This window comes from Enterococcus cecorum, assembly GCF_052119425.1.
GTDB classification, from domain to species: Bacteria; Bacillota; Bacilli; order Lactobacillales; family Enterococcaceae; genus Enterococcus_E; species Enterococcus_E cecorum_C.
Map to the genome: position 1 here is coordinate 1 of NZ_JBQKFH010000016.1, position 46,097 is coordinate 46,097.

Sequence of the window (46,097 nt, forward strand, 5' to 3'; positions counted from 1 at the left end):
GCTTATTTGCCATGGTCAGAAACTGTACAAGCAAATTGTAAATAAAAAAAAGAATCTCCAGCGTCGAGTGACTTTGGAGATTTTCAATATACCTCGTTATTGGGCGCTTACAAACATTTAATTGAGAATGGAAGATATATTGTTAAAATCTATATAAATTAAGCTTTGACATAGTTTCATAATAACATTAAATCTGTGAAAAAGTATTGATTGATAATAAATAAAGGTGTATGATGGAAAACGGATACATAATAAATGATATTAAATGAGGTGTTGTTGATGAGACGTGAAGTCCTTTTTCCTAAACTAAGTACTAAAACAGACCAAGGGGTAATTACAGAATGGTTACAGCCTGTTGATTCTCAAGTAAAAAAAGGAGAAGTACTTTATGAAGTTGAAACAGAAAAAGCGGTTCATGAAGTAGAAGCACCCTTTGATGGAAAAGTACTTGAAGTTAAGGTTGCTCCTGGTGATGAAGTCTTTGTTGATGATGTGTTAGCAGTTTTTGAAGTGGAGTGAATGCAATGGAACAACGAGTAAAACCAAAAATTCGTTTTAATCAAGAAGCAGTTGGTCAAATGAATGGTATGCTTCATGATTTGAAATTAAATACCGTTTGTGCAGAGGCGACTTGTCCTAATTTAGGCGAGTGCTTTAGTAGTGGTACAGCGACTTTTATGATTTTGGGTAAGCATTGTTCACGTAATTGTCGTTTTTGTGATGTGAGCTTTGGCCATATGGAAGAAGTGGATGAATTAGAACCAGAACATTTAGCACAAGCAACCAAACAAATGGGATTAAAACATGTGGTTATTACCAGTGTGGCACGTGATGATTTAACAGATGGTGGAGCGAGTCAATTTGTTAAATGTATTGAAGCTGTCCGGAAATATAATCCAGACACGACAGTTGAAGTCTTGATTCCTGATTTTCAAGGGGACCATGCAAGTTTAGATATGGTGATTGCGGCAAAACCTGAAATTATTAATCATAATATCGAAACTGTTGAACGAATTTCACCAAAAATTAGACACCGCGCAACTTATGAACGCTCATTAGAAGTTTTAGCCTATATTAAAGAGCAAGATCCTGAAATTTTTACAAAAACAGGAATTATGCTTGGTTTAGGTGAGACACAAGAAGAAGTAGCTCAAGCGATGGATGATTGTTTAAATGCGGATGTAGATTTCTTTACAATTGGGCAATATTTACAACCTTCTCCTAAGCATTTCAAGCTACATGAATATGTTTCAATGCATCAGTTTGGTGTCTACCGTCGCATGGGAATGAAAAAAGGGTTCAAATTCGTTGCCAGCTCGCCACAAGTTAGAAGTTCTTATAAAGCACACGAAGCATTAGCCGCTGGTGGAGCGAGCAAATGATTTTTATTGATGCCAATTATCAAGAAGCTGCCCAATATTTTGCCTTAGAAGAATTTTTATGTACGCAAAAGCAATTTGATGACGGTGTTTTTATGTTGTGGCAAACCCGTCCGACCGTAATGTTAGGAAACTTTCAAAATAGTTTTAATGAAATCCGTTTAGCTGAGATTGAAAAAAATCATGTCGACCTAGTGCGTCGTAATACTGGCGGTGGCACGATTTATACAGATGAAGGTAGTCTACAATATACTTTTGTTGTGAAGTCAGCAAGTGAAATGATTGATTTTAAAACCTATATGGATAAAATTATTGAAGCTTTGCATGTATTAGGGGTTGAAGTTGCATATAATAGTCGCAATGATTTAGCCATTAATGGGAAGAAAATTTCAGGAAATGCGCAATGTAATAAAGGGGAATATACCATTCACCATGGTTCGCTTTTATATGATATGGATTTTTCGAAAATGGCAAAGTATCTGAATCCACCAAAATATAAAATCGAATCAAAGGGTATTAAATCGGTGCGCGATCGTACAGGAAATATCAGTGATTGCCTATCTAAAAAATGGGATATTGCGACATTTAGGCAAAAATTAATTAATGAAATATTGAAAAAAGATTACCAGCCTTACCAATTGACTGTAAAAGAAGAACTGATAGTTGAACAGTTGGCCCAAGATAAATTTAGAAGTTGGGATTGGACCTTTGGAAAGAATCCTGCTTTTACGATGGTTAAAGCGAAAAAATTTCCAGCGGGTTTCCTGGAAGTTTCATTAAATATTCAGCATGGGATTATCCAAAATTGTGCATTTCATGGTGATTTCTTTAGTTATGGTGATTTGAATCATTTAGAGCAAGCTTTAGCAAATCAAACCTTTACCTACGAAACTGTCAAACAAATTTTGATTGAACAAAAAGCGGATCAACTCTTTTATCAAATAACCATTGAAGAAATATTAGCTTGTATATTTGAATAGCAAAAAGGCGCAAGTTGTTTTTATTCTTGCGCCTTTTTGTTCATTATATTATTCAACAGTTACTGATTTTGCTAAGTTACGAGGTTTATCTACATCGTATCCACGTTGAATGGTTGCGTTATAAGCTAATAACTGTGTAGGTACCACTGAAACTAAGCTAGTTAAGAATGGATGAACAGTTGGTAAAATGATTTGATCCGTTGGTTTAGCTAATTTTTCAGTTACAATCACTAAACTCTTAGCTCCACGACTTTCAACTTCTTTAATATTCCCGCGTGTATGTGAACCTGTTACTTCTTCAGTAATAATCGCCATTACTGGTGTACCTTCTTCGATTAAAGCAATTGTACCGTGTTTTAATTCACCAGCTGCAAAACCTTCAGCTTGCACATAGGAGATTTCTTTTAACTTTAAGGCTGCTTCCATTGAAACATAGTAGTCATTAGAACGTCCGATATAAAAGGCGTTACGTGTTGTTGCTAAAAACTCATCTGCTAAGTCTTTGATATGTTGTTTATCATTGATTAAACTATCCATCGCACTAGCAACAATTGATAATTCGTGGAATACATCAAAATCTTTGGCTGCTTGAAGTTGTTTATATTCGCCGACAGCTTTTGCTAAGATAGCCATCACAGCGATTTGCCCAGTATAAGCTTTTGTTGAAGCTACGGCAATTTCAGGTCCAGCATATAATAATAAAGTATATTTCGCTTCACGAGATAAAGTTGAGCCTGCCACGTTGGTAATCGTTAAAGCTGGGTGACCTAGTTTATTTGTGGTCACTAAGACTTGACGACTATCTGCTGTTTCACCACTTTGACTTAAATAAATAAAGAATGGTTTTTCAGATAATAATGGCATATCATAAGCAAATTCACTAGATAAATGAACTTCAACCGGGATATTGGTAAGTTTTTCAATTAATGATTTTGCACTCCAGCCGGCGTTATTACTTGTCCCGCAGGCAACGATATAGATACGGTCACTTTGCGCAAATTCTTTCACTAGGTTTTCATCAATATTTACTTGATGGTTTTCACCTTGGTATTCTTGTACAAGACGACGCATAACAGTTGGTTGTTCGTCGATTTCTTTTAACATATAGAAAGGATAAGTTCCTTTTTCAATATCTGTAATATCGACTTGGGTCTTAAAACTATCACGTACTACTTTTTGCCCATCTTGTTTTTCAATTGCTACTGAATCAGCAGTAACAGTAACCATTTCGCCGTCTTCAATTTCTACAAAAGTGTCTGTTTGGTCTAAAACAGCTAAAGCATCTGAACAGATTACATTAAAGCCATCGCCTAAACCAATTAATAAGGGACTTTTGTTTTTGGCAACGTAAATGGTTTCGCGGTCATTTTTATCGATTAAACCAAAAGCATAAGATCCTTTAATAATCCCTAAAGCTTTACGGAACGCTTCTTTAGTCGTTAAGTTGTCGCGGTTCTTTAATTCTTCCACTAGATGTACAGCAATTTCTGTATCGGTTTGACCTAAGAAAGTATGCTCGCTTAAGTAAGTTTGATGAATTTCTTCAAAGTTTTCGATAACGCCATTGTGTACAAGAACTAATTGACCAGATTGAGAAGTGTGAGGGTGGGCGTTGGCTTCAGTTGGCTCACCATGTGTTGCCCAACGTGTATGACCAATTCCGATATTCCCTGTCACTTCAGGTGTTAGTTTATCTTCTAAGTTTTTAATACGTCCTGGTGATTTTACAAGATAATCATGAGTTTCATCGCAAACAAATAAGCCGGCTGAATCATAACCACGATATTCTAAGCGATGTAAACCATTTAAGATGACGCGTTCTGCTTGATTTTTTCCTACAATTCCTACAATACCACACATAATTTAGAAACCTACCTTTGATTTTTTATTTATAATAAATTGGTATAGATGATTTTTGTTTTGTTTAGCTATTAACAAAAGCTAATGCAATCATAATTCAATCGAAAAAAATTGTCAACACTTTTTTAAATATTAAAATTGGTATAGATGTATGTGAGCTTTATTTTGTCTTATAATCAATCTGTGGTACAATAAGAAAAAACGCTTTAGATAAATAGCGAGAAAGGGAAAAATTGATGAAGACGATACGATTAAGAGATTTAAAAGAACGAATCAATCAATTATCTATCAAATATCAACTGACAGAGGATACACCGATATTTCTAGATACTGGCTGGGATAGTTTGCAAGAAATTGAAGCGGAGTTGATTCAAGTTGAAAGTATAGAACCATTTGAAATCGAGGATATAATCAGTGGTGAAAAATTTTCAGGTTTTAAGCAAGCTGTAGATACTGATCAAAAAGCAGTAATCATTAAACAAGAATTATAGAGGTGACTTATGAATAAAAGAAGATGGATTGCAGTATTAATTGCGATAGGTGTAGCATTGATTAGTTTAACTGGCATTGCAATCAATAGTGTCAATGACAGTCAAGAGGAAGCATTATCAAGTTTATTATCTAGTCAGGAAAGTTTAAAGGAAAGTATTATTACGCCAGGTGATAGTAGTCAAAAAATTGCTAAAATTACCATTGACGGGGTAATTGCTGATACACAAGATAATAATCTGTTCTCTAGTAGTGGCTATAATCATCAACAAACCTTAGAAATGGTTAAAAAGATTGATAATGATGATACTGTAAAAGCTGTACTATTAGAAGTGAACTCTCCAGGCGGTGGTGTGTATGAAAGTAGCGAATTAGCAAAAGCCTTGCAAAAATTACAAGCGCACCATAAACCAATCTATGTCAATATGAAAAATATGGCAGCAAGTGGCGGTTATTATATCTCAGCTGCGGCGGATAAGATTTATGCCAGTGAAGAGACAGTGACCGGTTCCATCGGGGTAATCATGTCCGGAATGAATTATGCCTCACTTTTGGATAAATTAGGGGTAAAAGATCAAACTTATAAGAGTGGTGCCTTAAAAGATATGGGTTCGTCAACCCGTGCCACCACACCTGAAGAAGCAAAAGTCATGCAAGAACACGTTGATCGTGCCTATAATCGCTTTGTTGATGTAGTAAGTAAAGGTCGTAAAATGGATATCGAAACGGTGAAAAAACTAGCGGATGGTCGTATTTATGATGGTTTACAAGCAAAGGAAAATGGCTTGGTCGATGAAATTGGTTTTGAAGAAGATTGCCTAGCTGATTTACAAAATAAATATGATTTAAAAGACGCGCAAGTCATTGAATATACAACCAATACGCCCAATTTCCTTGCTAGTTGGTTAAACCAAGCTAAAACGAATTTACTTAAGCCACAAGCGAGTACGGAAGACACAGTGAAGGCGATTGTTCAAGTGATTGGTACACCGCAAGCTCCTAAAGCGATGTATTATTATGGAGGGTAGGTGATACGATGTTTTTTAGTCAAACCAAAACCTTAAAAAACGTAGCTACTAACAAGAAACCAAAACATCCAAATCAGTATCCAGCTGATTACTATGCTGGATTTTGGATTCGTTTTTGGGCTTTCTTAGTAGATGTTTTTTTGATTGCTTGTATAAAAGGGTTAATCTTTACTTGGTTGGCGCGTTTCAATTTGCCGATGGAGAATCCTTATGTCAATTTTATAGGTGGTTCATGTATTTATCTTGCTTACTTCATTTTGTTAACTAAATACAATGATGGTCAGACGATTGGAAAAATGATCTTTGGCATTAAGGTGGTTAGTTTTACTGAAAAAGAGCTAACTTGGAGTACAATCTTAATCCGTGAAGGGGCAATGCGTTTTATTTTTAGTGTGAATCCCCTTTTCTTGTTAGGGTATCTTGTCTGCGCCTTTACACCGGATAAAACGCATATCGGCGACTTTTTTGCTCAGACCGGTGTCGTTACTTTAAAAATGATTCGGCAACCTAAAAAATATCATTTAGCCAAACAGGTGAAGTATGAACAAACAAATATTTAATCAAGATGAAGCTTTATTTGCAGCCTTTGAAGAAGCCAAACAAACGCGCAACTTCTTGCTTGCAGAACAGTTGGCACAAAAAATCTATCAAAAATATCCTTCATTAGATAATCATTATCGCCTAGTTGATTTATATCTCATGCAAGATTTTCAACAAAAAGCCTATGAAGTAGCATTGGAAGAACAAGACAATTATGAACGTTCAGCAAAGTATTTACCTCAATTTACGCAACTGACTATTATGAATTATGCATTCTTATATGCTCGGCGATTATTGTTACGCAACAATTTTCCAGATGATGCGTTAGATAGTCTGAACAAACAATTAACAAGTGCGGAAGAATTTTATGCAAGTATCTATGTCCATAAATTGCAAGAAAAATTTGTGCAATGGCAAGCGGCTCTTACAAATGTTCGGCCAATTTTTAACGATGAGTTTCAACTTTTGATTAGTCAATTGCCACTTGCTATTTTTCAAACAATTATCCAAGAGTTATTGCCCAACGCGCAGAATCCATTTCTGATTGCTAAAACATGTGAGCTTATGAATCAACTTGAGCTGTCGATGGATATCTATTTAAAAGATGTATTTACTGAGGAAAATATAAAGATAGCAAGCTCTGCGTTAACAGCACCGAATGAACAGCCTTTTATAAAAACATGTGAGCAAATCTTAGCACAAAGCTTGGCCAATGAAGATGCTGCACTGTATGAGATGTTACACGAGCATATGATGCAACAATTGACGTTGACTTATCCGTTTACACCACCTATTTCTGCAAAGGACTATATACGCTTGACCATTCAGCTTTATCAAACAGGGCAGATATCTAAAAAAGAAGATATGGCAACTATCAAGCAATTCCAAGTCACTCAGGAAAAATACCAAAAAATCATTCAAAACTTGCTTTAATCTCGAAAAATATTGAAAAAAACACGGAACTAAGATGAAAATGGTTTACAATTTTGCGTGGTTAGTGTAATATTTAAAGGTATGCATGAATCATATTCATCAAAAATGTAAAGATAAAATCGGAGGGAAATATATGACTGCAACATTTGAAAAAACAGCCACTAATGAAGGTGTGCTAACGTTTTCAATTCCTCAAGAAGAAATTCAACAAGGATTAACAATCGCATTTAACAAAGTAAAAGGGAATCTAAATGTACCTGGATTCCGTAAAGGAAAAGTGACTCGCCAAGTATTTAACCGTATGTTTGGTGAAGAAGCGCTTTATGAAGATGCTTTAAATGCTGTTTTACCAAAAGCTTACGATGCTGCTGTGGCTGAAGCTGGTTTAGACGTTGTTGCGCAACCAAAAATCGATGTAAAAAGCATGGAAAAAGGTCAAGATTGGGTAATCACTGCTGAAGTAACAGTAAAACCTGAAGTAAAATTAGGTGAATACAAAAACTTAACAGTTGCTAAACAAGAACGTGAAGTAACTGATGCTGACGTTGAAGAACGTTTAAATCAAAAACGTAATCAACAAGCTGAATTAGTAGTTGTTGAAGAACCAGCTAAAGAAGGTGACACAGTAGTTATCGACTTTGAAGGATTCAAAGACGGTGTTGCTTTTGAAGGCGGAAAAGGTGAAAACTACTCACTTGAATTAGGTTCAGGTTCATTCATTCCTGGTTTTGAAGATCAATTAGTTGGTGCTAAAGCTGGTGATGATGTGGAAGTGAAAGTAACATTCCCTGAAGATTACCAAGCTGAAGATTTAGCTGGCAAAGAAGCTATCTTCAAAGTAAAAGTACACGAAGTTAAAGAAAAAGAATTACCAGAATTAGATGACGAATTTGCTAAGGATGTCGACGATGAAGTTGAAACTTTAGACGAATTAAAAGCTAAAATCCGTGAAGAATTAACTACAACTAAAGCAAGCCAAGCGCAAGAAGCTGTTCATGATGAAGCATTACGTAAAGCTGTAGAAAATGCAGAAGTGGTTGAGTTACCACACGTTATGGTTCATGATGAAGTACATCGTGCAATGGATGAATTCTTAAACAATATGCAACGTCAAGGAATCTCTCCAGAAATGTACTATCAATTAACTAACTCTACTGAAGCTGACCTTCACAAACAATTCGAACAAGATGCTGAATTACGTGTGAAAACAAATCTTGTAATCGAAGCAATCGTGAAAGCTGAAAACTTAGAAGCTACAGAAGAAGAAATTGAAAAAGAAATCGCTGAATTAGCAGAAACTTACAATATGCCTGTAGATCAAGTAAAACGTTTATTAACTACTGATATGCTTTCACACGATATTACTATGAAGAAAGCTATTGATTTAGTAACTTCTACAGCTGTTGAAGCTTAATCATAAGACTCGTTAGGCGGAAAATACGGTAAGAGGGTTTATCAGTATTTTTCCGCCTTCTTCATGTGAATTTTAAGATTTATTTAAAACAGGTTTCTTTCATTCGCTTTTTTAAGTATATCAAGCATAATAGGATTATCTTTATTATTTGGGGGATCAAATGGTACAATCAGTTATCGATACGTTAAAACATGTCTTAAGTCCGGAAATCATTATCTTTATTATCTCGCTTTTACCAATTTTAGAATTACGTGGGGGCTTAATTGCAGCCTCATTACTTGGTGTTCCTTGGTTAAAAGCAAGTATAATTTGTGTAATCGCTAATTTTATTCCTATTCCTTTTATCATTTTATTTATTGAAAAGATTTTAGATTATCTTTCAGTAAAAGGTCCGATTAAAAAGTTTGCCAAAGCGATTACTGAAAAAGGACGACGTAAAGGAAAAGAGTTAACCGAAAAATATCCAAATAGTGTGTTGTTAGGGATTTACTTATTTGTTGCGATTCCTCTGCCAGGTACAGGTGCATGGACAGGTGCATTAATTGCTGCTCTTTTAGGTTTATCTCCTAAAAAATGTATTTTACCTATTGGCCTAGGAATTTTAACGGCTTGCTGTATTATGCTTAGTCTGACTTATCTATTGCCAGGAGTGTTTGGATTCTAATTTAAATATCGATAAATGGCTAAATGCTTTGAAATATAAGTACTCTTACTTTTTATTTCAAAGCATTTATGATAATATTTTTATATAGCCATTTAATGCTACATAGTTTTTAAAAGGGGTGTTGTAAATCCATGAGCGATAACCAACATAGTCACGATACGGTTCGTTGTTCATTTTGCGGAAAATCACAAGCAGAAGTACGCAAGATTGTAGCCGGACCAGGAGTATATATATGTAACGAGTGTGTCGAGTTATGTAAAGATATTATTGACGAAGATTTTTATGAAGAAGTGGTACGTGAATTTACGGATGTACCTAAACCAAAGGAAATCTTGGAAGTATTAAATGAGTATGTGATTGGCCAAGATTTTGCCAAACGTGCTTTATCGGTTGCTGTATACAATCATTATAAACGAATCAATGCGATGGAAAGTTATGATGATGAAGTGGAATTACAAAAGAGTAATATCTGTTTAATTGGACCAACTGGATCAGGTAAGACTTTCTTAGCGCAAACTTTAGCACGTACTATCGATGTGCCATTTGCAATTGCTGATGCGACAAGTCTAACAGAAGCTGGATACGTCGGTGAAGATGTAGAAAATATCTTGCTAAAATTATTACAAGCAGCTGACTTTAATGTTGAACGTGCCCAACGTGGGATTATCTATATTGATGAAATTGATAAAATTGCCAGAAAGAGTGAAAATGTCTCAATTACTCGTGATGTTTCTGGTGAAGGGGTACAACAAGCCTTGCTTAAAATTTTAGAGGGGACAGTTGCTTCTGTTCCTCCTCAAGGCGGTCGTAAACATCCCCATCAAGAAATGATTCAAATTGATACGACGAATATTTTGTTTATCGTTGGTGGTGCTTTTGATGGAATTGAAACAATTGTTAAAAATCGTATGGGTGAAAAGACGATTGGATTTGGTACTTCAAACAAGAAATTAAATGAAAATGAAAGTATCATGCAACATATTATTCCAGAAGATTTGCTGAAATTTGGTTTGATTCCAGAATTTATCGGACGTTTACCAGTTATGACAGCATTGGAAAAACTTACGGTGGATGATTTGGTTCGTATCTTAACTGAGCCAAAAAATGCCTTAGTGAAGCAATATCAAAAATTACTTGCACTGGATCATACAGAATTAGAATTCGAACATGAAGCGCTAGAAGCCATTGCCCAAAAAGCGATTGAACGTAATACAGGTGCGCGTGGCTTGCGTTCGATTATTGAAGGCATTATGCTTGATGTCATGTTTGAGATTCCTTCTGATGACACCATTGAAAAAGTGATTATCACCAAAGAAGCTGCTCTAGAAGAAGGAAAACCGAAAATCATTTATTCTGAACAAAAAGCTGGATAAATGGGCAATATGAGGTTGGCAAAATTGTCAGCCTCTATTTTTTAGAAATCTATTTTAGAAAGGGATGAAGGGATGAAAGTTCATTCAGCTGAAATTGTTATTAGTGCAGTGGCGCCCAAACAATATCCGGATACCAACCTGCCAGAAATCGCTTTGGCAGGACGTTCCAACGTGGGGAAGAGTTCATTTATTAATACGCTAATTGACCGCAAAAACTTAGCAAGAACTTCCTCTAAACCAGGGAAAACCCAGACGCTTAATTTTTATTTGATTGAAAATTGCTTGCATTTTGTCGATGTGCCAGGCTATGGGTATGCAAAAGTCTCAAAAACTGAACGAGCAAAATGGGGAAAAATGATTGAGACCTACTTAACACAACGAGAACAGTTAAGAGCGGTGGTATCATTAGTTGATATGCGTCATGAGCCAACACAAGATGATATTCAAATGTATCAATTTTTGAAGTATTATGAAATTCCAGTTATTGTAGTTGCGACAAAGGCCGATAAAATTCCTCGTGGCAAATGGAATAAACACGAAAGCATGATTAAAAAAGCGCTGGAATTTGAAAAAGAGGATACCTTTATTGTTTTTTCATCAGTGACGAAACAAGGGAAAGAAGAAGCTTGGCAGGCAATCGAAGCTTTGAGCGGTTTAAGTGAATAAGCAATTTAGAGTGTGGGAAATCCATGCTCTTTTTTTATTCGTCTCGATTTTCTTTCCCAATCGCTCCTTTCATTGCATTTCAAATGGTTTAATGGTTTGATTTATTCAACGAAATAATAAGGGGCAGAGCGTATGGACAAACAAACAGAGCTATATAGAATATAGCAAGATTTAGCGGATTTAGTTGCGGCTATTGGGGATGAAATACGTCAAGAGCTGATTTAAGCAATGTTTGAATTTCCTTGTGAGCAAGAAGGTGGTGCAATTACCGAAAAAACACATTTAAGTCGCCTACCGTATCAAATATTTAAAACGAGGAAGCCAATCCAATTTAGGCTTCCTCGTTTCGTTTATTTGTCTGCTTTTTCTTTTTTCTCAGTTTTAGGTTTAGGATTTAAGAAGCGTTCGATATCGACTTCTTCCTTCTTTTCTTTTAAATCATTTGGAAAAACAATAAATTCTTCTAACTTCTTTTCTAAAAAATCATCTTTTTGAAATTTTAAGCCCATTTTTCTCACCTCGACTCATTTCCTTTATTGTATCAAACCTTTTTGCAAAGTGCATCATTTTTTCCATAAAGTAATACGTAAAATCAAGGCATAAATTAGACAAAGAACAAGACTGATGCCGATAATCACTAACCAAGCATACGGTGAATCCTTAATCGGTAAAGTCACATTCATTCCAAAAAATCCAGTTACCGTAGCACTAATCGCTAAAAAGATGGAGAGCACAGTTAAAACGGCCATATGATCGTTTAAATTATTATTCAAAATATTATCATACGTACTATATAATTGTTGGATGATTTCGGAATTTAATTGTGTCATACTGGATAGTTGTTTGGCTTCGATTAAGGAATCAACATATTGTTCGCGTTCAATCTCATCAAATTGTTTATAGATGATTTGTCCTTTGATTTGCTCTAGTAAAATCGTATTTTGATTCGTTGCGGCGACAAGATAAATCATACCAGTCGCAATATCAGAAAGTGTTAATAAATCAGGCTTTGTAATCTTCTCGCGTAATTTGCGACTAACTTCCTCTTGTTTTTTGTCTAGAGCTTCAATATAAGGAAAATAAGATTCTGAAATTAAAAATAGACCGACAAATAAAAATTTCAGCACACTTATTTGATTGTTATAGGCTAAATACTTTTTCATCAAATCAATGATATATGCATTATCATCATTGTAAATGGTAAATAACTGCTGATTCTTTGCGATAAAAGTGATAGGAATTGTTTCATAGTGATTTTCTTCTTTGGTGCGTTTCAACACATTATAAATAATCGTAAAAGTATTGGTATCTGTTTGGTATTCCGTATGTGCACGTTCATATCGGTCGAGGGCATAGGTAATGGTTTCTTCATCTAAGCCTAGTGTTTGATAATCTGTCGTGTCATTTGTTAAAAAATCAGTGTGTAGGATAATCCAATGATAGTTTTTGCCAAATTCAATTGTTTCAATCATGGTTCTCACCTCGCATTTGAAAATTTCCTTCAATAATTTATCACTAGAATGCGACTTTGACAACTATTCATAAAAAAATTTTATTATTTATTTGACTGAAATTGAACTAGAATTGCTTGTTTTTGGAAGATTTCTGACTTAAAACCGTTTCCAATGTGATTATTTTTGAAGTTTTCTGCTCGAATGTGATTGATTTATTGAAATGAGTATGATACTATACATTCGTGGGAGGTGAGTGTAAATGCTTACAGATGAACGCCAACAAAGGATTCTATCCACTTTGGAAGAAAATGACATCATCACTATCGCTGAATTAATTGAACCTTTAGAAGCCTCTGAGTCAACTATTCGTCGTGATTTACAACATTTGGAGAATCAAGGACTCTTAATTCGGATACATGGTGGAGCAAAGAAAAAGCAACAATTGAATTTTGAAGCTAACATGATGGAAAAAGAAGCAAAATTCCATGATGAGAAACTAGCGATTGGACGTTATGCTGCGAATTTAATTAAACCAAAAGATGTCATTTATTTGGATGCTGGAACTTCTACGATGGCGATGATTCCTTTCATTGAGCCAGATTTAGGAATCAAAGTCGTCACGAATTCGGTTAAGCATGCAGCCTTGCTAGTTGAAAAAAATATCGAAACAGTCATTTTAGGTGGCACGATTAAATTATCGACTAATGCCATCACCGGATTTTCTACAGCAACCCAGTTACAGCAATTTCGTTTTAACAAAGCTTTCATGGGGATGAATGGGGCGCATCTAGAAAATGGCTTTACGACACCCGATCCAGAAGAAGCGATGATTAAGAAACTCGCAATTGCCCAAAGTCAGATGTCTTTTGTCTTACTGGATGGTTCGAAGTTTCAGCAAACAGCTTTTACGCATGTTGCTGATCTAGCTCAAGCAGAAATCATCACAAGTAAGGCACCAAAAGAAATTATGAAAAAAATGCAGTTGCAAACAAGAATTACGGAGGTTTCATCATGATTTACACAATGACTTTAAATCCATCCATTGACTATATCGTTCGTGTTGATGCACTAGAAATAGGTAGTGTGAACCGTATGAATAGCGATGCGAAATTCCCAGGTGGTAAAGGAATCAATGTATCACGTATTTTAAAACGTATTGATGCGAAGAGTACCGCTCTAGGTTTCTTAGGTGGATTTACTGGTAAATTTATCGAGGACTGCTTAAATGAAGAAGAGATTTCAACAGATTTCACAGCCATTCAATCAGATACTCGAATTAATATCAAATTGAAGGCAGGTGAAGAGACTGAAATCAATGGTCAGGGTCCTGTTTTAACTGATGAAGAAATTAGTCAACTAAAAGCTTCTTTAGCCAAAGTCCAAAAAGGGGATATCGTCGTATTAGCTGGTAGTTTACCTGCGGGATTGGCTCAAGGATTTTATCAAGAACTTATTGAAATTATTAAAGATAAAGAAGCTGATTTCGTCATTGATACGACAGGTGCAGACCTTTTAGCCGCACTTCCTAAAAAACCATTATTAGTGAAGCCAAACAATCATGAATTAGCTGAATTATACAATACAACATTCAGCGGATTGGATGACATCATTACTTATGGTAAGAAAATGTTAGCTGATGGTGCCCAAAACGTAATTATTTCAATGGCTGGCGATGGCGCTTTATTATTTACCCAACAAGGTGTCTATCAAACCAATGTCTTAAAACGTGAATTGAAAAACTCTGTAGGTGCAGGAGATTCAATGATTGCAGGTTTTATCGGCGAATATTCTAAAACGCAAGATCCCGTTGAAAGTTTCAGATGGGGCGTTGCTTGCGGAAGTGCTACTGCTTTTTCAGATGATTTAGCAACCGGTGAATTTATTCGAGAATTATTGCCTGAAGTAAAAATTACAAAATTATAATCTATAAAAATCAGGGGGATTAAAATGAAAATTACAGATTTATTGATTAAAGATGCAATGATCATGGATTTAAAAGCAACGACAAAACAAGCTGCGATTGATGAAATGGTCGAAAAATTATACCAAGTTGGCCGTATCTCTGATGTCAAGACTTTTAAAGATGGTATCTTAGCTCGTGAAGCCCAAACATCTACGGGTCTAGGCGATGGAATTGCAATGCCTCATGCGAAAAATACAGCGGTTAAAGAAGCAACTGTATTGTTTGCTAAAAGCCAAGCGGGTGTTGATTATGAAGCATTAGATGGTCAACCAACTTATCTATTCTTTATGATTGCGGCGCCAGATGGAGCAAATGACACACACTTACAAGCATTAGCCGCACTTTCACGTAAGCTAGTCGATGCTGATTTTGTTGCAAGTTTAAAACAAGCTTCTACACCAGATGAAGTACGTGCTTTATTTGTGGAAGAATCAGAAGAAAAACATGAAGCAAAAGCAAGCGGTGATCGTCCATTTATCGTTGCGGTGACAGCTTGTCCTACAGGTATCGCTCATACATACATGGCAGAAGATAAATTAAAGCAAACTGCTGAAAAAATGGGTGTTGATATCAAAGTTGAAACAAATGGTGCTTCTGGGGTTGCGAACCGTTTGACTGCTGATGAAATTGCTCGTGCGAAAGGGGTCATCATTGCAGCCGATAAATCAGTTGAAATGCCTCGTTTTGCTGGTAAACGTGTTTTAAGCCGTCCAGTAGCTGATGGTATCAAAAAATCAGAAGAATTAATTCAAATTATTTTAGATGAAAAAGCTGAAGTTTATCAATCAAATGGTGAAGGTGCTGTTGAAACTGCCAGTGATTCAAAACAAGGCTTAGGTGCTGCATTTTATAAACACTTAATGGCCGGTGTATCACAAATGCTTCCGTTCGTTATCGGCGGCGGTATTATGATTGCGATTGCCTTCTTACTTGATAACATCATGGGTGTGCCAAAAGATCAATTAAGTAATTTAGGTACTTATCATGAAATTTCATCTCTATTTAAAAATATTGGGGGCGTGGCATTTGGTTTCATGCTACCAATCTTAGCTGGATATATCGCATTTTCTATTGCTGAAAAACCAGGTTTAGTCGCAGGTTTCGTTGCTGGTTCAATCGCTTCAAGTGGTTTAGCTTGGGGTAAGGTACCATTTGCTGCTGGTGGTGAAAAAACCTTAGCTCTAGCAGGTGTGCCTTCTGGATTCTTAGGTGCATTAGTCGGTGGTTTCTTAGCTGGTGGTGTAATCTTAGTCTTAAGAAAACTATTAGCAGGTCTACCTCGTTCATTGGATGGTATTAAATCTATCCTATTATATCCATTATTTGGTGTATGTATCACTGGATTCTTAATGTTGTTTGTAAACATTCCAATGGCTGCTATCAACACAAGCTTAAACAACTTCCTTGAAGGTTTGTCAGGTGGTTCAGCTGTCTTGATGGGACTTGTCTTAGGTGGTATGATGGCTATCGATATGGGTGGTCCTTTCAACAAAGCGGCCTATGTCTTTGGTACTGGTACCTTAGCTGCTTCTGTGGCTACAGGTGGTTCAGTGATTATGGCGGCTGTTATGGCCGGTGGTATGGTTCCTCCAATTGCCGTATTTATCGCAACCTTATTATTCAAAGACAAATTTACAAAACAAGAACAAGAAGCTGGTTTATCAAATATCGTTATGGGTCTTTCATTCATTACAGAAGGTGCGATTCCGTTTGCGGCTGCTGACCCAATTCGCGCGATTCCAAGTTTCATGGCTGGTTCTGCAGTTGCCGGTGCTTTAGTTGGGTTGACTGGTATTAAACTAATGGCCCCACACGGTGGTATCTTCGTAATCTTGTTAGTATCTAAACCATTATTATACTTAGCGTTTATCTTAATCGGTGCAATCGTTTCAGGTTTATTATTCGGTGCATTGAAAAAGAAAGTCGACTAATGAATGTTTAGCCAAAAAATTTAAATATATTTCACCTTATGCCTAGCCTTTCCCTGCGCTAGGCATTTTTTTATTAACTGGTTTAGGTTGAGATGCTAATTTAAAGATAACAAAAATTAGGAGATGGAAAATGAAATTAATTGATAAAAAGGTTGTTGGGTTGCAAGTATTTTTATTTTTGTGTATGGGAAGTTTTGAAATTCTAACGCCATATGCAGAAGGGGTGATTATTAACCAATTCATTCATAAAGAGGCTAGCTTATTAATAAGGTCTATCGTGATTTTAGCGCTTCTTTTTTTAGCGCAGATGACTGTTTCTTTCTTTCAGTCAAAGATGAATTATTTTAAGATATCTCAATTAGTTATTGAGAAACAAAATCAATTCGCACAATCATATATTTCAAGGAAAACACTATTGATTTTGAAATATGATCAAAATTATTTACATCAGCGAGTAAGTGAAGATATTGAAAAAGTACTACAATTTGTATATATTTCGCTTCCGCAATTTATTTGTGGGCTAGCTTATTTGGCGATTACTCTGATTTTAATGAGTCGTATTAGTCTATACTTTTTAGCGATTTTTGTTGGATTGCTTATACTATATTTAGTCATTTATTATAAGGTTCAACCAAAAATGAATACGACTTTGTATGATGTAATGGATCAAGGAAATCGATTGTATGCATTACGGAATCAATTTTTTCAACGAATTTTAGAAATAAAAAGTAAAGGAAGTCAACAGCTAGAATTTCTTCGTTTGCATCATCAACAGCAATCATTGTCGAATTCTATGCTTAAACATTACTGGCTAAAATATTTTTTATCAACGGCCCAATTAGCGATTACACTTATTGCACAACTAGGATTTTTTGTGATTGGAGCTGGACTGATTTTTGCTGGTAGTTTATCTGTGGGCTTTTTTGTTGCAATCATGCAATATTTTATGAAGATGCTGTCCTATCTTGAGCAGATTATATCGTTCCAATTCATTTATCAAGAATACAAAATTGCTAAAGGTCGAATGAATGAAATACAAAACTTACCTGAAGATGATAAAGGACAGCAAGAGTTAAGTCAAATTGAGCAGATTCAATTATCTGATGTGAATATTATGATAAAAGAAGGGATGCTTTATAAACAACCGTTGACTTTAAATTTTGTTCCAGGTAATATTTATCAATTAGTTGGCGAAAATGGTGTGGGAAAATCGACGCTATTGTATACGTTGATAGGTGTTTATCAAGATATCTTTCAAGGACGTATAAGTTATAATGGATATTCAATCAGTGAAGTAAATACAACATTACTTCGTGAAAAGGAAATATCTATGATGCTTCAAAATGAGCAAAATCAGGAGATTACTGTGGGAGAATTTCTAACAATGTATTTGTCGATGGAAGATCTTGAAAAAATATTATGCGAACCTGAATATCAATCATTATTACTTGCTGCACAATTTTCAATACGGGATTTACTTTCAGTTAGATTAAGTGAACTTTCAGGGGGGCAAAGACAGCTTTTACAATTCTTAGTTGCAGTAACTAAACCAGGTACATCTTTACTTATTTTAGATGAACCGTTTTCGAATATGCATGACACTTTGGATAAATCTATAGCTAAAATACTTAATAAAATTAAAGTGAATAAGATAATATTATTAGTAACACATAAAACTACTGTTGAAATAGATTTACAAAAATTGTCGATATAGGTAGTTTAAAAAAAATTATATAATTATTTTGAGAGAGTTATTGCAGACTCTCTTTTTATCTTGTTTTTAACCTAGAGACAAAGTCTGCAAATGAATAGCATTATGAAAATATGAAAGTAATAGGTGAGTATGTAAACTTTGTCAACTATATTAAACAGAGCAACAAGGAGAAAAATGAAACTAAAATTATAAAACAATGAGATTGTCTGAAGGGTTATTTTGTTAAATATGTAGTAAATTTATAACTTTTGTATTAAACAAAAATAGATAGTCGTAATCATAAGAAATAGATTTCCGGTATAATATCTTTATAATACATGTATTTTTATTAATGGTTATTTTTTGGTAGTTTTTTAAAATAATAAGTTAGTTATTTTAAGAAGATTATCTTTTTGTTTAGAAATTTATTGTTTAAAATGATAATATTAGAAAATAGAAAAACAAAGTAAAATTTTCCGAAATAATGTTTTAAATTTAGTTATTTAATGAGAAAATACCTAATAAGCAAAATATCTAGATCAAGAGAATTAAAGGTGTCAGATGGTTTAAGCGAGATGCACATTATTAAAGCTCTTGGTTAAATTGAAAAAATTTGTATTAGGGGGAAGCGATGAGAAAAAGAATCTACAAACGAGAAAAATTCATAGACTCTGCTTATCGAATGGTAATACGATATGGATTTGAAAATTTAACTGTCAAACGTCTTGCAACTTATATGCAAATCTCTACACAACCAATTTACAATCAGTTCAAAAATTTTCAAGAATTAAAAGATGAAGTTGTCTATTATCTATTTCATGAGGCTATTAAAAGTACAGAAAAAAAGTTTAATGATGATCGTCATTTAGTATATTTTCCAATCAAAATAGTCAAATATTATTGTGAAAATCCGCAAAAATATTATTTAAGTTGGCAAGATACTATGGGCAATCCTAAATTAATGTATCAGTTGTATGAAACATTTTTTTTAAAATATTTATTTATAGGCGAGTATTTTAATGACAAAGTTGAATTTGAAAAGAAAGAAATATTTTCAAAATTAGCAATTTCGATGCTAGGATTAATTGAAAAAGCTAAAATAGATGAATACTTAACCGAGAAAAACATAGAGGCTATCTGGAAAGATATAGTGAAAAAGTATTGTTAAAACTTTAATATTGTTTTAGTGAAAAATTATATACTAATAATAACCGTTTATTTTGATAAAGTATCACAAGAGTCTGTAGGTAGGAATTTTTAAAATCTTTACCTAAATCTAATAAATACTAAAAATATGGACTTAATGAAATCAGTTCAAAAGTAAAGTCTAAATATTGTTTGAGAAAGTTGGAAAAAAGCTCAGTATCTGGATTCTGACTTTTTCTCGTTATAAAATAATATTTGAATATATTAACAGATTATAGTGAGAGATAATGAAAATGCTGAATTTATAATATTTATCAAATAATTGGAGTTTTGATAACGATAATATGATATTGTAATATCTAATAAAATGTGTTTTAATATAATCTAAGGTTAACCTAATTTTAATAAAAAAGGAGATTATATGGATAAACAGAAAATATTGCATCCCAAAAATATTGGGGCATATACGTTAATTTTAAGTACTACTTTCTTGTTAAATGCTGTAAGCGCTCAGAATGTCGTCGCTGATGAGAATTCGAGTACTGCAACAATTATACAACCACTTAAAGCAGAAAATGCCAATGATTTAAGTAAAGAAATTTCTACGACAGTCAATCATGTAGAAGAAAAAAATACAGACACTTCGCATGAAAAGACAGAAAATTCAGTCGCTTCGATTGATGAACAAAATTCAACCACGAATGAAGTAGTTATAAAAGATTTGTCTGAAGCGAATAAGTCTGTATCAGCAGCAACAAATATTGAAGATACGAATATTGATACAATAGCTAAGCAGACACAAGAAGCTGAAACAATTACATCGACACAAACTACAACTGATATTGAAAATGAAAAAGAAGAATTCGCAAATAATCAAGCAGCTGAAGTTAATATAGAAAAAAATGAGAGTGAGCAATTATCATCTGCTACGCCGCAAAATATTGATAGTAATACCATTATCTCTGTGCCAAAAACCTGGGAGTCTGGCTATAAAGGAGAAGGCATGGTTGTTGCGATTATTGATTCAGGGATTGATGTCGATCATGATGTGCTGCATATAACCAATCCTGATACAGCTAAATACAACAAAGAAACTTTCGAAGCAACGAAAAAGGCTGCAGGGATTGAGTATGGGGAATGGTTTAATGATAAGGTGATTTTTGGTTATAATTATGTCGATGTCAATACTGATATGAAAGAAGAAGACAAACATTCTCACGGGATGCACGTCACAAGCATCGCAACCGGAAATCCAACTCAACCAGTTGCGAATCAGTTAATCTATGGGGTTGCTCCTGAAGCACAAGTCATGTTTATGCGTGTTTTTTCAGATATTAATCCAACAACTAGTTCTGCAATCTATGTCAAAGCGATTGAAGACGCAGTGAAATTAGGGGCGGATAGTATTAACTTAAGCTTAGGCGGAGCAAGTGGTTCTGTTGTTAACATGGATGAAAGTGTTGTTCAAGCGATTGAAGCTGCAAGAAATGCTGGGGTATCTGTAGTTATTGCAGCTGGTAATGACGCAGTATTTGGCTCGGATTATGACTTGCCATCGGCTGAAAATCCTGATTACGGGTTAGTTGGCAGTCCATCTACGGCAAAAGAGGCGATTTCAGTTGCTTCATACAATAATACGACTATTGCTAGCAAGGTTATCAATATTATCGGTTTAGAAAATGATGAAAATCTGAATTTCGGTAAAAGTTCTTTTGACAATCCAGAAAAGAGTGAAGTTAGTTTTGAAGAGGGAAAAGCTTATGACTATGTCTATGCAAATTTAGGTAAAGCAGAAGACTTTGAAGGGAAGGATTTTTCTGGAAAACTCGCACTGATAAAACGTGGAGAGATTACCTTTTCTGAAAAAGTAGCCAATGCCACACAAGCAGGGGCTATTGGAGCAGTGATTTTTAATAGCCGACCAAATGAAACCAATATTAGCATGGCCTTAGATGAAACAGCAGTCGGGATTCCAGCTATTTTCATCCCGAATGAATTTGGTGAAGCTTTAGCGAAAAATCAGTATCAAATCCAGTTTAATAATGAATCTGTTTTTGACGAAAATCCAAATGCAGGTTCTATGTCTGATTTTTCAAGTTGGGGTTTATCTGCTGACGGTGAATTAAAACCTGATTTAGCGGCTCCTGGGGGTGGCATCTATGCTGCTATCAATGATAATGATTATGCCAATATGAATGGGACAAGTATGGCTTCTCCGCATGTAGCGGGTGCTGCTGTATTAGTGAAACAATATCTAAAAGAACAATATCCAAATAAAACACCACAAGAATTAGAAGATTTGGTTAAACATTTATTGATGAGTACGGCAAAACCTCATTATAATAAAGAATCTCAAGCTTATACTTCTCCGCGTCAACAAGGAGCGGGTATTATTGATGTAAATGCGGCAACTTCAACTGGCTTGTACGTGACAGGCAAAGATGGTTATGGTAGTTTGACACTTGGCAATGTTGGGGATACGTTTGATTTTGAGGTAGTTGTGCACAATATTTCAAATGAAGACCGCAAGTTAAATTATCATATTTATCTAGATACGGATGCTGTCGAGGAGGGAAAAATAACTTTAACACCACGACAGTTAAGTGAATCATCAGTTAGCGGGTTGACAGTTAAAGCCAACAGTAGCGAGGTTGTAAAGATTCAAATTGATGCGTCATCGTTTACGCCAGAATTAAATGAACTCATGAAAAATGGCTACTATCTAGAGGGGTTTGTTCGTTTTACTGATAGTGTCGATGATGGCGATGTAATCAGTATTCCATATGTTGGTTTCCATGGTGAATTCCAAAACTTACCAGTTATTGAAGAACCTGTTTATTCTTTGATTGCTGATGGCAAAGGTGGTTTTTATTTTGAAATAGATTCGGATAAACCTGAAAAATTAGCGGGTTCTGATAATTTTTCAGGTTTAGTAACTGGAAGTGTTGATAAAGTTTACTCAACCGGAAAAACTACTGATTTTGAACTAAAAGCGTTAGGCACGTTTAAGGATGAAAATGGTGATTTTGTACTAAAACTGGATGAAAATGGGCAACCACATTTAGCTATTTCGCCGAATGATGATGGTAATCAAGATTCACTTGCTTTTAAAGGGGTATTTTTAAGAAACTATACAAACTTAAAAGCTAGTGTATATCGTGCAGATGATATTAATCGAGAACATGTTTTATGGCAAAGCGATGGACAAGATGGTAATAAAAACTTCTTCAGTGGCAATGAGAAAAGACCTAAATCAAGCATCATTTTTAATACAGAATGGCAAGGTTTTGATCAATCAGGTAATCCACTTGAAGATGGAGAATATCGCTATGTGCTTACGTATCGTTCTGAAGTACCAGGTGCAAAAGAACAGTCAGTTGATTTTAAAGTGATTATTGATCGTCAGGCACCAGTGATTACGACTGCAACTTATGATAAGGATCAATTCATCTTTAAAGCACGTCGCGCAATTGAAAATGGGTTAGCCGGTATTTTTAGAGAACAAGTCTTTTATCTGGTTCCCGATGAAAATGGTTTGACCACAAATATTAATCTGAAAGTAAATGGTGATACAACAGTTTCTGACCATCGTATATATGTAGCCCAAAATGAGGATGGTTCTTTCACCTTACCACTTGATTTAGCTGATTTATCACAATTTAAATATGTGGTAGAAGACTATGCTGGAAATAAAGCTTCAGCAAATGTGGCGGATTTAATTAGTATTGGGAATACGAATGGTTTAGTAACGGTTGAAGCTGTAGATCAAGAAACTAAACAACCGGTGGATATTGCATATGCTTATGCGGTAAAAGATCAAAGCGGAAAACATTTAGCCGATATTCCTCGTTATGTTGATGGTAATAACGTGTTAATTTTACCATTTGGCGACTATCAATTTGATTTATTCTTATATGATACAGATTGGGCAACTTTATCAGGCAATCAATCAGTTAAGATAAATATTGACGAAACAAATAGTACAGCTAAAGTGCAATTTTTCGTACATTTAAAAGAAAAAGCTAATGTATTAGTAGATGTTAATCGTGAAATTCCGGATACAGACACACTTATTTTAGTCAATGATTCAGGACTAGAAATTCGTATTCCGCAAGCTAAGTATGCTAAAAGTGATTTTGGAAAAATCGTACCTGTAGGCAAATATATCATTAAAGCTGAATTGCCAGAAGGATATGAATTTTTAGAAGATCCATCATTTGAAGTGAAAAACAATACTTACAACATCAAAACACTTACATTGATTAATAAGACAGAGTTGTTAGATTTAGTCAAACAAGTGGCTGATGTACAAGACCAAGCAAAATTTTATAATGCAAGTAAAGATAAACAGGATTATTTCAAGCAAGCACTTCTAGCGGCACAACAATTGGTCAATGACAAGCAACAACAAGAAGTTATTGATCAAAAAGTAGCAAGTTTGAAAGAAACGTTTGCTGCATTAGATGGTAGGGATACCGATTTAGCAACGTTAACAGCTGAATTAGCAGAATATCCAAAATTAGTACAACAAGCGAACTATTACAATGCTGATCCATTAAAACAAGTTGCTTACGATGCGCTTGTACGATCTGCTAAATTATTAAGTTCAAAAGAAAAAGCGACACAAGCAGAGGTCAATCAGTTGTTAGACAAGTTAAGTGAAGCTAGAACTGCTTTAGATGGTCAGCCAACGAATGTCAATCAACTTTCACAAATATTTACTCAAGCTCAAAAACTAAAAGAACAAGTGCAATATCAAAATGCCAGTGCAGATGTCAAAGTAGCTTTTGATCAAACATTTAAAGAGGTGGAAGATACACTTAATACGCCTGATGTCGTGCAAGTCGTTGTTGATCGATATGTACAGTTATTGTCGAGTGCAATGGCTGCATTAGATGGTAAACAAAGTGTCATCCCAACGCCTGAAAAAACAGAAACAGGTATCCAAACAGAATCCACACCAGAAGTGACGGAAACCGCGATATCAACAAATCCAGTAGTTGAAGGAAGTAAAGAGACTAATTCAACAACAGTAGACGTACAAACTGATCCACTAAGTGCGAAATCAGAAGTTAAGGATATTGAGAAAAAGTCTGAAGTGAAAAACACCGTGTTACATTCGTCAGACAATCAAGCTGAGATGTCAAATTCAAATAAAACAAAAAGCAATAAACACCCACTAGGCTCGGATAAAGAAGAAAATATTACAAAAGTTGCTAAGCAAAAGACTAAGGCTTCTTCACAAGCTGAATTACCACAATCAGGTACAAAACAAAGCTCAATATTACTTGGTTTGTTGAGTCTATTCGTTGCAAGTATTACACTTCTTTCAGGTAAAGCCTTAAAAACAAAAGAATAACAATAGAGATAAGAGAGAGGGAGTTCATCCATCTCTCTTATTTTTTTAGAAACGCTTTCTTGTTTTGGTTTAAGGTGATAAAATTTATTTATGAATATAATTGTTAGAGTATTGATTTTAGCCCTGTAGAAAGGTTGTGCGGAAAGTGAAATATGTAGTGGCTACATATATCGGAAAAGATAGTTTAAGTTTTATACATGGCCATCAGTATTTGGTTGTTGGCTATGATTCAGAAGCTAATTTGCTTTCAATTGTGGATGAAAGTCGAGAAAATTATTTATATTTGCCTAATTTATTTGAATTTGTTGGAGACTATCGCAAGTTACCTAATGAAGTGCCCAATGTTTATCTAAATGATGATAATGAGCTAGAGTTAATCGAATATGAAATGATACCACATGATGATATTGTACTTGATGAGGATATACCTATAGATTTGATGGGGATGGAAGGAGTAGAGTATCGTACAATCATATTAATGAAAAAATAAATTGTGTAGTCTAAGAGAAACGATGTTGAATCAAGCCTTTTAACACTAGTAGTGGCAGCAAAAAAATTTGATATGGGAGATAGTAAAAATGAAAAGTGCACTGTTAGAATTATATTGTGAAAGTATAGATAAATTTGAAGAGTTTACTACAATAATTGAAAATAGTACGGTGAGTTTATCTTTAATTGGAGAAAATCTAAATATTCAAATTGATAGTGATTTAGATGATAGAGAGATAGAAAATCTACTTTTAAATTTGTATTCAATGATATTTCTTTATTTAGGATATTTCCCTAAAATTATTACATTTGAAATAGAGAACACGGTTATTGATATTAGCAATTTATCAGGAAAATATACTACTTCAAAGCAGTTTGAAAAAAAGTATTATCAAATAATAACTATCAATTCTAATAGTATAACTCAAGATATATATAATCAATTTGTTAGTAAAACTTCAAATAATTATGCAATTAATTCTATGCAAGCGGTTATTAGCGAAGATTATGAGCATGTTATGTCTGACCATAAATTACTAATAACTTTACACTGTGTAGATGGTATTTATGAAAATAAAGGTAACGATCGTTTTGTAAAAAAACTAATTGAAATCATGAAAGTTACTAATGATAAATTGCAAAATGATGATTTGATGCAGAGTTTATTCTCTTTGTTCGGTTGTGGTAATATTGATGAAATGGCCAAAAGGCTAAAAGATACCAGACATTGGTATAGTCATTTGATGAACACAAGCGATAAAAAATTTGAAAAAACCTTTAAAGATATGTTAGAGTTTCACTATGGGTTTCAGTTCTTATACTATGTTCAAAGAATTTATATTATCGATAGTTTGGACTGTAAAATTGATGTCGACTGTATAAAGAAATTTATCAATAAATTAATAATTGCATTTTTTAGAGATAAAACTCGTTAAATATAAAAATTATAATTGCTTTAATGAATAGATGAAATATAGAGTAATTGTAAAAATCACAAAGAATGAAGTACATCGATTAATATCTATAGTTAGTTTCTCTACATATACAAGTGGAGATAAGTTCATAATGAATGCTGAATGATATTAGTAAACAATTTTCTTAATACACTATTGTCTATATATAGGTATATGTAAATTGTATTTTTGAGATAGCAATGTAGAAAAATGCAAAAAAATTAACAAACCGTTTGAGAAATAAATTATTAAAAGTCACTAGTCAGTTATCGATTGAAGGGAAAAATGTATTCATAAATTAACATAATAACAAATATAGTAAGATTACAAATTTTTTGAATCGATTCCTATTGAAGTTTCGGATAATTTAAATGTTGAAACAATGCAGTACGATTATTATAATAATGATAACAATATGTATGACAATTTAGATTATCGTGACTTACAAGATCAATTTGACTTGCTAGGTGTCACAAAGAATAATTGGGATTAATTGAGGTGAAAAAATTTGGTAGATGTGGAATCACCCATTATTTATGATTTAGCATATAACGAAAAAGCATTAAAAGAATTTAAAGAAAATTTTATAGAAGCACAAGATAGTAAATTTTTGCTGAACTATCCAACGGTTTATATTGTTAATGATAAAGATGATGACCAAAGTTATACAGTTTATGTGGGTGAAACAAATGATATTATCCGACGTACTTTGGAACATTTAAATGCGGATGACCAGGTGCGCGATGATTGGAAAGAATTAAAACAATCACGCACGTCTCAAATGTATGTGATTGGTCATAAACATTTCAATAAATCATTGACACTAGATATTGAAAATAGACTTATGCATTACTTATTAAGTGTTGAGGGAATTAAACATGTCAATAATCGTCGGACCAATCCACAAAGTGAATACTATACGTCTGATGAGCTTGAAGTCATCTTTTCTAAAATTTGGCGCAAACTTCGACAAAAAAATAAAGAATTATTTCCATTAGAGCGGGTGATTAAAGATTCTGCGATTTTTAAAGCATCACCCTATCATAAATTAACACAAGAACAGTTAGCGGCTAAAGATTTGATTATTCAAAAGATTGAATCTACACTTACACAAAACCAAGTCGGCCAATTAATTTTAGTCAATGGACAAGCCGGTACAGGGAAAACTGTATTGATGAGTAGCTTATTCTGTGATTTGCTAGAACTTTCCAATTTAGAGGAGTACCCATTGTTTACAAATCGCAGTATATATTTGTTAGTGAATCACGATCAACAATTAAAGGTCTATGAACAAATTGTCAAAAAGCTTGGATATTCGTTAAAAGAAGATATTCCAATCGTTTCTAAACCAACAAGTTTTATTACTCGGACTTCACCTGATGATCCGGTAGATGTGGTGGTGATTGATGAAGCACATTTACTTTGGACACAGGGGAAACAGGCATATCGAGGGAAAAATCAATTGGTAGATATTTTGAATCGCGCGCGTACAGTGGTCGTTGTTTTTGATGAAAACCAGATATTGTCCCGTGAGCAACATTGGGAAGAAAATGAAATTTCCTACATGAAACATGATGCCATTCAACATGGAAGATATATTGAGTTACAAAATCAAATGCGGATTAATGCAAGTAAAGAAACGGTTAATTGGATACGTCATTTTACTGATTATAGGGAAATTTTACCAATCCCTGACGATGCCAACTATGATTTGAAAGTTTTTGAAAATCCAGCTGAAATGTTTGCGGCTATAAAACAAAAAGCAGAAAATCAAGAGCACGGTTTGTCTCGTATGCTAGCTACTTTTGATTGGGATTACATTGATAAAAAGAAACCTGTTGATAGTGTGTATTGGAATGTGTCAGTTGGTGAATTTCACATGCCATGGAATCTACAATTACCAACTACAAAGGAACAAAAGCGTCGTAATAAATCATTAGCTTGGGCGGAGCAAGAACAAACGATTGATGAAGTGGGTTCAACATTTACGATTCAAGGTTTTGACTTGAATTATGCTGGAGTGATTATTGGCCCATCTGTGAAATATCGTGACGGTAAGATTGTTTTCGACCGTGAAGCGAGCAAAAATAAAAAAGCCATCCAACGTAGAGAGCTAAAAAATGGTAAAAAAGTCTATCTTTCAGATACTTTATTGAAAAATGAGTTGAATGTTTTGTTGACACGTGGAGTAAATGGGTTGTATCTTTTTGCGGTAGACCCAGCTTTACAAGAAAAATTATTAGAAATGCAAAAGTTAAGAATGAATAAATAATTGTTATACACCTTACTGATTTTTTGATATAAAGTAAGGTGGTAATTTTTTAAAATCTTGCACCCAAAAGTATATAGTTTTGGGTGCAAACTTCATGTCTTTACTATTATTCCCAGCCCACTGAAAATTCGTGGGCTTTTTTTGGTGTTTGCATTTAATAGAACGTGTATTCGTGGTATAATGAAAAGGATTGAAACTAAATGAAAAGGATGTTGTCAATGTCAGTAAATAGCCCGTTACTTAATGGAATGAATCCACGTCAGAGCCAAGCCGTGACGACTACTCAAGGCCCACTATTATTAATGGCTGGTGCAGGAAGTGGGAAGACACGGGTGTTGACTCATCGCGTGGCTTATTTAATTGAAGAATGTTATGTAAATCCTTGGAATATTTTAGCGATTACCTTTACCAATAAGGCCGCTCGTGAAATGAAAGAACGTATTCATCAGTTATTAGGAGATGTAGCTGAAAGTGTTTGGATTTCAACATTCCACTCGATGTGTGTACGTATTTTACGCCGAGAAGTTGAAACGATAGGCTATTCGCGTAATTTTACGATTTTAGATAGTTCAGAACAGCTTGCCTTGATGAAGCGAATTGTTAAAGAGTTAAACCTAGATCCGAAAAAACATGAGCCGCGTGGGATTCTTGCAGCGATTAGTAACGCGAAAAATGCCATGCAAACAGCAGATGATTATGCAAGTTTAGCAGGGGCTGATTATTTCAAACAGACGGTGGCTAAGTGTTATGCCCGTTATCAAGATGTATTGCGCGAAAATCAATGTATGGACTTTGATGATTTGATTATGAATACCATTGAGTTGTTCCGCCAATCACCAGATACGCTACGTCACTATCAAAATAAATTCCAATATATTCATGTCGATGAGTATCAAGATACCAACCATGCACAATATCTATTGGTGAATATGTTAGCGCGTGGCTTTCAAAATATTTGTGTCGTTGGGGATGCAGACCAAAGTATTTATGGTTGGCGTGGGGCTGATATGCAAAATATTTTGGACTTCGAAAAAGACTATCCCGATGCCCAAGTGATTTTACTAGAACAAAATTATCGCTCAACGAAAAATATTCTAAAAGCGGCTAATCAAGTCATCGAAAACAATGTGAACCGTAAAAAGAAAAATCTTTGGACCGAAAATGAAACTGGTGAGAAAATCCAATATTACCGTGGTGATAATGAACGTCATGAAGCCCAGTTTATCGTCAAAGAAATCAATGACCATATCCAAAGGCAAGGGAAAAACTATGGCGACTTTGCGATATTATATCGAACCAATGCACAGTCACGTGTAGTCGAAGAAATGTTATTAAAATCAAGCATTCCTTATAAAATGGTCGGCGGTCAAAAATTCTATGAGCGTAAAGAAATTCGTGATATTTTAGCTTACTTGGCGATGATTGCTAACCCACAAGATTCGATTAGCTTTGCGCGTGTGGTGAATGTGCCAAAACGAGGAATTGGTGCGACATCAGTGGAAAAATTCCGAGACTTTGCGCAATTACATGGGATGTCCATGCTAGAGGCTTGCGAAAGTGTGGCTCTATCCAATGTTTCTGGAAAAGCAGCAAAAGAATTAGCGAAGTTTGGCGAAATGATGGATGGCTTTGCGAAGATGCAATCGTACTTATCGATTACCGAACTCACGGAAGAAATTTTAGCGAAAACTGGTTATCTAGAAGCTTTGAAAAATGAAAATACAATTGAAGCCAATGCTAGAATTGACAACTTAAATGAATTCTTAACCGTTACGCAAGCATTTGATCAACAATTTGCACAATCACCAGAATACGAAAATGTAGAAGATGATGAGAAATTAAGTTTATTCTTAAATGATTTGGCTTTAGTGTCAGATATTGATAGTTTAGAAGAAGAGACAAGTCAAGTGACACTCATGACACTTCATGCGGCAAAAGGGTTAGAATTTCCGATTGTCTTTTTAGTGGGGATGGAAGAAGGATTATTCCCATTATTACGTGCCAATGATGATGAAGCCGATATGGAAGAAGAACGTCGCTTAGCCTATGTAGGAATTACCCGAGCGGAAGAAGAGTTGTATATTACCAATGCAATTTCACGAACGATTTATGGTCGTACCCAGTTTAATCGACCTTCACGCTTTGTCGATGAGATTGAGGAAGATTTACTTGAGCCAATCGGTACCTATGCCAAACGTCAATTACAATCAGGCGACGAGTTTAAAGCCTCCTTTGGTCAAGGAATGTCGGCTGCTGATTTTATGAAGAGTCGTCAAAACCAAAGTAGTGCCAACTCAAGCAGCACTTATGGTAATCGTACTTATAGCGATCGTACTTATGGTCAAACACAAAATCGAAGTTATCAAAAACCACAGTACCAAACAATTGTGAAGATGACCTTTCCAAATACGGCCACACCAAAAGCCAATATTTCTTGGCAAGCTGGTGATAAGGTCAATCATAAAAAATGGGGTGTAGGAACTGTGGTGAAGGTACATGAAAATAATGGGGATTATGAATTAGATATTGCCTTTACTGGTCAAGGAATTAAACGACTTTTAGCTAGTTTTGCCCCAATTGAAAAAATATAAGAATGGAAGAAAATCATGGAAAAAGAACAAGCATTAGAAAAAATCAAAAACTTGCAAAAAACGTTAAATGAATATGCTTATTTTTACTATGTCAAAGACCAACCCAAAATTTCTGATAGCCAATACGACAAGCTTTATCAAGAACTTGTTCAATTAGAAACCCAATATCCTGAAAGTATTACGCCCGATTCGCCTACTCAGCGTGTTGGCGGCGTAATCTTAGATGGATTTGAAAAAGCAGTGCATGAGGTGCCGCTTTATAGCTTAAACGATGCTTTTAGTCAGGGCGAACTTGAAGCCTTTGATGCACGGGTGGCAAAAGCGCTAGGCCATCACAATTATAGTTACGAATGTGAATTAAAAATTGATGGTTTGTCGGTTTCCTTGCGCTATGAAAATGGCCGCTTTGTACGTGGAGCTACTCGCGGGGATGGCAGTGTAGGTGAAAATATTACCGAAAACTTGAAAACGGTTCGCTCCATTCCGATGACTTTACCAGAACCTATCTCAATTGAAGTCCGTGGCGAATGTTATATGCCAAAAGAAAGCTTTATGAAACTAAATCAAGCACGAGAACAAGAAGGTTTAGAAACATTTGCAAATCCACGAAATGCTGCGGCTGGAAGTCTTCGTCAATTGGATACCAAAGTAACTGCCCAACGGAATTTAAGTACTTTTTTATATACAGTAGCGGAATTTGGTCCCTTAGAAGTCGCCACGCAAGAAGAAGCCTTGCAAGCTTTGGATCGTTTAGGCTTTAAGATTAATCCGAACCGTCGTATCTGCCAAAATGTCGATGAAATTTGGGAGTATGTTACGGAATATCATGAAAAGCGAGCAGACTTACCTTATGAAATTGATGGGATTGTCATTAAGGTCAATGATTTAAATCTACAAGATGAATTAGGCTTTACTGTTAAAGCTCCACGTTGGGCCATTGCTTATAAATTTCCACCTGAAGAAGCTGAGACAGTGATTCGTGAAATTGAGTGGACGGTGGGACGTACTGGGGTTGTGACACCAACTGCAGTGATGGATCCAGTGGTAGTTGCAGGGACTACTGTCAGTCGTGCGAGTCTGCATAATATGGATTATATCGAGGCAAAAGATTTACGCTTAAACGACCATGTAATTATTTATAAAGCGGGCGATATCATTCCAGAAGTCGACCATGCCATTGTCGAAAAACGTGAGGCAGCAAGTACCCCTTATCCTAAACCGACGCATTGTCCAGTCTGTGGCAGTGAATTGGTCCATTTAGAAGAGGAAGTGGCACTGCGCTGTATCAATCCTAAATGTAGTGCTCAAATGAAAGAAGGTTTGAGTCATTTTGTTTCTAGACAGGCGATGAATATCGATGGCTTGGGTCCGAAAGTTATTGAGCAAATGTATGAAAAAGAATTGGTGAAAGATGTCGCGGATTTATATTATTTAACCCAAGAACAATTATTAACTTTAGATAAAGTCAAAGAAAAATCAGCCAATAATTTACTAAATGCAATTGAAGCAAGTAAGGCAAATTCTGCAGAGCGTTTATTATTTGGCTTAGGCATCCGACATGTTGGGGCTAAAGCTGCAAAAATCTTGTTAGAGCACTATGAAACCATTGAAAACTTAAGCCAAGCTAAAGCCGAAGATATCTTAAGTTTGCATACCATGGGTGAAACGATTGCCAATAGCTTAACGACTTACTTTGCCAATGATGAAGTCCATGAATTATTAGCAGAATTAAAAGCAGCGGGCGTGAACTTGCGCTATCTAGGTGTTACCCAAGCACAGTTAGCCGGTGTCGAGTCACCATTTAAAGATAAAACGATTGTCTTAACCGGTAAATTAACCACTTATACGCGCGATGAAGCAAAGGCCAAAATTGAAAGCTTAGGGGGTAAAGTCACGGGTTCGGTATCGAAAAAAACAGATTTAGTGATTGCCGGGGCGGATGCTGGCAGTAAATTAACCAAAGCCCAAAGTTTAGGAATTGAAGTTTGGAGCGAAGAGCAAATGGTTGAAGCACTCGCAGACTAAAAGAGTGAAGAAATGGTGCTATTTTACAAAATATTTTCAGAAAATGTGACTTTTTTGAAAAAATGTTTAAAAAGATTTCTGAATTAACTAGGATGATTTTCAATTAAATGTTACAATATCCAAGTATAGATAGAAAATGAACGGAACTAACATAAGGTCTGTGAAAATAGGAGGAAGATTATGGCGATTAGTGAAGAACAAGTAAAACATGTCGCTAAGTTGGCGAAACTAGCCTTTCCAGATGAAGAATTACATGAATTTACGACTCAATTAGGGAAGATTATCGATATGGTTGAGTTATTAGAAGAAGTGGATACTACGGGTGTTCCTTTTACTTCTAACGTCATCGAAACTGTCAATGTGATGCGTGAAGATGTGGCGCAACCAGGTTTTGACCGTGAAGAATTATTACGAAATGTACCTGAAAGTGAAAATGGCTTTATCAAGGTGCCAGCAATTATTGATAACGGGGAGGCCGGTGCATAATGACTAAATTATATGATCAATCATTAGAACAATTACATGCCTTATTAGTCTCAAAAGAAATTTCAGCGCAAGATTTAACCCAAGCAACTTTTGACCGTATTAAAGAAACGGAAGACACCATGGGTTCATTCATTACTTTAAACGAAGAAAAAGCCTTAGAAATGGCCAAAGCGTTAGACGAAAAAGGCATCAGCGAAGGCAATGTTTTAGCAGGCCTTCCAATTGGGATTAAAGATAATATTGTAACGAAAGATTTGCGCACAACTGCGGCTTCAAAAATTCTTTATAACTTCGATCCAATTTATGATGCGACTGTCATGGAAAAAGTATATCAAGCAGATATGATTCCTGTGGGTAAATTAAACATGGATGAATTTGCGATGGGTGGTAGTACCGAAACTTCTCATTTCAAGAAAACAACCAATGCTTGGGATCACACCAAAGTTCCTGGAGGTTCTTCAGGTGGTTCTGCAGCTAGTGTCGCAGCCGGTCAAGTTCCTGTTTCTTTAGGTTCTGATACAGGTGGTTCTATCCGTCAACCAGCAGCTTTTAATGGGATTGTCGGTATGAAACCAACTTATGGCCGCGTGTCTCGTTTTGGTTTGATTGCCTTTGCGTCATCTCTAGACCAAATTGGACCATTGACTCGTAACGTTAAAGATAATGCCTTAACTTTAAATGCGATTAGTGGTTATGATCCAAAAGATGGCACTTCTGCTGGGGTTTCTGTGCCTGACTTTACAGCGAAAATTGGTCAGTCTGTCAAAGGCATGAAGATTGCTTTACCAAAAGAATACTTAGGGGAAGGAATCCAACCAGGTGTCAAAGAAGCCATCTTAAAAGCAGCTGATACTTTCCGTGCATTAGGTGCGACGGTAGAAGAAGTAAGCTTACCACACTCAAAATATGGGGTAGCTGTTTACTATATTATTGCCTCCTCAGAAGCAAGTTCAAACTTACAACGTTTTGATGGTATTCGTTATGGTTACCGTTCTGAAAATATCTCAAACTTAGAAGATGTCTATGTTAACTCAAGAAGTGAAGGTTTTGGTACAGAAGTCAAACGCCGTATCATGTTAGGTACTTTCTCACTTTCAGCAGGTTATTACGATGCATACTTCAAAAAAGCCGGACAAGTCCGTACATTAATCAAACAAGATTTTGATAATGTTTTTGCCAATTACGATTTAATCATTGGTCCAGCTTCACCTACCGTTGCTTATGGTTTGGGTGAAAATATCAATGACCCAATTACCATGTATTTAAGTGACGTCCTAACCATTCCTGTGAACTTAGCGGGTCTACCTGGTATGTCAGTGCCATGTGGCTTTAGTGAAGGATTACCAGTCGGCTTACAAATTATTGGTAAACATTTCGATGAAGCTACCATGTATCAAGCAGCGGCAGCATTCGAACAAGCAACTGACTTCCATACGAAAAAACCAGTCATTTTAGGAGGCGCGAACTAATGAATTTTGAAACAGTCATCGGGCTTGAAGTCCACGTTGAATTAAAAACGGACTCTAAAATTTTCTCACCTGCTCCAGCGCATTTCGGGGCAGAACCAAATAGCAATACTAATGTCATCGACTGGGGTTATCCAGGTGTGTTACCAGTAATGAATAAACGTGCTTTGGAATTTGGGATGAAAGCTGCTTTAGCGTTGAACTGTGAAATTAGTCAACATACACACTTTGACCGCAAAAACTATTTCTATCCTGATAATCCAAAAGCTTACCAAATTTCTCAGTTCGACCAACCAATCGGCCATGATGGATGGATTGAAATCGAAGTCGAAGGGAAAAAGAAAAAAATCCGCATTGAACGCGTTCATTTGGAAGAAGATGCTGGGAAAAACATGCATGGTAACGAAGGGTATTCTTATGTTGATTTAAACCGTCAAGGCACACCATTAATTGAAATTGTGTCTGAAGCGGATATGCGTTCACCAGAAGAAGCTTATGCCTATCTTGAAGCCTTGCGTTCAATTATCCAATTCACTGAAGTATCTGATGTGAAGATGGAAGAAGGTTCGATGCGTTGTGATGCCAATATCTCATTACGTCCTTATGGTCAAGAAGCATTTGGTACCAAGACAGAATTGAAGAACTTAAACTCTATGACCTTTGTTAAAAAAGGTTTAGCTTATGAAGAAAAACGCCAAGCTAAAGTCTTATTATCAGGTGGCGAAATCAAACAAGAAACCCGTCGCTTTGATGAAAAGACGAACACAACAATCTTGATGCGTGTCAAAGAAGGTTCGTCTGATTATCGTTATTTCCCAGAGCCAGATATTCCTCGTTTTGAAATTGACGATGCATGGATTGAACGTGTGCGCCAAAGCTTACCAGAAATGCCAGCTAAACGCCGTGAACGTTACATCAATGAATTAGAATTACCAGAATATGATGCGATGGTCTTAACGCAAACGAAAGAAATGTCTGATTTCTTTGACGCAACGATTGAAAATGGGGCTGATGCGAAATTAGCTTCTAACTGGTTAATGGGTGAAGTATCTGCTTACTTAAATAGTGAAAAACTAGAATTAAATCAAAGCAAACTAACGCCAGAAAGCTTAGCCGGCATGATTCAATTAATTGTGGATGGCACGATTTCTTCTAAGATTGCGAAGAAAGTCTTCCAAGAGTTAATGAAAAATGGTGGCGATCCTAAGGTTATTGTGAAAGAAAAAGGGTTGATTCAATTATCTGATCCAGCACAATTATTACCAATCATCAACGAAGTATTAGATAATAATGCACAATCTATTGAAGACTTCAAGAATGGTAAAGATCGTGCCGTTGGTTTCTTAGTTGGTCAAATTATGAAAGCAACGAAAGGTCAAGCCAACCCAGGTGTGGTTAACCAATTATTAAAACAAGAATTAGGTAAACGTTAGAGGAAAAGTTATGAAAAGAGCACGTGTGATATATAATCCAACTTCCGGAAAAGAAACTCTAAAACGCAATTTAGCGGATATTTTAGAATGTTTAGAGCAAGCGGGATATGAAGCAAGTGCCTATGCAACCACTCCAGAGCCAGACTCTGCAAAAAACGAGGCCAGACGCGCAGGTGAGTCTGGCTTCGATTTAGTGGTCGCTGCTGGTGGCGATGGTACAATTAATGAAGTGGTCAATGGGATTGCTCCTTTGGAAAATCGTCCGAAAATGGCAATTATCCCTGCAGGTACGACCAATGATTACGCCCGAGCTTTAAAAATCCCTCGAGGCAACATCAAGGCCGCAGCTGAAGTGATTATCAAAAACCAAACAGTCAAAATGGATATCGGTCAAACAGATCGTGACTATTTTATCAATATTGCAGCAGGAGGGCACTTAACCGAGTTAACGTATGAGGTACCTTCTGAATTAAAGAGTATTTTTGGTTATTTGGCTTATTTAGTCAAAGGGGCCGAACTCTTACCGCAAATAAAACCTATTAAAATGCATTTAGAATATGATGGTGGCGAATACCAAGGCGATGCGTCGATGTTTTTCTTAGCCTTAACCAATTCAGTCGGTGGCTTTGAACAAATCGTCCCAGATGCTAAGCTAGATGATGGTAATTTTACCTTGATTATCGTTAAAACCGCTAACATTTTAGAAATTCTGCATTTAATCGGTTTGGTCTTAAATGGGGGAAAACATGTCGATGACCCACGAATCATTTATGCCAAAACAAGTTATTTAAAGGTACATACACCTGAAGATGGCAAACAATTGATGATTAATTTAGATGGGGAATATGGTGGCGATGCGCCGATGACCTTTAAAAATCTAAAAAATCATATCGAATTCTTTGCCAACCTTGATGATATTCCTGATGAAGCCGTGATTGGTGAAGAGGAAGACTATGAAGAAATTAGTCAAGACTTTATCAAGGAAGTTGAAAAATTAAACGACGAAGATATCGATGGCGACAATAAAATAGGATAAATATAGCACTCTTTCAAGTATGCACGACCTAGGCATATTTGGAAGAGTTTTTTTATTTGAATTTTTGAATTGGCTTTAAATGAATTGTCATAGTGGATGTTTTTTTTTAGTTTTAAAAATGGTAAAATAAAGACATAATATTAGTAATAGAACTGAAGGATGTAATTATGCAAACAACAAAAAATAAGCCTAAACGTACTGAATCAAGATACCATGAAATTGCTTTAATGGTAGCACAAAGGATTGTCGATGGAAAATATCCACTTGGCGAAAAAATCCGATCACGCACGACGATTGCTTCAAACTTTGGGGTCTCACCAGAAACTGCCCGTAAAGCGGTGAATTTATTGGCAGACTTGGAGATTGTCGAAGTGATTCATGGGAGCGGTGTTTATGTACGCTCAAAGGAAAAAGCCAGTGCCTTCATTGCCCGCTCACAAAATCTTAAACAATTAACACAAACCAAACAAGAATTACGAGAAAGTATTAAGCGTCAACAAGAAGAATTACAAACGACTCTTGAATTAATCGGTAAATTGGAAACAGAATCACGCCGCACACAGGATAGTTTGACTTTAGTACCGTTTGAATTGATTGTCACAGATGCTTTTAAAGAATTAGGACAAACAGTCGGACAGTTAAATCTATGGCATCGTACCAAAGCGACCATTATGGCTGTCAAACGTGGCGAGGAAATGATTTTATCCCCGGGACCAGTATTAACGATTGAAGTGGGGGATATCGTTTATTATATTGGTGATGATCAAGCAAAACAAATGATGGAGTTATTATTTACTGGAGAAACTGGAAAAGAGGGATAAGCATGAAAAAAAGTGTGTTAATTGGGTTCGTGCTCGCTCTATTAGTGACAAGCTTAGGTCTAGCTGGCTGTCAACAAAATAAAAAGACCGAAAGCAAAACAACCACCAGTAGCAAAGTCATCAAAAAGAAAAGCACCAGTCAATCTAAAGACAAGAAGAAAAAGACCAAGACATCTTCAAGTACGACTGAGTCAACCACGAAACAAACAAGTGCAACCAAAGAGCAAACGACACAATCTAAAACAACGACCAGTCAAGCACCACAAGCTGAGAAAACAAAAACATCGACACCAGCTCAACCGACAATTTTAGATTCCTTGGTTGGTAAAAATTTTAGTTTTTCTAGTGGTACAGGTGGTTGGGGTTCATCACTTTCTATTGGACCAAATGGCACGTTTTCAGGTGACTATCATGATTCTGATATGGGCTCAACTGGACCGGGCTATCCAGGTGGTACGATTTCTGAAAGTAAGGTTTCTGGACAATTTACAAGACCCCATCAAGTCAGTCCAACGCTTTATGAAGTCGACATAGAAAACTTACAATATGAAAAACCAGTGGGCAGCTCAGAAATAAAAGAGAATAGAAAGTACGAATATTCCGAAGCCTATGGAATTAGTAAGAATCATCGCATGGCAATCTATCTTCCTGGTACACCAATATCTTAAATGCCTGAAGAGTTGCGGTTGTATTCTTATGGCTTGATTCCTGAAGATAGCCAAACATTACCAGTCTATGTCATTCAGGGAGATATGGAAGGTTTCTTTATTGAGTATCATTAATATGAAGGAGATTTTATGAAAACTTATCCAGTAACAAAAAATCAAGATTTAACAGTTGATATCATTGACTTAACGCATGAAGGAATGGGCATTGCTAAAGTAGAGGGTTATCCTTTATTTATCGAAAATGCTCTACCCGGCGAAACAGTGGAAATACATGTGCTAAAAGTAGGCAATAAATTTGGCTTTGCGAAGGTGAAAAACTTTATCAAAAAGTCAGCACACCGTGTCGAAAATGCCGATGAAAAACTGATTCGTACCGGTATTGCCCCACTTGCCCATCTCAGTTATGACCAACAACTGATTTTCAAACAAGAACAAGTCGCCAATGTAATGAAAAAAGTGGCGAAAATGCCAGAAGTACCCGTACTACCAACAATCGGTATGACTGATCCAACTGGCTATCGAAATAAAGCCCAAATTCCAGTTCGTCGTGTGGACAATCAATTACAAACTGGTTTTTATCGTAAAAATAGTCATGACCTTGTGCCAATTGAGCATTTTTACATTCAAGATCCAGCCATTGATGCAGCAATTATCCAGATTCGTGATATTTTACGCCGATTCAATGTCAAACCATATAACGAAGAAACAAACGAAGGCTTTTTAAGACACCTCATCATTCGCAAAGGTCACTATACCGATGAAATGATGGTTGTCTTTGTGACGCGCAAAGAAAAATTCTTCCAGGTCGATCAAATTCTTGCTCAAATCACCCAAGCATTACCAAATGTTGTGACTGTTGTGCAAAATATTAATGAAGACAAAACTAATGTCATTTTGGGTAAACAAGAAAAAGTGTTGTTTGGCCCAGGGTATATTACCGATCAATTACTAGGCAAGACTTATCACATTTCTGCCAAATCATTCTATCAAGTCAACACACTTCAGGCCGAAAAACTCTACCAAACTGCCTATGACTTTGCGCAATTATCACCTGAAGATATCATTATTGATGCTTACTCAGGAATTGGCACCATTGGCTTATCAGTGGCGGACAAGGTTAAACACGTCTATGGGATGGAAGTTGTGGAGGAAGCCGTGCAAGATGCGATTGCCAATGCACAACTCAATGGCTTTACCAATACCACTTATGTTACAGGTAGTGCTGAAAAAGTCATGGCACAATGGGTAAAAGAGGGCATCCACCCAGATGTGATTTTCGTTGACCCACCACGTAAAGGCTTAACCCCAAGCTTTATCGAGGCCAGCTGCCAAATGAATCCAGAAAAAATCGTCTATGTATCCTGCAACCCAGCTACCATGGCGCGTGATTTGGTCCACTTCGCAGCACTAGGTTACCAAGCACAACAAGTCCAACTCGTGGACCTCTTCCCAATGACGAACCATGTGGAATGTGTGGTGTGGATGACGAGAAAAGATAAATAAGGGCTTAAAAGTGCGTTTTTACGGTATGTTCTGAGATTAGCCATTGGTTCATACGAGCGCATATCTGTTATATTAAAATATATCTACTCATTTGAAAATGGTCGAAAGGTTTAGGTTTTGGATTAGATATTATGTAAGGAGTTAAAGGAATGGATGATAAAACTGTTTTTGACATGGGGGATGATGAAAACATCCGATATGTTTAAAAGAATTATGTAATAAAAAGAATATAAGCGTTTCGGAACTTGCAAGGCGGATAGGTCAGACTCCACTGAACTTTGGTAAGAAACCTAAACGAGATACAGTTACTCTTGAGGAGTTGACACAGATAGCTGATTTGATGAAGGTTAACTTTGAGCAATCATTTATCTTCGCGGATGGAGAACAGATAAAAACAAGCAATGAGTGAGGCAAATCATGACATACGAAAAGAAAAGTATTAGAGCAATAATAGAAGATGTAAATAGTAGAAGAGTCTACCTCCCTGCTATTCAAAGAAAATATGTGTGGGGAGATTCACAGATTACAAGATTAATGGATTCTATCATGCTTGGATATCCTATTGGAACTTTTCTATTTTGGAAAGTTAAGAAGACTATAGTGAACCAAAAAGAGTATTCAATGTATGAATTTATAAAAGATTATCATGACCGAGATATGTATAAGAATCCGGCTGCACCACAGCCGTTCCTGGTTGGTAGTGGAGATGAAACAATCTGGGCAGTTTTGGATGGCCAACAGAGATTGACTTCTCTATACATAGCTTTGCAAGGAAGTATAAGCAGAAAAATTCCAAACAAAAGATGGAAGAATGATGATGCATTTCCGAAGAAAGAGCTGTACTTTGATTTGCACAGTGAAAAAACTGATGATGAGGACATTTCTTATGAGTTCAGATTTTTAACATCAGAAGAGGCTGCAAAGAATAAGGACGGTAAGCTTTGGTATTTGGTAAAAGATATCCTTAAGTATCCAGCTGAAGATTTATTAACAGAGGTCATCATTCCAAATAGCTGGGTAACCGACAAAGTTGCAACAAAGAATATTTCTCTTTTGCATACAAGACTGGTTACTGATGAAATCATCAACTACTTTGAAGTACAAAAAGATTCGATAGACAGCGTATTGGATATTTTCATTAGAGTAAATTCTGGTGGAACCGTTCTTTCAAAGAGTGACTTGTTATTCTCTACTATTGTTTCTCATTGGGATAAGGCAAGGGATGAAATTGATAAGTTACTTTCTGAAATAAATAAGAAAGGCGAAGGATTCAAATTCTCTAATGACTTTATAATGCGTACCTGTTTGTATCTATTAGATATGTCCGTAGCATTAAAAGTAGAAACATTCAAAAAAGACAGTGTACTAAAAATCAGAGCAAACTGGGACTCAATCCGAAAAGCTATCAAGGATACAGTTGATTTGTTAAATGAGTTCGGATTTAATTCGGAGAACATGATTTCTTATGTGGCTGTCTCTCCTATGGTTTACTACAGATACAAAGGTGGTAATTTTGATTCGAGCAGTAAAGCTGAATTAAGAAAATATATTGTAATCGCACAGGTAAGACAGATTTTTGGTACTGCGTCAAACTCTGCACTGACAAGCATAAGAGAAGCATTGAAGGCAGCACCATCTAATTCATTTAGTATGAAAAATCTAAATGGGGTTAGATTCACAGGTGACAGAACTCTTAGATATACTGCGGATGAGATTGATGCAATGTTTGACACATATGAGATCGGTGCCTATACATTTATGTTGTTATCCCTTCTGTATCCAAATTTGAAATATAGTCAGAAGGGATTCCATCAAGATCATATGCATCCGCATACAGGATTTGAAGAAGGTAAGATTAAAAACTTAGTGTTGCCGGACGGAACAGTGATTGATGATGATACTAAAGAAGATTGGCGTAGAAGAAGGAATACACTAGCAAACCTTCAATTGTTGGAAGGTAGAGAGAATGAATCCAAAAATGCAACACCACTTGTCGATTGGTTGAAGGTTACTGAGAATAGTGAAAATGCGAAGTACCTTCCTAGTGAGATTTCATACGAACTTTCTAATTTTGAAGAGTTTATGGAGAAACGCCAGGAATTGATGAGTAAAGCATTAAAGGATATTCTTTTATAGAGATTCGCGAAATTTACAAGGACACTTATAAGGAGGTAAATCATGACTGATACAAAGAAAAAAGATAGATGTGGAAAAATGAGATGGCTTGTGATTGGAAGTGCATTGACTTTAGTCGGCTATATCATTGTTCCACCGCTTATCAAAAAGTATGGAAACAATGTTTATAAGAAATCATTAGATACAGATGATATTGATTTCGATGATATGGGACCAGATATTGTTCCATTTGAGGAAGAAACTAAGGAGGAAGAATAGTGGCAGGAATAGATGCAGAAAAGATTGCACAAGAAGCAATCAATGCAATAGCAGAGAAAATCAAGAACCTAAACACACTTAATATAATAGTTGCTGGTAAAACTGGTGTCGGTAAGAGTACATTGATCAATTCTGTATTCAAGGAGAAACTTGCTGACACTGGAATGGGTAAGCCAGTAACATCGCATATGCGAAAAATCACAAAAAAAGGTGTACCACTTGCAATCTATGATACGAGAGGGTTTGAACTCGGAAAAGAAGTTCAGGCAGAAGTAAAGCAAGAGGTAATGGATACAATCAGTAAAGGGCTTGCTACTCAAGATATAAATAAAGCTATTCACTGTATTTGGTATTGTATCAATACTGCCTCAAATAGAATTGAGCCAGAAGAAATTGAGTGGTTAAGAGAACTCTCAATGGAGAACCAAATCACACAAGTTCCGATTATCGTTGTGCTTACACAATCATTTTCAAAGAAAAAAGCACAGGAAATGAGACGAGTGTTATTGAATGAAAACTTGGATATTATCCAGATAATCCCTGTGCTTGCAGAAGATTATGAGATTGAAGATTTAGGTGTTGCTAAAGCATACGGATTAGATGTGTTAATCAAGGTAATGGGAGAGGCTCTCCCAGATGAGTTGATGGACACGCTTCAGCATGTTCAGATTGCATGTTTAGAAGAAAAAAAGCGCCGTGCACAGGCAGCAGTAGCAACAGCATCAGTTGCAGCGGCAGGTGAAGGAGCTGCACCTATTCCATTTTCTGACTGTGCATTACTTATACCTACTCAAGTAGGTATGATAGCTTCAATTACAGTAATATTTGGCTTTGATGTAAATAAGAGCGTTATCACTGCACTGTTGTCATCGTCAATTGGTGCGGGCGGTGCAACTTTGTTAGGAAAGACTGTAGTTACTAACTTGTTGAAATTCATACCAGGAGCAGGAACTGTGGTTGGTGGTGTAATATCAGCAGGAACAGCTGGAGTTATTACAGCGGCACTTGGTGAGGCATACATAGGAATTATGGAATTGGTTTTCAAAGGAGATATGAGCATTGATGATCTTGGTAGTAAAAAGGGAAAAGAAACAATGTCAACTCTCTTTAAGGCACAATTGAAATTACAGAAATAAAACAGAAATGAGTTATTGCCCTGTTCGATGAATAGAGCAACTCAGGGTTCTCACAGGCTCGATCTCACGGGTATTTTAGAAAAAAAGTGCGTTCTACCATTCCCTTCTACAAAAGGGGTTGAGTATGTTTTTCGTTGAACAACCAAGCCATTTTGAGTGCGTGGTGTGGATGTCAAACAGTGTACACATGTAGATGAATCTTTTGGATGATCCATGAAAGTTAAAAAGTTGATATCAGGAAAACATCTTTTTAAATGGAGGTGCACACGAGTTGGAAATAGAATATGAAAAGTGGAGTGATAGATAATTAGAATTTGCTATTTTTTGTATAGAAAATGTAGCTGCACGGTTAAACGTTGATTCACGGAAAATTTATGATGCCTTAACAGAATAATCAGATATTTTGAAAGAATATATTATTCCAGAATATGCGGTGTTGCACACTCAAAGTAAAGAGTATATTGTGGATGATATCATTGATGTGATGAAGGAAAAAGGTGTGAAGCTATGAATGCAAATCCTATTCATTTACAGAAAAAATACGCGCGTGTAGTATCACTTTTTGCAAAACAGAATAAAATCACTCTGGAGAAAGCACTGGATATTTTTATCATTCAGTGCTTTATGAGCTAATGAGTGAAGGTGTATCTGATATGTATTGTATGGGTGATGAATACCTAATGCAGGAACTAGAGGAAGAACAAAAACTTTAAAATAACCAATAATGTAATTATTTACTGAATCAGAAGGATAGTCATAGAAAAAATAAATATCAGATTACGATATATGTAGCAGAATAATTGTAATATGTTTCGAATAAATCATATAATTTCAAAAATGGTGGTTTTTATGGATAAATTTTCAAAAAAAGAGTTTGCTTTCATTAGGAGAGTTTTATATATACGCATTAATTGATCCGCGAAGTAATGCTATTTTTTATATCGGTAAGGGTACAAAAAATAAAGTATTCGAACATGAGAAAGAAAGCTTGACTAGTCCTGATAGTGAAAAATTAAAACGTAAGCGCCCAATAACGAGGTATATTGAAAATCTCCAAAGTCACTCGACTCTGGAGATTCTTTTTTTTATTTACAATTTGCTTGTACAGTTTCTGACCATGGCAAATAAGCTTCTAGAACTGCTTTTTTTGCGAAAGACTCCTCATTAGGCAATTTCTCCAAAAGATAGGTGAGATATTTCTCCGAGTCTAAGCCATTTCGTTTGGCAGTTTCTAAAAGTGATAGGATGATTGCACTAGACTTGGCTCCTTCAAAGCTTTGAGAGAAAAGCCAATTCTTACGTCCCATGACTAGCCCTTTAATTGCACGCTCAGCTAGATTATTGGATAATGCTAAGGAACCATCCGCTAAAACTGTTTTGAATGTTTCCTCATATTTCAACGCATAGGTGATCGCACGGCCTAACTTCGATCCTGGGAGCACCGATTGATTGCGACACCAATCAAAGAACGTTGTCATTAATGGCGCTAATCTTTCTTTGCGCTTGCACAATCTTTCAGCTGAAGGCAGCTCAGCCCAAGAGGCTTCTAGTGAAAACATCTGGTCACAATAGGCTAATCCCTTGCGCCCCAATGACTGCTTATCTGCCTGTTTCGGCGTTGCTTCAAAAAATTTTCGGCGTACATGTGCCCAACAACCTACTAACTTTGCTTTAGGTAGTTGGCGATACGCTGACCACATATCACAGTGAACATAGCCATCATATTCGCCGAGAAATTCTTGAACAGCTAAGCCACTTCTGCGTTGATCATGATGATAGAGCGTGATTGGCTGTGCTGCTTGTTTTCCTGACAGGAATGTCCAGTAATAAGTCAAGGGAGTCTCATTTTCTAAAACTCTATAAGCTGTTTCATCCGCATGAAGAAGGTCTTGTGTTAATAATTTTTCGTGTAGTAGCTCATAGAGCGGTTCGAAATAATACTGACTAGACTT

At 35.8% G+C, this 46,097-nt stretch carries 37 protein-coding genes and 1 pseudogene; 34 read left to right on the top strand and 4 right to left on the bottom strand.

All coding sequences use genetic code 11. From position 1 onward, the window contains the following. Positions 1–279: 279 nt before the first annotated feature. The 3 genes from ACTQZM_RS05580 to ACTQZM_RS05590 are packed head-to-tail and all read left to right on the top strand — an operon-like array spanning position 280 to position 2,359. Positions 280–519, top strand: a complete 240-nt coding sequence (locus ACTQZM_RS05580) for a biotin/lipoyl-containing protein (protein ID WP_243170371.1) — start codon at positions 280–282, stop codon at positions 517–519. 5 nt (positions 520–524) lie between these two features. Beyond that, a complete protein-coding gene (gene lipA, locus ACTQZM_RS05585) occupies positions 525–1,382 on the top strand; it encodes a lipoyl synthase (protein WP_441653142.1) in 858 nt (285 codons plus the stop codon). Next, positions 1,379–2,359 carry a lipoate--protein ligase gene (locus tag ACTQZM_RS05590; protein ID WP_441653143.1) on the top strand — a complete coding sequence of 327 codons (981 nt, stop codon included), beginning with the start codon at positions 1,379–1,381 and terminating at the stop codon, positions 2,357–2,359. The genes lipA and ACTQZM_RS05590 overlap by 4 nt, the downstream gene beginning before the upstream one ends. A 48-nt stretch (positions 2,360–2,407) precedes the next feature. Here the strand turns inward: ACTQZM_RS05590 and glmS are convergent, their stop codons facing one another. Further along, entirely contained in the window at positions 2,408–4,219 is a 1,812-nt protein-coding gene (gene glmS, locus ACTQZM_RS05595; RefSeq protein ID WP_248625418.1) for a glutamine--fructose-6-phosphate transaminase (isomerizing), read from the bottom strand. A gap of 236 nt (positions 4,220–4,455) precedes the next feature. Between glmS and ACTQZM_RS05600 the strand changes: the two genes are divergently transcribed. The 8 genes from ACTQZM_RS05600 to yihA all read left to right on the top strand — a co-directional run bounded on the left by ACTQZM_RS05600 (position 4,456) and on the right by yihA (position 11,326). Continuing rightward, on the top strand, positions 4,456–4,710 hold the full coding sequence (locus ACTQZM_RS05600; RefSeq protein WP_016251967.1) for a hypothetical protein: 255 nt from the start codon (positions 4,456–4,458) through the stop codon (positions 4,708–4,710). Positions 4,711–4,719: 9 nt separating this feature from the next. Beyond that, positions 4,720–5,736 carry a S49 family peptidase gene (sppA, locus tag ACTQZM_RS05605; RefSeq protein WP_441653144.1) on the top strand — a complete coding sequence of 339 codons (1,017 nt, stop codon included), beginning with the start codon at positions 4,720–4,722 and terminating at the stop codon, positions 5,734–5,736. Between the two features lie 8 nt (positions 5,737–5,744). Further along, positions 5,745–6,296 (top strand): RDD family protein, encoded by a 552-nt coding sequence (locus tag ACTQZM_RS05610; protein ID WP_441653145.1) that lies wholly within the window; start codon positions 5,745–5,747, stop codon positions 6,294–6,296. Then, positions 6,277–7,209: an ABC transporter substrate-binding protein gene (locus ACTQZM_RS05615; RefSeq protein WP_441653146.1), complete on the top strand. Its 933-nt coding sequence runs from the start codon at positions 6,277–6,279 to the stop codon at positions 7,207–7,209. The genes ACTQZM_RS05610 and ACTQZM_RS05615 overlap by 20 nt, the downstream gene beginning before the upstream one ends. 133 nt (positions 7,210–7,342) lie before the next feature. Beyond that, positions 7,343–8,623, top strand: a complete 1,281-nt coding sequence (gene tig, locus ACTQZM_RS05620; protein WP_171336441.1) for a trigger factor — start codon at positions 7,343–7,345, stop codon at positions 8,621–8,623. A gap of 160 nt (positions 8,624–8,783) precedes the next feature. Further along, positions 8,784–9,287 (top strand): COG2426 family protein, encoded by a 504-nt coding sequence (locus ACTQZM_RS05625; protein WP_243170355.1) that lies wholly within the window; start codon positions 8,784–8,786, stop codon positions 9,285–9,287. A gap of 131 nt (positions 9,288–9,418) precedes the next feature. Beyond that, positions 9,419–10,660 carry an ATP-dependent Clp protease ATP-binding subunit ClpX gene (clpX, locus tag ACTQZM_RS05630; RefSeq protein WP_248625407.1) on the top strand — a complete coding sequence of 414 codons (1,242 nt, stop codon included), beginning with the start codon at positions 9,419–9,421 and terminating at the stop codon, positions 10,658–10,660. A gap of 72 nt (positions 10,661–10,732) precedes the next feature. Continuing rightward, on the top strand, positions 10,733–11,326 hold the full coding sequence (yihA, locus tag ACTQZM_RS05635) for a ribosome biogenesis GTP-binding protein YihA/YsxC (RefSeq protein WP_113784383.1): 594 nt from the start codon (positions 10,733–10,735) through the stop codon (positions 11,324–11,326). A 350-nt stretch (positions 11,327–11,676) separates the two neighbouring features. Here yihA and ACTQZM_RS05640 read toward each other — a convergent pair whose 3' ends face one another. Both ACTQZM_RS05640 and ACTQZM_RS05645 read right to left on the bottom strand, forming a co-directional pair. Next, a complete protein-coding gene (locus ACTQZM_RS05640; protein ID WP_204210162.1) occupies positions 11,677–11,835 on the bottom strand; it encodes an SPJ_0845 family protein in 159 nt (52 codons plus the stop codon). Between the two features lie 54 nt (positions 11,836–11,889). Continuing rightward, positions 11,890–12,798 (bottom strand): magnesium transporter CorA family protein, encoded by a 909-nt coding sequence (locus ACTQZM_RS05645; RefSeq protein ID WP_441653147.1) that lies wholly within the window; start codon positions 12,796–12,798, stop codon positions 11,890–11,892. A gap of 241 nt (positions 12,799–13,039) precedes the next feature. Between ACTQZM_RS05645 and ACTQZM_RS05650 the strand changes: the two genes are divergently transcribed. The 23 genes from ACTQZM_RS05650 (at position 13,040) to ACTQZM_RS05760 (ending at position 44,656) form a co-directional block, all read left to right on the top strand. Further along, the gene (locus ACTQZM_RS05650) at positions 13,040–13,795 is read left to right on the top strand and encodes a DeoR/GlpR family DNA-binding transcription regulator (protein ID WP_441653148.1); all 756 of its coding nucleotides are present in this window, start codon (positions 13,040–13,042) and stop codon (positions 13,793–13,795) included. Then, positions 13,792–14,703 (top strand): 1-phosphofructokinase, encoded by a 912-nt coding sequence (gene pfkB, locus ACTQZM_RS05655; RefSeq protein WP_441653149.1) that lies wholly within the window; start codon positions 13,792–13,794, stop codon positions 14,701–14,703. Before ACTQZM_RS05650 ends, pfkB begins: the two co-directional genes overlap by 4 nt. Before the next feature lie 24 nt (positions 14,704–14,727). Beyond that, positions 14,728–16,674 carry a PTS fructose transporter subunit IIABC gene (locus ACTQZM_RS05660; RefSeq protein ID WP_441653150.1) on the top strand — a complete coding sequence of 649 codons (1,947 nt, stop codon included), beginning with the start codon at positions 14,728–14,730 and terminating at the stop codon, positions 16,672–16,674. A gap of 130 nt (positions 16,675–16,804) precedes the next feature. Then, positions 16,805–18,388 (top strand): ATP-binding cassette domain-containing protein, encoded by a 1,584-nt coding sequence (locus ACTQZM_RS05665; RefSeq protein WP_441653151.1) that lies wholly within the window; start codon positions 16,805–16,807, stop codon positions 18,386–18,388. A 610-nt stretch (positions 18,389–18,998) separates the two neighbouring features. Continuing rightward, positions 18,999–19,535: a TetR/AcrR family transcriptional regulator gene (locus ACTQZM_RS05670; RefSeq protein WP_441653152.1), complete on the top strand. Its 537-nt coding sequence runs from the start codon at positions 18,999–19,001 to the stop codon at positions 19,533–19,535. 399 nt (positions 19,536–19,934) lie between these two features. Next, a complete protein-coding gene (locus ACTQZM_RS05675) occupies positions 19,935–24,872 on the top strand; it encodes a S8 family serine peptidase (RefSeq protein ID WP_441653153.1) in 4,938 nt (1,645 codons plus the stop codon). Positions 24,873–25,017: 145 nt separating this feature from the next. Beyond that, positions 25,018–25,362 (top strand): hypothetical protein, encoded by a 345-nt coding sequence (locus ACTQZM_RS05680; RefSeq protein WP_441653154.1) that lies wholly within the window; start codon positions 25,018–25,020, stop codon positions 25,360–25,362. A gap of 88 nt (positions 25,363–25,450) precedes the next feature. Then, on the top strand, positions 25,451–26,296 hold the full coding sequence (locus tag ACTQZM_RS05685) for a hypothetical protein (protein ID WP_208920626.1): 846 nt from the start codon (positions 25,451–25,453) through the stop codon (positions 26,294–26,296). A 526-nt stretch (positions 26,297–26,822) separates the two neighbouring features. Further along, complete coding sequence (locus tag ACTQZM_RS05690) at positions 26,823–28,586, top strand: DUF2075 domain-containing protein (RefSeq protein ID WP_441653155.1); 1,764 nt, start codon at positions 26,823–26,825, stop codon at positions 28,584–28,586. Positions 28,587–28,804: 218 nt separating this feature from the next. After that, on the top strand, positions 28,805–31,177 hold the full coding sequence (gene pcrA / locus ACTQZM_RS05695; protein WP_441653156.1) for a DNA helicase PcrA: 2,373 nt from the start codon (positions 28,805–28,807) through the stop codon (positions 31,175–31,177). Between the two features lie 15 nt (positions 31,178–31,192). Then, positions 31,193–33,202: an NAD-dependent DNA ligase LigA gene (ligA, locus tag ACTQZM_RS05700; protein WP_441653157.1), complete on the top strand. Its 2,010-nt coding sequence runs from the start codon at positions 31,193–31,195 to the stop codon at positions 33,200–33,202. Between the two features lie 180 nt (positions 33,203–33,382). After that, positions 33,383–33,688, top strand: a complete 306-nt coding sequence (gatC, locus tag ACTQZM_RS05705) for an Asp-tRNA(Asn)/Glu-tRNA(Gln) amidotransferase subunit GatC (protein ID WP_016251984.1) — start codon at positions 33,383–33,385, stop codon at positions 33,686–33,688. Further along, on the top strand, positions 33,688–35,157 hold the full coding sequence (gene gatA, locus ACTQZM_RS05710; RefSeq protein WP_289537933.1) for an Asp-tRNA(Asn)/Glu-tRNA(Gln) amidotransferase subunit GatA: 1,470 nt from the start codon (positions 33,688–33,690) through the stop codon (positions 35,155–35,157). Before gatC ends, gatA begins: the two co-directional genes overlap by 1 nt. Next, complete coding sequence (gene gatB / locus ACTQZM_RS05715; RefSeq protein ID WP_047242010.1) at positions 35,157–36,587, top strand: Asp-tRNA(Asn)/Glu-tRNA(Gln) amidotransferase subunit GatB; 1,431 nt, start codon at positions 35,157–35,159, stop codon at positions 36,585–36,587. Before gatA ends, gatB begins: the two co-directional genes overlap by 1 nt. A gap of 10 nt (positions 36,588–36,597) precedes the next feature. Next, positions 36,598–37,623 carry a diacylglycerol kinase gene (locus tag ACTQZM_RS05720; RefSeq protein WP_243199086.1) on the top strand — a complete coding sequence of 342 codons (1,026 nt, stop codon included), beginning with the start codon at positions 36,598–36,600 and terminating at the stop codon, positions 37,621–37,623. Positions 37,624–37,790: 167 nt separating this feature from the next. Next, entirely contained in the window at positions 37,791–38,444 is a 654-nt protein-coding gene (locus ACTQZM_RS05725) for a GntR family transcriptional regulator (protein ID WP_047338883.1), read from the top strand. Positions 38,445–38,446: 2 nt separating this feature from the next. Further along, on the top strand, positions 38,447–39,112 hold the full coding sequence (locus ACTQZM_RS05730; RefSeq protein WP_441653158.1) for a hypothetical protein: 666 nt from the start codon (positions 38,447–38,449) through the stop codon (positions 39,110–39,112). A 129-nt stretch (positions 39,113–39,241) separates the two neighbouring features. Next, complete coding sequence (gene rlmD / locus ACTQZM_RS05735; protein WP_441653159.1) at positions 39,242–40,615, top strand: 23S rRNA (uracil(1939)-C(5))-methyltransferase RlmD; 1,374 nt, start codon at positions 39,242–39,244, stop codon at positions 40,613–40,615. A 196-nt stretch (positions 40,616–40,811) separates the two neighbouring features. After that, positions 40,812–41,024, top strand: a complete 213-nt coding sequence (locus ACTQZM_RS05740) for a helix-turn-helix domain-containing protein (RefSeq protein ID WP_441653163.1) — start codon at positions 40,812–40,814, stop codon at positions 41,022–41,024. An 8-nt stretch (positions 41,025–41,032) separates the two neighbouring features. Continuing rightward, complete coding sequence (locus ACTQZM_RS05745) at positions 41,033–42,751, top strand: DUF262 domain-containing protein (protein ID WP_441653160.1); 1,719 nt, start codon at positions 41,033–41,035, stop codon at positions 42,749–42,751. 42 nt (positions 42,752–42,793) lie between these two features. Continuing rightward, positions 42,794–43,009, top strand: coding sequence for a hypothetical protein (locus ACTQZM_RS05750; protein ID WP_441653161.1), 216 nt, complete (start codon positions 42,794–42,796; stop codon positions 43,007–43,009). Then, on the top strand, positions 43,009–44,145 hold the full coding sequence (locus ACTQZM_RS05755) for a YcjF family protein (RefSeq protein WP_431021405.1): 1,137 nt from the start codon (positions 43,009–43,011) through the stop codon (positions 44,143–44,145). The genes ACTQZM_RS05750 and ACTQZM_RS05755 overlap by 1 nt, the downstream gene beginning before the upstream one ends. 403 nt (positions 44,146–44,548) lie before the next feature. Further along, positions 44,549–44,656: a DUF3791 domain-containing protein gene (locus ACTQZM_RS05760; RefSeq protein WP_441653162.1), complete on the top strand. Its 108-nt coding sequence runs from the start codon at positions 44,549–44,551 to the stop codon at positions 44,654–44,656. Positions 44,657–45,230: 574 nt separating this feature from the next. Here ACTQZM_RS05760 and ACTQZM_RS05765 read toward each other — a convergent pair. Next, a pseudogene (locus ACTQZM_RS05765) lies at positions 45,231–46,097 on the bottom strand (IS66-like element short variant transposase); the annotation flags it as partial.

Excerpts from the sequence above, each read along its gene's own strand:
- ACTQZM_RS05580 (WP_243170371.1), top strand. The coding sequence starts at position 280 with ATGAGACGTGAAGTCCTTTTTCCTAAACTAAGTACTAAAACAGACCAA.
- lipA (WP_441653142.1), top strand. The coding sequence starts at position 525 with ATGGAACAACGAGTAAAACCAAAAATTCGTTTTAATCAAGAAGCAGTT.
- ACTQZM_RS05590 (WP_441653143.1), top strand. The coding sequence starts at position 1,379 with ATGATTTTTATTGATGCCAATTATCAAGAAGCTGCCCAATATTTTGCC.
- glmS (WP_248625418.1), bottom strand. The coding sequence starts at position 4,219 with ATGTGTGGTATTGTAGGAATTGTAGGAAAAAATCAAGCAGAACGCGTC.
- ACTQZM_RS05600 (WP_016251967.1), top strand. The coding sequence starts at position 4,456 with ATGAAGACGATACGATTAAGAGATTTAAAAGAACGAATCAATCAATTA.
- sppA (WP_441653144.1), top strand. The coding sequence starts at position 4,720 with ATGAATAAAAGAAGATGGATTGCAGTATTAATTGCGATAGGTGTAGCA.
- ACTQZM_RS05610 (WP_441653145.1), top strand. The coding sequence starts at position 5,745 with ATGTTTTTTAGTCAAACCAAAACCTTAAAAAACGTAGCTACTAACAAG.
- ACTQZM_RS05615 (WP_441653146.1), top strand. The coding sequence starts at position 6,277 with ATGAACAAACAAATATTTAATCAAGATGAAGCTTTATTTGCAGCCTTT.
- tig (WP_171336441.1), top strand. The coding sequence starts at position 7,343 with ATGACTGCAACATTTGAAAAAACAGCCACTAATGAAGGTGTGCTAACG.
- ACTQZM_RS05625 (WP_243170355.1), top strand. The coding sequence starts at position 8,784 with ATGGTACAATCAGTTATCGATACGTTAAAACATGTCTTAAGTCCGGAA.
- clpX (WP_248625407.1), top strand. The coding sequence starts at position 9,419 with ATGAGCGATAACCAACATAGTCACGATACGGTTCGTTGTTCATTTTGC.
- yihA (WP_113784383.1), top strand. The coding sequence starts at position 10,733 with ATGAAAGTTCATTCAGCTGAAATTGTTATTAGTGCAGTGGCGCCCAAA.
- ACTQZM_RS05640 (WP_204210162.1), bottom strand. The coding sequence starts at position 11,835 with ATGGGCTTAAAATTTCAAAAAGATGATTTTTTAGAAAAGAAGTTAGAA.
- ACTQZM_RS05645 (WP_441653147.1), bottom strand. The coding sequence starts at position 12,798 with ATGATTGAAACAATTGAATTTGGCAAAAACTATCATTGGATTATCCTA.
- ACTQZM_RS05650 (WP_441653148.1), top strand. The coding sequence starts at position 13,040 with ATGCTTACAGATGAACGCCAACAAAGGATTCTATCCACTTTGGAAGAA.
- pfkB (WP_441653149.1), top strand. The coding sequence starts at position 13,792 with ATGATTTACACAATGACTTTAAATCCATCCATTGACTATATCGTTCGT.
- ACTQZM_RS05660 (WP_441653150.1), top strand. The coding sequence starts at position 14,728 with ATGAAAATTACAGATTTATTGATTAAAGATGCAATGATCATGGATTTA.
- ACTQZM_RS05665 (WP_441653151.1), top strand. The coding sequence starts at position 16,805 with ATGAAATTAATTGATAAAAAGGTTGTTGGGTTGCAAGTATTTTTATTT.
- ACTQZM_RS05670 (WP_441653152.1), top strand. The coding sequence starts at position 18,999 with ATGAGAAAAAGAATCTACAAACGAGAAAAATTCATAGACTCTGCTTAT.
- ACTQZM_RS05675 (WP_441653153.1), top strand. The coding sequence starts at position 19,935 with ATGGATAAACAGAAAATATTGCATCCCAAAAATATTGGGGCATATACG.
- ACTQZM_RS05685 (WP_208920626.1), top strand. The coding sequence starts at position 25,451 with ATGAAAAGTGCACTGTTAGAATTATATTGTGAAAGTATAGATAAATTT.
- pcrA (WP_441653156.1), top strand. The coding sequence starts at position 28,805 with ATGTCAGTAAATAGCCCGTTACTTAATGGAATGAATCCACGTCAGAGC.
- ligA (WP_441653157.1), top strand. The coding sequence starts at position 31,193 with ATGGAAAAAGAACAAGCATTAGAAAAAATCAAAAACTTGCAAAAAACG.
- gatC (WP_016251984.1), top strand. The coding sequence starts at position 33,383 with ATGGCGATTAGTGAAGAACAAGTAAAACATGTCGCTAAGTTGGCGAAA.
- gatA (WP_289537933.1), top strand. The coding sequence starts at position 33,688 with ATGACTAAATTATATGATCAATCATTAGAACAATTACATGCCTTATTA.
- gatB (WP_047242010.1), top strand. The coding sequence starts at position 35,157 with ATGAATTTTGAAACAGTCATCGGGCTTGAAGTCCACGTTGAATTAAAA.
- ACTQZM_RS05720 (WP_243199086.1), top strand. The coding sequence starts at position 36,598 with ATGAAAAGAGCACGTGTGATATATAATCCAACTTCCGGAAAAGAAACT.
- ACTQZM_RS05725 (WP_047338883.1), top strand. The coding sequence starts at position 37,791 with ATGCAAACAACAAAAAATAAGCCTAAACGTACTGAATCAAGATACCAT.
- ACTQZM_RS05730 (WP_441653158.1), top strand. The coding sequence starts at position 38,447 with ATGAAAAAAAGTGTGTTAATTGGGTTCGTGCTCGCTCTATTAGTGACA.
- rlmD (WP_441653159.1), top strand. The coding sequence starts at position 39,242 with ATGAAAACTTATCCAGTAACAAAAAATCAAGATTTAACAGTTGATATC.
- ACTQZM_RS05745 (WP_441653160.1), top strand. The coding sequence starts at position 41,033 with ATGACATACGAAAAGAAAAGTATTAGAGCAATAATAGAAGATGTAAAT.
- ACTQZM_RS05750 (WP_441653161.1), top strand. The coding sequence starts at position 42,794 with ATGACTGATACAAAGAAAAAAGATAGATGTGGAAAAATGAGATGGCTT.